Source organism: Nocardia sp. NPDC003482 (assembly GCF_053588115.1).
On the sequence record NZ_JBSFPI010000012.1, the window covers coordinates 1 to 57,671 of the forward strand.

At 68.5% G+C, this 57,671-nt stretch carries 49 protein-coding genes (1 of these 49 running past the window's edge); 24 read left to right on the top strand and 25 right to left on the bottom strand.

Annotated elements, in window-relative coordinates:
- Nucleotides 1–174: 174 nt before the first annotated feature.
- Both ACWDSJ_RS19855 and ACWDSJ_RS19860 read left to right on the top strand, forming a co-directional pair.
- Entirely contained in the window at nucleotides 175–2,220 is a 2,046-nt protein-coding gene (locus tag ACWDSJ_RS19855) for a thioredoxin domain-containing protein (RefSeq protein WP_450033511.1), read from the top strand.
- 113 nt (nucleotides 2,221–2,333) lie between these two features.
- Nucleotides 2,334–2,930 carry an LGFP repeat-containing protein gene (locus tag ACWDSJ_RS19860; RefSeq protein ID WP_387363318.1) on the top strand — a complete coding sequence of 199 codons (597 nt, stop codon included), beginning with the start codon at nucleotides 2,334–2,336 and terminating at the stop codon, nucleotides 2,928–2,930.
- On the opposite strand, the gene ACWDSJ_RS19865 is transcribed toward ACWDSJ_RS19860, so the two are convergent.
- On the bottom strand, nucleotides 2,914–4,455 hold the full coding sequence (locus tag ACWDSJ_RS19865) for an adenylate/guanylate cyclase domain-containing protein (protein WP_450033512.1): 1,542 nt from the start codon (nucleotides 4,453–4,455) through the stop codon (nucleotides 2,914–2,916). The two genes, ACWDSJ_RS19860 and ACWDSJ_RS19865, sit on opposite strands and share 17 nt — an antisense overlap.
- Nucleotides 4,456–4,486: 31 nt before the next feature.
- On the bottom strand, nucleotides 4,487–5,110 hold the full coding sequence (trhA, locus tag ACWDSJ_RS19870; RefSeq protein ID WP_450033667.1) for a PAQR family membrane homeostasis protein TrhA: 624 nt from the start codon (nucleotides 5,108–5,110) through the stop codon (nucleotides 4,487–4,489).
- Nucleotides 5,111–5,237: 127 nt separating this feature from the next.
- Here trhA and ACWDSJ_RS19875 point away from each other — a divergent pair, with 127 nt between their 5' ends.
- Together ACWDSJ_RS19875 and ACWDSJ_RS19880 are read left to right on the top strand one after the other, a co-directional pair.
- On the top strand, nucleotides 5,238–6,026 hold the full coding sequence (locus tag ACWDSJ_RS19875) for an isoprenyl transferase (protein WP_387363324.1): 789 nt from the start codon (nucleotides 5,238–5,240) through the stop codon (nucleotides 6,024–6,026).
- A gap of 30 nt (nucleotides 6,027–6,056) precedes the next feature.
- Complete coding sequence (locus tag ACWDSJ_RS19880) at nucleotides 6,057–6,641, top strand: hypothetical protein (protein WP_450033513.1); 585 nt, start codon at nucleotides 6,057–6,059, stop codon at nucleotides 6,639–6,641.
- Between the two features lie 10 nt (nucleotides 6,642–6,651).
- Here ACWDSJ_RS19880 and coaA read toward each other — a convergent pair whose 3' ends face one another.
- Nucleotides 6,652–7,584 (bottom strand): type I pantothenate kinase, encoded by a 933-nt coding sequence (gene coaA / locus ACWDSJ_RS19885; RefSeq protein ID WP_387364238.1) that lies wholly within the window; start codon nucleotides 7,582–7,584, stop codon nucleotides 6,652–6,654.
- A 177-nt stretch (nucleotides 7,585–7,761) separates the two neighbouring features.
- On the opposite strand from coaA, the gene ACWDSJ_RS19890 reads away from it, so the two are divergent.
- Both ACWDSJ_RS19890 and glyA read left to right on the top strand, forming a co-directional pair.
- The gene (locus ACWDSJ_RS19890; RefSeq protein WP_450033514.1) at nucleotides 7,762–9,009 is read left to right on the top strand and encodes a DUF885 domain-containing protein; all 1,248 of its coding nucleotides are present in this window, start codon (nucleotides 7,762–7,764) and stop codon (nucleotides 9,007–9,009) included.
- Nucleotides 9,010–9,061: 52 nt separating this feature from the next.
- On the top strand, nucleotides 9,062–10,360 hold the full coding sequence (gene glyA, locus ACWDSJ_RS19895; protein ID WP_387363333.1) for a serine hydroxymethyltransferase: 1,299 nt from the start codon (nucleotides 9,062–9,064) through the stop codon (nucleotides 10,358–10,360).
- Here the strand turns inward: glyA and ACWDSJ_RS19900 are convergent.
- Complete coding sequence (locus ACWDSJ_RS19900; protein ID WP_450033515.1) at nucleotides 10,357–11,313, bottom strand: LLM class F420-dependent oxidoreductase; 957 nt, start codon at nucleotides 11,311–11,313, stop codon at nucleotides 10,357–10,359. The genes glyA and ACWDSJ_RS19900 overlap by 4 nt on opposite strands.
- 80 nt (nucleotides 11,314–11,393) lie before the next feature.
- The gene (locus tag ACWDSJ_RS19905; RefSeq protein ID WP_387363339.1) at nucleotides 11,394–11,666 is read right to left on the bottom strand and encodes a hypothetical protein; all 273 of its coding nucleotides are present in this window, start codon (nucleotides 11,664–11,666) and stop codon (nucleotides 11,394–11,396) included.
- A gap of 453 nt (nucleotides 11,667–12,119) precedes the next feature.
- Between ACWDSJ_RS19905 and ACWDSJ_RS19910 the strand changes: the two genes are divergently transcribed.
- From ACWDSJ_RS19910 to ACWDSJ_RS19920, 3 genes are all read left to right on the top strand, one after another.
- Nucleotides 12,120–13,400, top strand: a complete 1,281-nt coding sequence (locus tag ACWDSJ_RS19910; RefSeq protein WP_387363342.1) for a PhoH family protein — start codon at nucleotides 12,120–12,122, stop codon at nucleotides 13,398–13,400.
- 221 nt (nucleotides 13,401–13,621) lie between these two features.
- Nucleotides 13,622–14,176: an LGFP repeat-containing protein gene (locus ACWDSJ_RS19915; RefSeq protein ID WP_450033516.1), complete on the top strand. Its 555-nt coding sequence runs from the start codon at nucleotides 13,622–13,624 to the stop codon at nucleotides 14,174–14,176.
- A gap of 123 nt (nucleotides 14,177–14,299) precedes the next feature.
- Complete coding sequence (locus ACWDSJ_RS19920) at nucleotides 14,300–15,145, top strand: acyl-ACP desaturase (protein WP_450033517.1); 846 nt, start codon at nucleotides 14,300–14,302, stop codon at nucleotides 15,143–15,145.
- 223 nt (nucleotides 15,146–15,368) lie between these two features.
- On the opposite strand, the gene ACWDSJ_RS19925 is transcribed toward ACWDSJ_RS19920, so the two are convergent.
- On the bottom strand, nucleotides 15,369–15,809 hold the full coding sequence (locus tag ACWDSJ_RS19925) for a limonene-1,2-epoxide hydrolase family protein (RefSeq protein WP_450033518.1): 441 nt from the start codon (nucleotides 15,807–15,809) through the stop codon (nucleotides 15,369–15,371).
- A 127-nt stretch (nucleotides 15,810–15,936) separates the two neighbouring features.
- Nucleotides 15,937–16,650 (bottom strand): TetR/AcrR family transcriptional regulator, encoded by a 714-nt coding sequence (locus tag ACWDSJ_RS19930; protein WP_450033519.1) that lies wholly within the window; start codon nucleotides 16,648–16,650, stop codon nucleotides 15,937–15,939.
- Nucleotides 16,651–16,746: 96 nt separating this feature from the next.
- On the opposite strand from ACWDSJ_RS19930, the gene ACWDSJ_RS19935 reads away from it, so the two are divergent.
- Entirely contained in the window at nucleotides 16,747–17,922 is a 1,176-nt protein-coding gene (locus ACWDSJ_RS19935) for an FAD-dependent monooxygenase (RefSeq protein ID WP_450033520.1), read from the top strand.
- A 194-nt stretch (nucleotides 17,923–18,116) separates the two neighbouring features.
- On the opposite strand, the gene ACWDSJ_RS19940 is transcribed toward ACWDSJ_RS19935, so the two are convergent.
- Both ACWDSJ_RS19940 and glpX read right to left on the bottom strand, forming a co-directional pair.
- The gene (locus ACWDSJ_RS19940) at nucleotides 18,117–19,520 is read right to left on the bottom strand and encodes a class II fumarate hydratase (RefSeq protein WP_387363360.1); all 1,404 of its coding nucleotides are present in this window, start codon (nucleotides 19,518–19,520) and stop codon (nucleotides 18,117–18,119) included.
- A gap of 95 nt (nucleotides 19,521–19,615) precedes the next feature.
- Complete coding sequence (gene glpX / locus ACWDSJ_RS19945; RefSeq protein WP_387363363.1) at nucleotides 19,616–20,659, bottom strand: class II fructose-bisphosphatase; 1,044 nt, start codon at nucleotides 20,657–20,659, stop codon at nucleotides 19,616–19,618.
- Nucleotides 20,660–20,794: 135 nt separating this feature from the next.
- Here glpX and ACWDSJ_RS19950 point away from each other — a divergent pair, with 135 nt between their 5' ends.
- The 3 genes from ACWDSJ_RS19950 (at nucleotide 20,795) to ACWDSJ_RS19960 (ending at nucleotide 23,043) form a co-directional block, all read left to right on the top strand.
- Nucleotides 20,795–21,361 carry a DUF4245 domain-containing protein gene (locus ACWDSJ_RS19950; RefSeq protein ID WP_450033521.1) on the top strand — a complete coding sequence of 189 codons (567 nt, stop codon included), beginning with the start codon at nucleotides 20,795–20,797 and terminating at the stop codon, nucleotides 21,359–21,361.
- A 90-nt stretch (nucleotides 21,362–21,451) separates the two neighbouring features.
- A complete protein-coding gene (locus ACWDSJ_RS19955; RefSeq protein WP_450033668.1) occupies nucleotides 21,452–22,009 on the top strand; it encodes a DinB family protein in 558 nt (185 codons plus the stop codon).
- 137 nt (nucleotides 22,010–22,146) lie between these two features.
- Nucleotides 22,147–23,043: a phosphotransferase family protein gene (locus ACWDSJ_RS19960; RefSeq protein WP_387363369.1), complete on the top strand. Its 897-nt coding sequence runs from the start codon at nucleotides 22,147–22,149 to the stop codon at nucleotides 23,041–23,043.
- An 84-nt stretch (nucleotides 23,044–23,127) separates the two neighbouring features.
- Here ACWDSJ_RS19960 and ACWDSJ_RS19965 read toward each other — a convergent pair whose 3' ends face one another.
- From ACWDSJ_RS19965 to ACWDSJ_RS19980, 4 genes are read right to left on the bottom strand one after another with little or no spacing between them, the layout of a single operon-like run.
- Complete coding sequence (locus ACWDSJ_RS19965) at nucleotides 23,128–23,454, bottom strand: VOC family protein (RefSeq protein ID WP_450033522.1); 327 nt, start codon at nucleotides 23,452–23,454, stop codon at nucleotides 23,128–23,130.
- A gap of 8 nt (nucleotides 23,455–23,462) precedes the next feature.
- Nucleotides 23,463–23,690: an exodeoxyribonuclease VII small subunit gene (locus ACWDSJ_RS19970; protein WP_387363375.1), complete on the bottom strand. Its 228-nt coding sequence runs from the start codon at nucleotides 23,688–23,690 to the stop codon at nucleotides 23,463–23,465.
- Nucleotides 23,677–24,948: an exodeoxyribonuclease VII large subunit gene (gene xseA / locus ACWDSJ_RS19975; RefSeq protein ID WP_450033523.1), complete on the bottom strand. Its 1,272-nt coding sequence runs from the start codon at nucleotides 24,946–24,948 to the stop codon at nucleotides 23,677–23,679. Before xseA ends, ACWDSJ_RS19970 begins: the two co-directional genes overlap by 14 nt.
- Nucleotides 24,945–25,643, bottom strand: a complete 699-nt coding sequence (locus tag ACWDSJ_RS19980; RefSeq protein ID WP_450033524.1) for a lipid droplet-associated protein — start codon at nucleotides 25,641–25,643, stop codon at nucleotides 24,945–24,947. The genes xseA and ACWDSJ_RS19980 overlap by 4 nt, the downstream gene beginning before the upstream one ends.
- 146 nt (nucleotides 25,644–25,789) lie before the next feature.
- Between ACWDSJ_RS19980 and ACWDSJ_RS19985 the strand changes: the two genes are divergently transcribed.
- Together ACWDSJ_RS19985 and ACWDSJ_RS19990 are read left to right on the top strand one after the other, a co-directional pair.
- On the top strand, nucleotides 25,790–26,794 hold the full coding sequence (locus tag ACWDSJ_RS19985; protein ID WP_450033525.1) for a 4-hydroxy-3-methylbut-2-enyl diphosphate reductase: 1,005 nt from the start codon (nucleotides 25,790–25,792) through the stop codon (nucleotides 26,792–26,794).
- A 186-nt stretch (nucleotides 26,795–26,980) separates the two neighbouring features.
- On the top strand, nucleotides 26,981–27,796 hold the full coding sequence (locus ACWDSJ_RS19990) for a hypothetical protein (RefSeq protein ID WP_450033526.1): 816 nt from the start codon (nucleotides 26,981–26,983) through the stop codon (nucleotides 27,794–27,796).
- Between the two features lie 134 nt (nucleotides 27,797–27,930).
- Here the strand turns inward: ACWDSJ_RS19990 and ACWDSJ_RS19995 are convergent, their stop codons facing one another.
- Together ACWDSJ_RS19995 and ACWDSJ_RS20000 are read right to left on the bottom strand one after the other, a co-directional pair.
- Nucleotides 27,931–28,683 (bottom strand): DUF6542 domain-containing protein, encoded by a 753-nt coding sequence (locus ACWDSJ_RS19995; RefSeq protein ID WP_450033527.1) that lies wholly within the window; start codon nucleotides 28,681–28,683, stop codon nucleotides 27,931–27,933.
- Between the two features lie 121 nt (nucleotides 28,684–28,804).
- Nucleotides 28,805–29,941: a DNA recombination protein RmuC gene (locus tag ACWDSJ_RS20000; RefSeq protein ID WP_450033528.1), complete on the bottom strand. Its 1,137-nt coding sequence runs from the start codon at nucleotides 29,939–29,941 to the stop codon at nucleotides 28,805–28,807.
- A gap of 102 nt (nucleotides 29,942–30,043) precedes the next feature.
- On the opposite strand from ACWDSJ_RS20000, the gene ACWDSJ_RS20005 reads away from it, so the two are divergent.
- A complete protein-coding gene (locus tag ACWDSJ_RS20005; RefSeq protein ID WP_450033529.1) occupies nucleotides 30,044–31,213 on the top strand; it encodes an exonuclease SbcCD subunit D in 1,170 nt (389 codons plus the stop codon).
- Between the two features lie 127 nt (nucleotides 31,214–31,340).
- Entirely contained in the window at nucleotides 31,341–34,982 is a 3,642-nt protein-coding gene (locus tag ACWDSJ_RS20010) for an AAA family ATPase (protein ID WP_450033530.1), read from the top strand.
- Between the two features lie 77 nt (nucleotides 34,983–35,059).
- Here the strand turns inward: ACWDSJ_RS20010 and ACWDSJ_RS20015 are convergent, their stop codons facing one another.
- The 4 genes from ACWDSJ_RS20015 to ACWDSJ_RS20030 form a co-directional block, all read right to left on the bottom strand.
- Entirely contained in the window at nucleotides 35,060–35,614 is a 555-nt protein-coding gene (locus tag ACWDSJ_RS20015) for a methylated-DNA--[protein]-cysteine S-methyltransferase (RefSeq protein ID WP_450033531.1), read from the bottom strand.
- Nucleotides 35,611–37,107 (bottom strand): AlkA N-terminal domain-containing protein, encoded by a 1,497-nt coding sequence (locus tag ACWDSJ_RS20020; RefSeq protein WP_450033532.1) that lies wholly within the window; start codon nucleotides 37,105–37,107, stop codon nucleotides 35,611–35,613. Before ACWDSJ_RS20020 ends, ACWDSJ_RS20015 begins: the two co-directional genes overlap by 4 nt.
- Before the next feature lie 138 nt (nucleotides 37,108–37,245).
- Nucleotides 37,246–37,437: a YbdD/YjiX family protein gene (locus ACWDSJ_RS20025; RefSeq protein WP_450033533.1), complete on the bottom strand. Its 192-nt coding sequence runs from the start codon at nucleotides 37,435–37,437 to the stop codon at nucleotides 37,246–37,248.
- Nucleotides 37,434–39,731: a carbon starvation CstA family protein gene (locus tag ACWDSJ_RS20030; RefSeq protein WP_450033534.1), complete on the bottom strand. Its 2,298-nt coding sequence runs from the start codon at nucleotides 39,729–39,731 to the stop codon at nucleotides 37,434–37,436. Before ACWDSJ_RS20030 ends, ACWDSJ_RS20025 begins: the two co-directional genes overlap by 4 nt.
- A gap of 235 nt (nucleotides 39,732–39,966) precedes the next feature.
- On the opposite strand from ACWDSJ_RS20030, the gene ACWDSJ_RS20035 reads away from it, so the two are divergent.
- The 3 genes from ACWDSJ_RS20035 to ACWDSJ_RS20045 all read left to right on the top strand — a co-directional run bounded on the left by ACWDSJ_RS20035 (nucleotide 39,967) and on the right by ACWDSJ_RS20045 (nucleotide 43,096).
- Entirely contained in the window at nucleotides 39,967–41,289 is a 1,323-nt protein-coding gene (locus tag ACWDSJ_RS20035; RefSeq protein WP_450033535.1) for an ABC transporter substrate-binding protein, read from the top strand.
- A 149-nt stretch (nucleotides 41,290–41,438) separates the two neighbouring features.
- On the top strand, nucleotides 41,439–42,266 hold the full coding sequence (locus ACWDSJ_RS20040; protein ID WP_450033669.1) for a carbohydrate ABC transporter permease: 828 nt from the start codon (nucleotides 41,439–41,441) through the stop codon (nucleotides 42,264–42,266).
- Entirely contained in the window at nucleotides 42,263–43,096 is an 834-nt protein-coding gene (locus ACWDSJ_RS20045) for a carbohydrate ABC transporter permease (protein WP_450033536.1), read from the top strand. The genes ACWDSJ_RS20040 and ACWDSJ_RS20045 overlap by 4 nt, the downstream gene beginning before the upstream one ends.
- Here ACWDSJ_RS20045 and ACWDSJ_RS20050 read toward each other — a convergent pair whose 3' ends face one another.
- Entirely contained in the window at nucleotides 43,097–44,479 is a 1,383-nt protein-coding gene (locus tag ACWDSJ_RS20050; protein WP_387363425.1) for a tetratricopeptide repeat protein, read from the bottom strand.
- 121 nt (nucleotides 44,480–44,600) lie between these two features.
- On the opposite strand from ACWDSJ_RS20050, the gene ACWDSJ_RS20055 reads away from it, so the two are divergent.
- From ACWDSJ_RS20055 to ACWDSJ_RS20070, 4 genes are all read left to right on the top strand, one after another.
- Nucleotides 44,601–45,221, top strand: a complete 621-nt coding sequence (locus ACWDSJ_RS20055) for a TIGR03086 family metal-binding protein (RefSeq protein WP_450033537.1) — start codon at nucleotides 44,601–44,603, stop codon at nucleotides 45,219–45,221.
- A gap of 26 nt (nucleotides 45,222–45,247) precedes the next feature.
- The gene (gene ychF, locus ACWDSJ_RS20060) at nucleotides 45,248–46,327 is read left to right on the top strand and encodes a redox-regulated ATPase YchF (protein WP_450033538.1); all 1,080 of its coding nucleotides are present in this window, start codon (nucleotides 45,248–45,250) and stop codon (nucleotides 46,325–46,327) included.
- Nucleotides 46,328–46,754: 427 nt separating this feature from the next.
- Complete coding sequence (locus tag ACWDSJ_RS20065; protein ID WP_450033539.1) at nucleotides 46,755–47,360, top strand: hypothetical protein; 606 nt, start codon at nucleotides 46,755–46,757, stop codon at nucleotides 47,358–47,360.
- A gap of 49 nt (nucleotides 47,361–47,409) precedes the next feature.
- Nucleotides 47,410–48,468: a DUF262 domain-containing protein gene (locus ACWDSJ_RS20070; RefSeq protein WP_450033540.1), complete on the top strand. Its 1,059-nt coding sequence runs from the start codon at nucleotides 47,410–47,412 to the stop codon at nucleotides 48,466–48,468.
- Between the two features lie 981 nt (nucleotides 48,469–49,449).
- On the opposite strand, the gene ACWDSJ_RS20075 is transcribed toward ACWDSJ_RS20070, so the two are convergent.
- The 5 genes in view from ACWDSJ_RS20075 to ACWDSJ_RS20095 are tightly spaced (at most 6 nt apart) and all read right to left on the bottom strand, a layout consistent with a single transcriptional unit that may run on beyond the window.
- On the bottom strand, nucleotides 49,450–50,286 hold the full coding sequence (locus tag ACWDSJ_RS20075; RefSeq protein ID WP_450033541.1) for an alpha/beta fold hydrolase: 837 nt from the start codon (nucleotides 50,284–50,286) through the stop codon (nucleotides 49,450–49,452).
- A complete protein-coding gene (locus ACWDSJ_RS20080; RefSeq protein WP_450033542.1) occupies nucleotides 50,286–51,440 on the bottom strand; it encodes an FAD-dependent monooxygenase in 1,155 nt (384 codons plus the stop codon). The genes ACWDSJ_RS20075 and ACWDSJ_RS20080 overlap by 1 nt, the downstream gene beginning before the upstream one ends.
- A complete protein-coding gene (locus ACWDSJ_RS20085) occupies nucleotides 51,440–52,300 on the bottom strand; it encodes an SDR family NAD(P)-dependent oxidoreductase (RefSeq protein ID WP_450033543.1) in 861 nt (286 codons plus the stop codon). Before ACWDSJ_RS20085 ends, ACWDSJ_RS20080 begins: the two co-directional genes overlap by 1 nt.
- 6 nt (nucleotides 52,301–52,306) lie before the next feature.
- A complete protein-coding gene (locus tag ACWDSJ_RS20090; RefSeq protein ID WP_450033544.1) occupies nucleotides 52,307–53,635 on the bottom strand; it encodes a phthiocerol/phthiodiolone dimycocerosyl transferase family protein in 1,329 nt (442 codons plus the stop codon).
- Nucleotides 53,635–57,671 carry the 3' portion of an amino acid adenylation domain-containing protein gene (locus ACWDSJ_RS20095; protein WP_450033545.1) on the bottom strand. 2,959 nt of this gene lie beyond the right edge of the window, so only the last 4,037 of its 6,996 coding nucleotides appear in the window; its start codon lies beyond the right edge, outside the window; the stop codon is at nucleotides 53,635–53,637. Before ACWDSJ_RS20095 ends, ACWDSJ_RS20090 begins: the two co-directional genes overlap by 1 nt.

A 57,671-nucleotide genomic window follows, 5' to 3' on the forward strand; every position in this document is an offset into this window, starting at 1 on the left:
CCACCGACCAGGAGGAAACCACCCCAGCACTGACCGCCTGACCGAACAGGATCACGCGGCAATCACCCCGTTACACCACCCGTTTGGACTTGACCATTCATGCTCGCTGAAGATCGACATGAAGAAGGCCCCGCAACCTGGCCCGCACCCCCCGTCTGTGACAGGCTGGGGCACATGAACCGGCTAGGTCGTGCCACGTCGCCGTACCTTCGTCAGCACGCGGACAACCCGGTGCACTGGCAGGAGTGGAGCCCCCAGGCCCTCGCCGAGGCCGCCGAGCGGGACGTCCCCATCCTCCTCTCCGTCGGCTACGCCTCCTGCCACTGGTGCCACGTCATGGCCCACGAATCCTTCGAGGATCAGGCCACCGCCGACCTGATGAACGAGCACTTCGTTTGCGTCAAGGTCGACCGGGAGGAACGTCCCGACCTCGACGCCATCTACATGTCCGCCACCGTCGCCATGACCGGCCAGGGTGGCTGGCCGATGACGTGTTTTCTCACACCCGCGGGCGAGCCGTTCTACTGCGGGACCTACTACCCGAAGGTGCCGCGTGGGGGGATGCCGTCGTTCGCGCAGGTGTTGACCGCGGTGTCCGAGACGTGGCGGACCAGGCGGGACGAGGTGGATCAGGCGGCGGGGCAGGTGGCCGAGGCGTTGCGGACGCAGGCGGGTGGGTTGCCGGAGTCCGAGCTCGAGGTGACGCCGGAGTTGTTGCGGCACAGCGTGACCGCGGTGTTGAAGGATGTGGACGCCGAACACGCGGGATTCGGTGGGGCGCCGAAGTTTCCGCCGTCGGCGTTGCTGGCCGCGCTGCTGCGGCACTACGAGCGCACCGGCGTGGAACAGGCGTTGCAGGTGGTCGTGCGGACCGCGGAGGCGATGGCGCGGGGCGGGATCTACGACCAGTTGCGCGGCGGGTTCGCGCGCTACTCCGTCGACGCCGCCTGGGTGGTGCCGCACTTCGAGAAGATGCTCTACGACAACGCGCTGCTGCTGCGGGCCTACGCGCATCTCGCCCGGCGGGTCGCCGACCCGTTCGCGCTGCGCGTCACCGAGGAGACCGCGCAGTTCCTGCTCGACGATCTCGCCACGCCCGAGGGCGGTTTCGCGTCCGCGCTCGACGCCGACACCCGCGTCGAACCGGACGGGCCCGGCGTCGAGGGCGCGACCTACGTGTGGACCCCGGCCGAACTGACCGGCGAACTCGGCCCGATCGACGGCGCGTGGGCGGCCGAGGTGTTCGGCGTCACGACCGCCGGAACCTTCGAACACGGCACCTCGGTGCTCACCCGCTACCACGATCCGGACGACGCCGCCCGCCTGGCGAAGGTGCGAAACACCTTGCGCGAGGCCCGTTCCCGCCGCCCCCAGCCCGAGCGCGACGACAAGGTCGTCACCGCCTGGAACGGCATGGCGGTGACCGCCCTGGCCGAGGCGGGCATCGGCCACGCCCGCCCGGACTGGATCGAGGCCGCCGCCCGCTGCGCGCGATACCTGTTGCGCGAGCACGTCTCCGGCGACCGCGTGGCGCGCGCCTCCCTCGGCGGATCGGTGGGCGCCGCGCCCGGCATCCTCGAGGACTACGCGTGGCTGGCCACCGGCCTGCTCGCGCTCTACCAGGCCACCGCCGACCCGGACTGGCTCGCCCACGCCGAACGCCTGATCGACAGCGCCGCAACCCATTTCGCCGATCCGGACAACCCGGGGGCGTGGTTCGACACCGCCGACGACGCGGAGACCCTGGTGGCCCGCCCCCGCGATCCGCTCGACGGCGCCACCCCCTGCGGCGCGTCCGCCTTCGCCGAGGCCCTGCTCACCGCCTCGGTGCTCAGCGCACCCGACCGGGCCACGCGCTACCGCGACCTGGCCGAGGCGACCCTCACCCGCGGCGCGCTCGTGCTGGCCCGCGCGCCCCGCTCGGGCGGCCACTGGCTGACCGTCGCTGAGGCGGCCGTGCGCGGTCCCATCCAGATCGCCATCGTGCTGCCCGGCGACGCGTCCGCGACCGAGGCGTCGGCCGAAATGCTCGGCGCCGCACGGTGGTTCGCGCCGGGTGGCGCGGTCGTCGTTGTCGGCGAACGGGATTCGGCCCCGCTGCTCGCCGACCGGCCCGCCGTGAACGGGCGGCCGTCGGCGTACCTGTGCCACGGATCGGTCTGCGATCTGCCCGTCACCAGCGTCGACGACCTGCGCTCGGGGCTCGTTGCGATTTCATAGCACTTGGGTATGAATACGTGAACCATGCGCCGGAGATGCTTGCCGCGACGTTTTCCGCACGGCAGGATTGCCTCGCCGAGACCGACTCCGATCGCATGAACAGGGGTGACCGCGTGAGCCAGCGCAGACGTGACAACCGCAGATCCGCGCCCGTCCGGCGGGCCGTCGTGACCGGCGTGGCCGCCGCGGCCGCGGTGGTATCGATCACGGCCGGTTCGGCCGCCGCCCGGCCCATCGGCCCGTTCGACGTGGGCGGCGCGATCGAGACCGAGTACGACCGCGCGGGCGGCTTCACCACCTTCGGCAATCCGGTGGGCCCCGAGACCGACGCGGCCCGGGGCGGCAAGTTCCAGGTCTTCGAGAAGAACAACTCGATCTACTGGTCCGTCGGCACCGACGCGCACTACGTCGGCGGCCTGATCCGGGACAAGTGGGCGGCGCTGGGCTGGGAGAACGGCGCGCTCGGCTTCCCGATCACCGACGAGCAGAAGGCGCGCAACGGCGACGGGCGCTACAACCTGTTCGACGGCGGTTCGATCTACTGGTCGCCGCGCACCGGCGCGCACGCGGTGTGGGGCGCGATCCGCGACATCTGGGTCAGCAATGTCGCCGAGGCGGGCCGCTACGGCTACCCCACCAGCGACGAATACGACTACCAGGGCGGTAAGGCGCAGGACTTCCAGGGCGGCCGGATCACCTGGCATCCGTAGGCGCGAGCGTGGCCGAATTCGCCTCGGCCCCATCGGTTTCCGGCACCGCGACGGGCACGTCGGTCCAGCACGAGGTGGCCGCGCGCCGCCCGCGCAGCTGAATCGTCTCGTAGTGCACCCATTTCGCGCGTTCGGGCGCGGCGGCGGCGTCGATCACGGCCCGGCTCACCAGGATTCGGCGCGGGACCGATTTCGCCTCGGTGGTCAACCGGGCCGCCTCGTTCACCGCGTCGCCGATCACGGTGTACTCCAGGCGGGAATCGGTGCCGACGTCCCCGGCGAACACCAGTCCGCGCGCCACCCCGATCCCGATGTCGAGTTCGCCCTGCGCGAGCACCTCGTCGCGGATGCGTCGCGCTGCCCGCAGCGCGGGAGTCGCGTTGTCGGCCAACGCGATCGGCGCGCCGAAGATGCACAGCGCCGCATCGCCCTCGAACTTGTTGACCAGCCCCTCGTTGTCCTCGGTCGCCGACACCACGGTCGCCAGCAGCCGGTTCAGTTTGGCCACGAACTCGCCCGGCGCGAGTTCGGTGGACAGCGCCACCGACCCCACCACATCGACGAACAGCGCCGTCACCACCCGCACGTCCCCGGTCAGGTCCAGCGAGCCGGACAGCGCGCGCTCGGCGACCTCGGCGCCCACGTGCCGCCCGAACACCTCCCGCATGCGTTCGCGCTCGGACAGATTGGCGGCGAGCTCGTTCACCGAATGCTCCAGGCGGCCGATCTCGCTCGCGCTGCCGACGGGCACCCGCACGTTCAGATCCCCGCGCGAGATCCGATCGAGGGCTTGGCGCAGCATGCGCAGCGGCGCGGCGACCGCGCGGGCGAGCGTCGCCATGGTCAGCGCGCCCACCGCGATCCCGACCACGGACATGTAGAGCGCGGTGCGAATCCGGTCCTCGGGCCGGGTCGTCGGATCGGCGAGCACCACGATCAGCATGAGCAGCGGCATCGCCCCGGCCACCGCCCACGACACGACGAGCCGGTTGAGCACCGTGGAACTCCAGTGCATGGTCCCGCCCAGCACCACCGCCACGATCGGGATCGCGGGCCGGATCAACCGGTCCACGACCAGCAGCGTGAACCCGGCCGATTCGAACGCGCCGAGGGTGAACATCGACCCGATCACGGCCGTGCCCTTGGGCGGCACCACGTGCGCGAACACGGCCGTCGCGATGACGACGCCGGGCAGCCAGATGGCCAGCGCCCGCGCGGTCACCGCGACCGGCACGTTCAGCAGCCGCCGCGCCTCCTCCTCGGTCGGTCGTCGCCCCTGATCGAGCCAGCCGAAGTAGCGGAACCGGTCCCGCACGGCCAGCACGATGCCGATCAGCGCGCCGAGCGCCGGATAGATCGCCGCCTGCCCGATGGCGGTGAGCCAGTCCGGCCCGAACCGGCCCAGGTACCCGCTGAGGAACAGTTCGGTGATGATGACCCCGAGCCCGCCCAGATTGCAGCAGAGCACCACCACCGACAGACCCCACGGCGCGCGCAGCAACCACAGAATCAGCCGCGCGATCATGGCGGTCAGCATAGAGCCCGCCCGTGACGGGTCACAGCAGAACGACCAGCCAGACCGCCACGTAGTGACACAGCGCCGCGACAACCGTTGCGGCATGGAAGAACTCGTGATGACCGAAGGTGTCCGGCCACGGATCGGGCCATTTCGCGGCGTAGAGGATTCCGCCCACGCTGTAGGCGATGCCGCCGACGAGCAGCAGCACCATCGGCGCGACGCCGACATTGTGGGTCATGGTCGCCGCGACCGGCACGATGGCCCACCCCAGCAGCAGGTACAGCGGCACCCCGACCCAGCGCGGCGCGGTCGGCCACAGCAGTTTCAACGCGACCCCGGCCAGCGCGCCCGCCCACACGACCGTCAGCAGCACGGTTCCGGTCCGGCCGGGCAGCCCGAGCAGCGCGAAGGGGGTGTAACTGCCCGCGATGAACAGGAAGATCATCGAATGGTCGGCCCGCTTCATCCGGATGCGGGTGCGGTCGGATTTCCAGGTGACCCGGTGATAGGTCGCGCTGACCCCGAAGACGCCGCACACGGTGAGCCCGTACACCAGCGTCGACCAGGCCGCGGTCGTCGAGACCGTCGCCGCGGCGCCCACCAGCGCGAACACCGCCAGCGCCGCGATGCCCACGGCATAGGTGTGGATCCAGCCCCGCATCCTCGGCTTCACCGGGATGCCCGCGATCGTCGATTCCGCCAACCCGCTTACCTCCTGAGTAACCTACGGTACCGTAGGTTAACGGTCTCGGCACTGAAACATCGGCACACCACCCGTAGGGCGTAGGGTGACCGCCGTGGAGATTGCTAGTCGGGTGCGTAGTCTGCCCTACCGCATCTACGAAACGCGGCTGTCGAAACAGCTGGCGGGCAAACAACATCCGCGGCACGTGGCGGTGGTCTGCGACGGCAACCGCCGCTGGGCTCGGGAGAACGGTTTCACCGACGTCACGCACGGGCATCGGGTCGGCGCGCTCAAGATCGCCGAACTGGTCGACTGGTGTCAGGCCGAGGGCATCGAGATGGTGACGGTCTATCTGCTGTCCACCGAGAACCTCAATCGCGCGCCCGACGAACTCGACACGCTGTTCGAGGTGATCACCGACGTGGTCGAGGAATTGTCGGCCCCGGAGAAGAACTGGAGCGTGCGCATCGTCGGCTCGCTCGACGGCCTGCCCGGCGAGGTCGCGCGGAGGTTGCAGAAGGCGGCCGACGAGACCCACGGCCGCAACGGCATTCACGTCAATGTCGCCATCGGCTACGGCGGGCGGCAGGAGATCGCCGACGCCGTGCGTTCGCTGGTCCGCCAGGAGATGGCCGCGGGGGAGACCGGCGAGGATCTCGTGCAGTCGATCACGGTCAACGCCATCGGCCAGCACCTCTACACCTCCGGCCAGCCCGATCCGGATCTGGTCATCCGCACCTCCGGCGAGCAGCGGCTGTCCGGCTTCCTGCTGTGGCAGAGCGCCTACTCCGAGATCTGGTTCACCGAGGCGTACTGGCCCGAGTTCCGCCGGGTCGACTTCCTGCGGGCGCTGCGCGATTACGCCGCGCGGCACCGCCGCTACGGCGTCTGACGACGCCGCTTCTTCGCGTACCGTCGGTATATGACCGACAGTCGTGCCGCAGCGCCGCGGCCGCCGTCCTACATCAGCTACGAGGACTTCGGTCGGCGCTTTCTGGAATACGCCGCCTCCGCGGAGCGGATCGCCGGCGCCTTCGGCGAATTGACCGGCGCCGCATTCGATTTCGGGCCGATCGGCGCCGGGCCGGGCAAACTCGCCAAGGTCACCGCGCGGGTGCGACTGGGGGAGCCGAGGCTGCGCCGGCGGCTCGGCCAGCACATCGAATTCGATCTGGCCATCCCGCTGAACGTGGACCTGACCCTCGATCTGGCCGTGGACCGGGAGCACTACGACGTCTCCGGGCACATCCGCCTCCACCTCACCGTGCGCACCGCCGAACCGCTGCGGGTGGTCATCGATATCGCCGAACCGCGGCCCGGCGACGTGCGCATCGACGTCGACACCGACACCCGCCGCGCGCAGATCGTGCGCATCATCGCCGGGGTGGACCACGAGATCCGCCGTTTCATCGCCCGCTACGTCGCGAACGAGATCCGCAAGCCGCACATCGCCGCCGCGCGCGATATCGATGTGGCGTCGCGGCTGGACGCGGCCTGGAAGCTCTGAGCAGCCGGATTCACAACTTGCGCAAGCGAATTCGATTGATGCTGTGATCGGAGTCCTTACGCAGCACCAGGGTCGCCCGGGGGCGGGTGGGCAGGATGTTCTCGACCAGATTGGGCCGGTTGGTGGAGTTCCAGATCTCCGCGGCCGCGATCGTGGCCTCTTTGTCGGTGAACTTCGAATAGTGGTGGAAGTGCGAGGCCGGATCCGCGAAGGCGGTCTGGCGCAGGGTGAGAAAGCGATCGATGTACCAGTGCTCGATGTCCTCGATGCGGGCGTCGACGTAGATGGAGAAATCGAACAGGTCCGAGACCATCAGCCGCGGGCCCGTCTGCAGCACGTTCAGGCCCTCCATGATGAGGATGTCGGGCTGGCGCACGCAATGCGTCTCGCCCGGCACGATGTCGTAGCGGATGTGCGAATACACCGGCGCGCACACCTCCGGCGCACCGGATTTCACCTCGGTGACGAAACGCAGCAGTTTGCGCCGGTCGTAACTCTCCGGAAAACCCTTGCGATGCATGATGCCGCGGCGCGTGAGTTCGGCTGTGGGATAAAGGAATCCGTCGGTGGTGACCAGATCCACCCGCGGATGATGCTCCCAGCGCGCCAGCAATGCCTGCAGCACGCGCGCGGTCGTGGATTTGCCGACCGCGACGCTGCCCGCGATGCCGATGACGAACGGCACCTGATGATCCGGATGGGTCTCCCCGAGAAATGTCGCCGTCGCCGCGAACAGCCGCTGCCGCGCCGCGACCTGCAGGTGGATCAGTCGTGCCAGCGGCAGATAGACCTCGGCGACCTCCTCGAGATCGATCTGCTCACCCAGGCCGCGCAGCCCGATCAGTTCTTCCTCGGTGAGCACCAGCGGAGTCGATTTCCGCAGCGTGCGCCACTGCTCCCGATCGAATTCCACATAGGGACTCGGTTCGCTCATCCGCCCCACGACGCACACCCCCGGTTCGATGAGCACGGTGCCCCGGCAGACGGTCCTCGCATAGCCGAATTCTCCTCACGCCCCTTTCCATGCTGTACGCCGGGTGTGACTACTCACGAGTAACAACGGGTGAGATAAATCTCCCCGAATACCTCTTGCCTCCGCCCTCCCCGCTATCGTCGATTCATGCAAGCGCATCCGCTCGTGAGCGAATATCTGCGCCTGGGGCTGGCTTTCGACCGGCTCGAGGAAGGCTTCGTGGACGCCTACACCGGCGATCCCGCGCTGCGCCGGTCGGTCGAGAACGCGCCCCGCCCCGAACCGCGCGAATTGGCAACGCGCGCAGTCGATCTGCGCGCGCAGCTGGCCGATGCGAGCCTGCCCGCGCAACGCACCGAATTCCTCGACGCGCACCTGCGCGCCCTGGAATGCTCGGCCCGCAAGTTCGCGGGCGAGGACATCGCGTTCGTCGACGAGGTGCGCGCCTACTTCGACGTCGATATCGCCCCCGGCGATCTCGACGACTACCGCGCGGCCCATCGGCGGATCGAGGAGGTCCTGCCCGGCGCGGGCCCGCTGCGCGACCGGGTCGTCGCCTATCGCAAGGCCGACGAGATCCCGCCCGAGCGCCTGCGCGAATGCGTCGCGGCGTTCTCGGGCGCGCTGCGCGAACTGGTCCGGGCGCGCTACCCGCTGCCCGAACACGAGCGGGTGGACTACGAGGTCGTCGGCGACAAGCCGTGGTCGGGCTTCAACTACTACCTGGGCAACTTCCGCTCCCGGGTGGCGATCAACTCCGACCTGAAACAGCACATGGCCCACCTGCCCGCCCTCATCGCCCACGAGGCGTATCCGGGCCACCACACCGAACACTGCCGCAAGGAGTCCGGACTCGTCGCCGCGGGCCAGGACGAGCAGACCCTCTTCGTGGTCAACACGCCCCAGTGCCTGATGGCCGAGGGCCTCGCCGACCTCGCGCTGAAGTCCATCGTCGGCCCCGACTGGGGACTGTGGGCCCAGGAGATCTACGCCGATCTCGGCCTGCGCTTCGACGGCGAACGCGCCCAACGCTTTTCGAGCGCCTCGGCCGACCTCCTGACCGTCCGCCAGGACGCCGCCCTGCTCCTGCACGACCGGGGTCGCGACGCCGACGAGGTGGCCGAGTTCCTGCAACGCTGGGGCCTCAACACCGAGGAACGCGCCCGCCAATCCCTGCGCTTCCTCTCCTCCCCGCTGTGGCGCGCCTACATCAGCACCTACGTCGAGGGCTACCGCCTGCTCGGCTCCTGGCTCGACGCGGCCCCCGACCCCGACGACCGAGCCGACCGCTTCCGCCGCCTCCTCGACGAGCCCCTCACCCCGGGAGCCGTCCGCCGCGAACTCGCCGGGCACGAGTCCCACACCACGGGAGCCCTCCGCGGCGAGCACAACTGAGGCTCGGGGTCCCGACCCCGACGACGTGCGCGGCGGCAACTAAACTGTGCGGGTGACCCAGACGACCGCCGCCTCTGTCAACTCCCAGTCGCTCGCCGAACTCGATCCCGAGCTGGCCACCGCGATGGCCGGGGAACTCGCCCGCGAACGCGACACCCTCGAGATGATCGCCTCGGAGAACTTCGTGCCGCGCGCGGTGTTGCAGGCGCAGGGCAGCGTGCTGACCAACAAGTACGCCGAGGGCTATCCGGGTCGCCGCTACTACGGCGGCTGCGAGCACGTCGACGTGGTGGAGAACCTGGCGCGCGAGCGGGTCAAGGAGCTGTTCGGGGCCGAATTCGCCAATGTGCAGCCGCATTCGGGCGCGCAGGCCAACGCCGCGGTGCTCATGGCCCTGATGAATCCGGGCGAGAAGCTGCTGGGTCTGGACCTCGCGCACGGCGGCCACCTCACCCACGGCATGCGGCTCAACTTCTCCGGCAAGCTCTACGAGGTGCACGCCTACGGGGTGAGCAAGGAGGACCACCGCGTCGACATGGAGGAGGTCCGCAAGCAGGCCCGCGCCGTGCGGCCCAAGGTCATCGTCGCCGGGTGGTCGGCCTATCCCCGGCACCTGGACTTCGCGGCCTTCCGCGAGATCGCCGACGAGGTCGGCGCCTACCTGTGGGTCGACATGGCGCACTTCGCCGGTCTGGTCGCCGCCGGGCTGCACCCCTCGCCGGTGCCGCACGCCGATGTGGTGTCCTCCACCGTGCACAAGACCCTCGGCGGTCCGCGCTCGGGCGTGATCCTGGCCAAGCAGGAGTTCGCCAAGAAGCTCAACAGCGCGGTGTTCCCCGGCCAGCAGGGCGGCCCGCTCATGCACGCGATCGCGGCCAAGGCCGTGGCGTTCAAGATCGCCGGGACCGACGAGTTCAAGCAGCGTCAGGAGCGCACCCTCGCGGGCGCGAAGATCCTCGCCGAGCGGCTCACCGCGGACGACGTGCGCAACTCCGGCGTCAGCGTCCTCACCGGCGGCACCGACGTGCACCTGGTCCTCGTGGATCTGCGCAACTCCAAGCTCGACGGCCAGCAGGGCGAGGATCTGCTGCACGAGATCGGAATCACGGTGAACCGCAACGCCGTTCCGTTCGATCCCCGCCCGCCGATGGTCACCTCCGGCCTGCGCATCGGCACCGCCGCCCTGGCCACCCGCGGCTTCGGCGACCCGGAGTGGACCGAGGTCTCCGACATCATCGCCACCGCGCTCGCGGGCGGCGCCGACTTGGCCGCCCTGCGGGCCCGAGTCGCCAAGCTGGCCAACGACTTTCCGCTCTACCAGGGCCTGGAGGACTGGCGGCTGCTCGGCTAGGCGCTGCCGGCGACCAACGGCCGCAGCGTGTTTCCGGCGAGTTCCAGGATGCCGGGCTCGTGGCCGTTGGCGACCATATTGATGATCACGCCGTCGATGCCGTGGTCGAGCACGCGCCGCTGGATCTGCTCGGCCACCTCGGCGGGCCCGCCGACGAAGTGCCGGTCGGCTTGGGCGCGCTGGGCGTCGGACACATTGGCCTCGTACAGCTTTCGCGCCCGGTCGTTGTCGGTGTCGAGATAGACGAACGCGAGGAAGCTGGTCTCCAGCGTCGCCGGATCGCGATCGACCTCCGCGCAGCGCGCGTGCAGCGCCTCGACCTTGCGCGGCAACTCCGAGGCATCGCAGATGATGTTCAGGTGGTCGGCGAACCGGGCCGCCAGCCCGAACGTCTTCTTCTCCCCGCCACCGCCCAGCATGATCGGCAGATCGTCGCGAATGCGCGGTTCGTTCAACGCCTCCCGGGTGCGGTACCACTTGCCGTCGGCGCTGGGATGCTCCCCGTGCAGCATCGGCCGGATGATCTCCAGCGCCTCGGTCAGCCGCTCGAAACGCTCGGTGAACGTGCCGAATTCGAAGCCGTACCCCTCGTGCTCGAGCTCGAACCAGCCCGCGCCGATGCCGAGCACCGCGCGGCCGCCGCTGACCACGTCCAGCGTGGTGACGGTCTTGGCGAGCAGGGCCGGATTGCGATAGGTGTTGCCGGTCACCAAGGTGGACAACTGGATTCGCTCGGTGGCCGTGGCCAGCGCGCCCAGCGTGGTGTACGCCTCCAGCATCGGCTCGGTCGGCGCGCCCAGCCCCGGCAGCTGATAGAAGTGGTCCATCACGAACGCGGCGTCGAAGCCCGCCGCCTCCGCCGCGCGTGCCTGCTCGATCACCGACGGGAACAGCTCCCGCGGCGATCGGGCGTGACTGAAACTCGGCATCTGATAGCCCAGGCGAATGGTCATGCCACGAACGTACTTCAGCCCCGGCGGGACCCGACAGGGAAGGATCGGCCCTGGCAGAATCCGCGCGGGGGGTGTATGGGCTAGGTGTGCTCGGCCAGGTACCCGATGTACAGCGGCCGCAGCGCCTCGCCCACCTCGCCCTCGCCCGCGTGCACGTAGTCGTCCAGCAGCGGCAGCACGTACTTGATGTCCGCCTCGCTCTCGCCGACCTGTCCGGCGGCGGCCTCGGCGGCCGGGATCTGTTTCAGCAGTTGCCACAGGAACTTCACGTCGCCGTGCTTGACGGCGTGCTCGACCGCGCGGTCGTGCAGTTCCTTCGACGAGAGCTGTTCGAGCTGATCCACATCGGCCATGGCACGACTCTAGCGGTTTTCAGCAAACCGCAAGCGCGCGCGGGCATCCGGTTTTTCGCGTCCGAACAGGGCGTTAACGGGATCTTCACCGACACGCCCGCTGTCTCGGAGGCCGAGAACGCGAAATCGCAGTAACGTCGTTTGTGCGAGCCGCATAGGTGTGGCTCGTACGGGAGGTCCTGATCGTGACTGAGCAACTCAGTACGAGGGGGCCGGCACCCGGCCTCTGGGTCGTTTGACCCCAGGGCGGACCGGCCCAGCGAGAACGTTCGTGCAGGTGTAGCACGGACACAAAAGGAGCCCACCGTGACTGATGCACGCTCCGTCATCGCTCCCTCGAAAGCCCGCTCTTCCCAGAGCGGAGGCTCCGGAAAGGGAGCCCGCGCCTCGCAGACTGGATCTGCCTCTTCCTCGGATTCTCCGAATACTCCCGATTCCGGCTCGAAGACCTTCGTGATCGACACCTCCGTCCTGCTGTCGGACCCCTGGGCCGTCACGCGCTTCGGGGAACATCATGTGGTGCTGCCGCTCGTGGTGATCAGCGAACTCGAAGCCAAACGTCATCACCACGAACTCGGCTGGTTCGCGCGGGAGGCCCTGCGCATGCTGGACGATCTGCGCATCGCGCACGGCCGCCTGGATCAGCGGGTGCCGATCGGCACGGTCGGCGGCACCTTACAGGTGGAGCTCAACCACACCGATCCGAGTGTGCTCCCGGTCGGATTCCGCACCGACACCAACGATTCCCGCATTCTGGCCTGTGCGCTCAATCTCGCGGCCGAGGGCAATACGGTGGTGTTGGTGTCCAAGGACATTCCGCTGCGGGTCAAGGCCGGTGCGGTGGGTCTGCACGCCGACGAGTACCACGCGCAGGACGTGATCATCTCCGGCTGGTCCGGCATGGCCGAACTCGAGGTGAGCGCCGAGACCGTCGACAAGCTCTACTCGGAGTCGATCATCGATCTCGACGAGGCCCGGGATCTGCCCTGCCACACCGGAATTCGGCTGCTGGGCTCGGGCGCCAGCGCGCTGGCGAGGATCACCCCGGACAAGCGCGTGCAGTTGGTGCGCGGGGATCGGGAGGCGTTCGGCCTGCACGGGCGTTCGGCCGAACAGCGGATCGCACTGGATCTGCTGCTCGACGAGAGCGTGGGCATCGTCTCGCTCGGCGGTAAGGCGGGCACGGGCAAATCGGCGCTGGCGCTGATGGCGGGTCTGGAAGCCGTGCTGGAGCGGCGATCGCACCGCAAGGTCGTGGTGTTCCGTCCGCTGTACGCGGTCGGCGGGCAGGAGCTGGGGTATCTGCCGGGCACCGAGGCGGAGAAGATGGGGCCATGGGCGCAGGCCGTCTTCGACACCCTCGAAGGGCTGGCCAGCACCGAGGTGCTCGAGGAGGTGCTCTCGCGCGGGATGCTGGAGGTGTTGCCGCTCACGCACATTCGCGGTCGCTCGCTGCACGACTCGTTCGTGATCGTCGACGAGGCGCAGTCGCTGGAGCGCAATGTGCTGCTCACGGTGCTGAGCCGGCTGGGCAGCGGATCGCGGGTGGTGCTCACCCACGACGTCGCCCAGCGCGACAATCTGCGGGTGGGCCGGCACGACGGCGTGGCCGCGGTGGTCGAGAAGCTCAAGGGGCACCCGTTGTTCGCGCACATCACGCTGACGCGGAGCGAGCGTTCGCCGATCGCCGCTCTGGTCACCGAGATGCTCGAGGAGTACGGGCCGAATTCCTGAGGCTGGCAAATGCCAGGCGTGTGTTTCTCCTCACAGATCGAGGGTATATTGCGCCGTGTTAGGTGTTCGGCGGGGTTTCTGACGAAGTGCTCTGATTCGCCGGACCTTAGCCGGACAACGGCCTGAGTGGCCGGTGGCGTCGCCCGTGCGGCGCCACCGGCTTCGTCTCCCTCGAGAGGATGGACATGCACCACTTCGCTCGACGTTCGGCTGTTCTCACCATGACCCTCGCCGCCGGCACACTGCTGTTCACCGCGTGCAGCAACGACGACGACAACAACTCCAATTCCAAGGCCTCCGACGCGCTTTCGAGCGCCTCGGCCGCGATGACCAGCGCGGGTTCGGCCATGACGAGCGCCGGTTCGGCGATGAGCAGCGCGGGCTCGGCCATGAGCAGCGCGTCGGCCGACGCCTCGGAGACCAAGATCTCGACCCAGAACGGCGACATCACGGTCTCCGGCAAAATTCTGGCCAAGTACACCGAGATGGGCGGCACCGACGGCCCGCTCAGCCAGCCCACCGGATCCTCGATCAGCGGTCCCGACGGCGGTTCGTGCCAGGAGTTCGTCGGCGGCGCGATCTGCTACAGCGACAACACCGGTCCGCACGTGGTGTGGGGCGAGATCCGCAAGGCGTGGGAGGGCGACGGTGGGGTGAACGGCAAACTCGGCTACCCGACGAGCGACGAGAAGGACATCGCGGGCGGCAAGCAGAGCGACTTCACCGGCGGCACGATCACCTGGGTGAACAACGAGACTCAGGTGACCGAGAAGTAGCCCGGCGCGTCGCGGCCCGGAAACCAGGCGTTTCCGGGCCGCTGCCGTGAAGTTTCAGCGTACTTACGGGTGGCTGCCACATTTTTCCCCGGCGGTCGGTACGTTGTCGGGGTGCAAAGTGTCTTGACCGACCGTGAGCTGCTGGAGAAGCTGGCAGACGAGGTGGAAGTGAATCTGCGCCGGCACGTCGAGGAGGCCGCCGGTTGGCAGCCGCACGACTACGTGCCCTGGGCGGACGGCCGCAACTTCGCCTTCCTCGGCGGAACCGATTGGGAGCCCGACCAATCCGAGCTCGGGGACGTCGCCAGGGTCGCGCTCATCGTGAGCGTCCTCATCGCCGACAACCTCCCCTCCTACCACCGTGAACTCGGCAAGTATCTGCGCACGGGCCACTGGTGGCGCTGGGTGGGCCGCTGGACGGCCGAGGAGAATCGCCACGAGATCCTCATCCGCAACTACCTCATGGTCAGCCGCGCCGTCGACCCCGTCGAACTCGAGCGCCTCCGCATGGCCCACATGACCACCGGCTTCCGCCGCCCCGCCCTCCACCTGCTCGACGTCCTGGCCCTGTGCGCCTTCGAGGAATCCGCCGCCGCCGTCCGCCACCGCAACACCGCGGCCCTCAACGAAAACCCTTTGGTCACAGCCATTTCCGAACGCCTCGCCGCCGACGACGAACTCCAGTCCGTCTTCTTCGCCAACCTGGTCTCCGCCGCCCTCGACCTGGCCCCCGACCAAACCGCCCGAGCCATCGCCGACCGCATAACCGACTTCCACGTCCCCGAGGTAACCCTCGCCGACGGCCGCAACAGCACCGAGGTCCTGTCCGAAGCAGGCATCTACGACCCCACCCGCGAACCCGACCTGGTCTTCACCCCCTTGCTCGACCGCTGGAACTTCTTCACCCGCACCGATTTCGGCGAATCCGGCGAAACCGCCCGCACGGAACTCGCCCACCTGAAGCACTGACCCGCCGCCCGGTGCGGGATGCCGCACCGGGCCGTTCCCCGTTGCGGGCGCACCCACCGCACCCTCCCGTGCGGCAGGGACCCCCCGCGCACTCCCTCCGTGGTTGAGGCAACCCAGCCGCACCCTTTATTCGAATCCGCACCCCCTACAAGGCATTACAAGGGGTGCGGATCCCAACAAAGTGTGCGGCTGGGTTGCCTTGGCTTTCGGGAGGGCGGGGAGGTCAGCGGCGGATGGATTTCCACAGGCCCGTGAAGGTGCCGCGGAGGAAGTTCTCCCAGCTGAAGTGGTCGTGCCACAGGGTGATTCGGCCGTCTACGAGTTCGAAGGTGCCGCAGACCCAGAAGCCGACTTCTACCGGGCCGACGCGGAGGTAGTCGGTGCGTTCGGTCAGGACGGTCTGTCCCTCGGCGGTGGGATGTCCCTCGGACTCCACGGCGATGTGGTGCATGTCCACTCGGAACCCGAACGCCTTGCGGGTCAGCCCGCGCAGGATCGACCCCACCCGCCGCGCCCCCCGAACATCCGGCAACGAGGTGTTCTTCCACACCACATCCGGATCCAGCAGCTCCACCGCCTCGCTCACAGCCCCCATCTCCAGCGCGACGAAGAACTCCCGAACCGTCGTAACCGCCCCCTGCTGCAACCCCGGAGTCTCGGACATACCCTCGACTGTAATTCGGCCCCAACCCCACCCGCACCCCTTATCCGAATCCGCACCCCTTCCAGCCCCCTGGAAGGGGTGCGGATCCGAATAAAGGGTGCGGCTGGGCTGGCGAACCTGGGGGACCTCAGGGCGAGGGGAGGGCGGCGAGGCCGTCGAGGATTCGGTCTATGCCGAAGGCCAGAGCCTTGTCGCGGGACGACGGGTCGGTGGACTCGGCGAAGGCCGTGAGGGTGTGGGGGTATCGGTCCGCGTGGGTGGCGAGGGTTTCGGCCAGGGCCGTGGCGAGGCCGGATTCGACGTCGGTGGTGGGTGTGGCGATGGCCTGCTGGGCGAGGTTGCGCGCGTGGCCGACCAGCAGGACCACGGCGTCGAGCCGCTGGGGACCGGTGAGGGGCGTATCGGCGAGGGCCGCCAGGGCGGCCTCGGTCCAGTCCATCTCGTTCGGACCGAAGGGACGAGCGCCGAGGCTCACCTCCAGGCTCCAGGGATGACGGGACATCCGTTCGAAGACCGTGATCGTCCACAGCCGGAGCCGGGCCCGCCAGCGCTCCTCGCCCGAATCCGCCTGGGACGCAAGTAGTTCCGGCGGCGGCCCCATGGCCGCGTCGAGCATCAACGCCGTCAGCTCCGACTTCCCCGGCACATACCGATACAACGCCATCTTCGCGCACCCCAACTTCTCGGCCAAGCGCTGCATCGACAGGTTCGCCAAACCCTCCGCGTCGGCGAGTTCGATGGCCGCGGCCACGATCCGATCCAACGACAGCGACGGTTTCGGGCCGCGCCGGGGGCGCTGCTGATTGCCCCACAGCAGTTCGAGGGTGGTTGGTGCCGACATGGTTTCCATCCTGACGAAGAAGGGCTTGACATACAAACTGCGTCCAGCATACGCTAAAAAGCGTCCAGCAGACGCAGTTAACTCTCGGAGCCCACCATGCGTAACCAGACCGTCCTCATCTCCGGCGCGAGCATCGCCGGTCCCGCCCTCGCCTACTGGCTGAACCGCTACGGCTACACCGTCACCGTCGTCGAGAAGGCGCCCGCGCTGCGCCCCGGCGGCCAGGCCGTCGACTTCAAGGGCAAGACCCATCTCACGGTGCTCGAACGCATGGGCGTCCTCGACGAGATCCACCGCCACCAGACCGGCCGGACCGACATGATCTACGTCGACGACCAGGGCCGCGAGCGCGCCCGGCTGTCCGGCGAATTCCTCGGCGGCGATGTCGAGATCCTGCGCGGCGACCTCGCCCGCATCCTCTACGAGCGCACCGCCGACGCCTGCGAATACGTCTTCGGCGACGCCGTCACCGCGCTCACCGACACCGACTCCGGCGTCCACGTGGAGTTCCAGCACGCCCCCGCGCGCACCTTCGATCTCGTCATCGGCTGCGACGGCATCCACTCCGGCGTCCGCCGCCTGGCCTTCGGCCCCGAAGCCGACTACGTCCGGCACCTCGGCTACTACTACTGCGTCGCGGGCGCGCCGGGCTGGGGCGCGGATCCCGCTCGGCGGCAACGCAATTCGGCCCACGCCTGGCACGCCCCGGGCCGGATGGCCGTCGAGGGCGGGGCGAAGGCCGCGCAGATGTATCTGTTCGCCTCGCCCGAACTGGACTACGACCGCCGCGACACCGCCGGACAGCGTCGCCTGGTGACCGAACGTTTCGAGGCGATGGGCGGCGGCGTGCCGGACATGCTCGCCGAACTGGACACCCTCGACGACTTCTACCTCGACTCGATCAGCCAGGTCCGCCTCGACGGCCACTACACCCGGGGCCGCGTCGCGCTGGTCGGCGATTCGGCCTACGGCAACACCCTCGGCGGATTCGGCACCGGCCTCGCCGTCGTCGGCGCCTATGTGCTCGCGGGCGAACTGGCGGCCGCCGACGGCGATCACACCGTCGCCTACGCCCGCTACGACGAGATCATGCGCCGCTACGCCAAGATCGCGGGCAACGCCAACGCCGGACGCTTCATGGCCCCGAAGACCGCCTTGGGCATCCGGATGCGCAACTGGTTCGTCGGTTCCCGGGCGTTCAATCTCATGCTGAAGTTCAGCGACGACGCCGCCAACGACATCGAATTGCGCGACTACCCCGCGCTGGTGTGAAACGGGTCACCGATTGCTGCCGATTAACAAGTGTCCGGTAGCAGGAAGGAGGGCCCCATGCTCATGGACGACTTGAGCACGATGCTCACCATTGCCATGAAATGGTTCAACATACTGGTCGACGAGGGCCGGAACATTCTCGGCATGTGACGACCGCGATGCGCGGGTAGGGGATTCCCTACCCGCGCAGTCGGCTATTTCCGCTCGTCCACCTTCGCCATCGACAGCACGTCCAGCCGCCGATCCAGCTCCTCCTCCGACAGCTTGTCCCCGATCAGCCCGCGATCGATGACCGTCTGCCGAATGGTCTTACGCTCCTTCAACGCCTCCTTGGCCACCGCCGCCGCCTCCTCGTAACCGATCGCGGAATTCAGCGGGGTCACGATCGAGGGGGAGGATTCGGCCAGGCGGCGCAGGCGCTCCACATCGGCCGTCAATCCCTCGACGCACCGGTCGGCGAACAGCCGGGAGACATTGGCCAGCAAGCGAATCGACTCCAGCACATTGCGCGCCATCATCGGAATGTAGACGTTCAGTTCGAACGCCCCGTTGCCGCCGCCCCATGCGATAGCCGCATCGTTGCCGATAACCTGAGCGGCCACCTGCGTAACCGCCTCGGGCAGAACCGGATTCACCTTGCCGGGCATGATCGACGACCCCGGCTGCAAATCCGGCAGCTGAATCTCCGCGAGCCCGGTCAGCGGCCCGGAACCCATCCATCGAATGTCGTTGGCGATCTTGGTCAGCGAGATCGCGACCGTGCGCAACGCGCCGGACACCTCGACCAGCCCGTCCCGGGCGGCCTGCGCCTCGAAATGGTCACGCGCCTCGACCAATTCGTCCAAGCCGGTCGACTTGCGCAGTTCGGCAACGACTTTGGCACCGAACCCGTCGGGCGCGTTGAGCCCGGTGCCGACCGCGGTCCCGCCGATGGGCAGCTCGCCGAGCCGCGGCAACGTGGCGAGCAGCCGCTCGATACCCGAACTCACCTGCCGCGTATAGCCGCCGAACTCCTGACCCAGCGTGACCGGCACGGCGTCCATGAGATGCGTGCGACCGGACTTCACCACCTCGCGCCATTCGATCGACTTGTCCAGCAAGCGAAGTCGCAGATGCTCGAGCGCCGGGACCAGGTCCTTGACGACGGCCTCGGTGGCGGCCAGATGGGTGGCGGTGGGGAAGGTGTCGTTGGACGACTGCGACATGTTCACGTCGTCGTTGGGGTGCACGGTCACGCCGTTCGCGGCGGCCAGGCTCGCGATCACCTCGTTGGCGTTCATGTTCGAGCTGGTGCCGGAGCCGGTCTGGAAGACGTCGATGGGGAACTGGTCGTCGTGACGGCCGTCGGCGATCTCGGTCGCGGCGGCGATGATCGCGTCGGCCTTGCCGCCGTCGAGCAGCCCGAGGTCCCGGTTCACCGTGGCACAGGCCGCCTTGAGCAGGCCCAATGCCCGGATCTGGGCGCGCTCCAAGCCGCGGCCGCTGATCGGGAAGTTCTCCACGGCCCGCTGCGTCTGGGCGCGCCACAGCGCGGCTGCCGGAACGCGGACCTCGCCCATCGTGTCGTGTTCGATGCGGTACTGCTGCTCCTCGGTCATGTTTTCGACCCTAAGCCCGCGTGCGCCCGAATTGGTCGCTACACCCTGAGGGCTTTCGCACACGCGGGACGGGAACACGCGGACCGCGCATCGGATCAGGGCAGCGGCGGCACCGCGTGCTCGTCGCCGACGAAATCGACCGAGGAGTACTCGCGCAGCTTGGTCAGGCGATGGTAGGCGTCGATCATGCGGACCGTGCCCGACTTCGAGCGCATGACGATCGACTGCGTGTACGCGCCGCCGCCGTAATAGCGCACGCCCTTGAGCAATTCGCCGTCGGTGACGCCGGTGGCGCTGAAGAAGACGTTCTCGCCGGAGACCAGATCCTCGGTCGAGAGGATGCGGTCCAGATCGTGGCCCGCGTCGATGGCCTTCTGCCGTTCGGCCTCGTCCTTGGGGGCGAGCTTGCCCTGCAACGAACCGCCCAGGCAGCGCATGGCCGCGGCGGCGATGATGCCCTCGGGTGTGCCGCCGATGCCGATCAGCACGTCGGTGCCGGAGTCGGGGCGCGCGCAGGCGATCGCGCCCGCGACGTCGCCGTCGGAGATCAGGCGGATGCGGGCGCCCGCGTCGCGGACCTCCTGGATGTGGCGCGCGTGCCGCGGCCGGTCCAGGATGCACACGGTCAGATCGGAGACCGACGAGTTCTTGGCCTTGGCGACGCGGCGCAGGTTCTCCGCGATGGGCGCGGACAGGTCGATGACGTCGGCCGCCTCCGGGCCGACGGCGATCTTCTCCATATAGAACACCGCGGACGGATCGAACATCGCGCCGCGCTCGGCCACCGCGAGCACCGAGATCGCGCCCGGCGAACCCTTCGACATGAGGGTGGTGCCGTCGATCGGATCGACGGCGAAGTCGACCTCCGGACCGGTGCCGTCGCCGACGAGTTCGCCGTTGTAGAGCATCGGCGCCTCGTCCTTCTCACCCTCGCCGATCACCACGACACCGCGCATCGACACCGACGCCACGAGCTGGCGCATGGCGTCCACCGCCGCGCCGTCGCCGCCCTCCTTGTCGCCCCGGCCGACCCAGCGACCCGCGGCCATCGCTCCGGCCTCGGTCACCCGGACCAGTTCCATCGCGAGGTTGCGGTCGGGGGCCTCGCGGCGGCTGGTCGCGGGCGTGGGTGCCGTCATTACGGTGCCTCCTCAGTTGTGTCCTGCTGGCTGAATTGTCGCAGAACGGTTCCGGCCCCCAATCAGGTACCGCCGTTCCATTTCCGTATGGAGGGGGTGCGCCTGGTCACAGCGCGACGCGTGGATACTGGGAGCGTGTCGTCTCCCAAGCCGCGAATCCTGCACGACTACCGGGATTTGTTCTGGTCGCTGATTCCGCTCGTGCTGATCTGCGTGGTGCTGGCGGGAGTGGCCAGTCAGTGCAGTTTCACCACGCACGGGCCGACGCAGGGGCGGATCCCGGAGTTCGATCTGCGGTCGGCCCTGCGCGACGACGCTCGCACGCTGCCGTTCCCGATTCGTCAGCCGAGTCTGCCCGACACCTGGAAGCCCAATTCGGGCACGCGCGACACGGTCACCGGGACGGGCGGGGGAGCGGTCAGCACGGTCGGATTCATCACGCCGCAGGGCAGCTACATGCAGCTCACGCAGTCGAACGCGAGCGTGGACGCGCTGGCGAACCACATCGAGAGCACGCGCACCCCCAGCGGCACCCAGCGGATCGACGACCACGTCTGGACGGTCTTCCACGTCCAGGGCAGCGAACCGGCCTGGATCACCGACCTCGGTCCGGTGCGGCTGCTCGTCAAGGGCGCGGGCGACCAGTCCGCCTACACGACCCTCGCCACCGCGGCCGCGGCCGCACCACCCGTCCAGCCCTGACGCCGGTTCTGACGCCAACCCCCCGAACTTGTCGGTGGTCGTCCCTATGCTGGCGGCGACATCCGAATCCATGAAGGGGGTCCCATGGAGATCGACTGGGCCACGCAGCTTTCCGACCAGCTGGACTACCACTGGCACAGCCAGTTACGCCCGCGGCTGGACGGCCTGACCGACGACGAATACCTCTGGGAGCCGGTCCCCGACAGCTGGACCGTCCGCCCGCGCACCACCGACGATCAACCCGGCACGGGCCCGTTCACGGTCGACTTCACCTATCCGCCACCGGATCCCGAGCCCGTCACCACCATCGCCTGGCGCCTCGCCCACATCGTCGTCGGCGTCTTCGGCATGCGTGCCGCCAGCCACTTCGGCGGCCCACCCGTCTCCTACGAATCCTTCCCCTACGCGGGCACCGCCACCGCCGCCCTCGACCAACTCGACCAGTCCTACAAACTCTGGTCCACCGCCGTCCGAGCCCTCACCCCCGAGGCCCTCGCCGCCCCCTGCGGCCCCGCCGAGGGCCGCCTCGCCGACTACCCCCTCGCCGCCCTCATCCTCCACATCAACCGCGAGGCCATCCACCACGGCGCCGAAATAGCCCTCCTCCGCGACCTCTACCTCCGCCACAGACCCAACCCGCCCAAATAAGACCAAATAGTCTGTCCGTAAACGTCATTGGATGACTCGCGCCCCGCCGCGCCCTGCCTCGTGTTCCGCCGCGCCCCACCCTTTGTTCCGCCGCGCTTTTCGGCGGATCCCTCTCCGAGTTCGGCTAGGGTGGGCAGGTGGATCGTGCGGACTTCGGTTGGCTCCAGGAGGCATTGGGGCAGCCGATCGGGGACGCCACGGCCGCCGATCGGGTGCTGCCGAACGGTGCGGAGACGGTGGCGCTCGCGGACGGCACGCGGGTGATGGCGCAGCGGTGCCGCAAGCGCGGCGAGGTCGAGCGGCAGGTGCGGGTGCTGGGTGCGCTGCGAGAATCGGCCGCCGCCAAGGCGATTCCGCTTCCGTCCGTCCGAAAGGCGGACGCGGACGCCGAGCCGCCGTGGATCGTATTCGACGAACTACCCGGCGAGCCCGCGGCCGCGCACATCGAACCCTCCGGCCCGCATCTCCAGGCGCTGGCCTTCGATATGGGCGAACTGCTGACCGATTTCGCCGAATTGCCCTGTCCCGACCTGGAACTCGACGATTCGTGGGCGCGCCCGCACTACCTGGCCGCCCGCGCCGACGCCTGGGCCGAATGCCTCGCCCCGGTCCTCACGCCGAAGCAGACCGCCACCATCGAGGACGTCCTGGCGGATCTGCCCGACCTGTTCGAGGGCCGTCCGGCGGTGCTCGCGCACGGCGACTACACCCCCGCCAACGTCCTCGTCGAGGGCACCAAGATCACCGGACTGCTCGAATTCGGCTCGGTCCGCCTGGCCGACCCCCTCTTCGACGTGGCCTGGTGGATTTGGACGGTCGGCCTCGGCGGCTCCGACCTGATCGACCAGACCTGGCCCGCCTTCCTGCACGGCGCGGGCATGGACCCCCTCGACCCCCTCCTCATCGAACGCGTCCGCTATCTCCAACTCGTCCGCATGCTGGAGATGCTCGCCGACGACGACCTACCCCCGAACCCCTGGCGCATCACCCACGAGCGCCTGGCCCGCACCCTGGCCGCCATCGCCGACGGCTGACCGGAAAGGCAACCGCCGCTTGCCGATCGGACGCACCCCGCTCTCGCCGAGGCCCGACCGCCCACGGCAGACCAACTCCCGCCCCTACTCCCGATGGCTGAGCACGTTCACCACGGTCCCGTCCGGATCCCGCACGAAGAACCGCCGCACCCCCCACGGCTCGTCGCGCAGTTCGTACACGATGTCGCCCCCGGCCATGGCCGCGTACACCGCGTCCACATCCGCGACCTCCACGCTGATATCCGGTTGCGGCGCCTCGGTTTCCGCGCTCACCAACATCACCTGCGCGGTCGGCTGCTCCGGCGACGCGAGCGTGACCGCCCACCCCAGATCCATGACCTCGTGAAAACCCAAGCGCCGGTAGAACTCCTGACTCGCCGCGAGATCCGCGACCCGCAGATCGGGCACCACCCGCCGGATCAGGACGCACCGTCCGAACGTCGCGACAGGGCGTCCTCGACGCGCTTGCGGGCGCCCGCGAGATGTTCCTCGCAGCGGTTGGCCAGCGCCTCGCCCCGCTCCCACAGCGCCAGCGAGTCGTCGAGATCCATCCCGCCCTGTTCCAGCATCTTCACGACATTGACCAGCTCGTCGCGGGCGCGTTCGTACCCGAAGGTCGCGATCTCGGCGAGATCATCGGCGCTCATCGGGTGACTCCTTCCGGTCGGTGGTCAGGATCTGGCTGCCGAGCGCGGCCGCGGTGACCGCGCCGTCGGTGACGCGGATCCGCAGCTGAGTGCCGGGCGGCGAATCGGCCACCGCGCGGATCACGTGCCGTTCGTTCCCCGAAACCCGTTGCACCACAGCGTATCCCCGCGCCAGCGTGGCGGCCGGACCCACCGCGGTGAGTTTCTCGCGCAGATGCCGGGTGGCGGTCGCCTGCGTGGTGATGACATGGTCGACGGCCCGCCGCGCCGCCGTCCGCAGCCGCTCGGCCTCGTCGTAGCGCTGATCGAGCAGCCGCAGCGGTTCGGCCAGTACGGGCCGCGACCGCAGCTGGGCGAGCGCGCGCCCCTCCCGATCCACCCACCCCCGCAACGCCGCCGCCGACCGTTCCCGCAACTCCGTGACCAGCGCCAACTCCGCCGCCGCGTCGGGCACGATCCGCTTCGCCGCGTCGGTCGGCGTGGCCGCGCGCAGATCGGCCACGTAGTCGGAGATCGGATTGTCCGGCTCGTGCCCGATCGCGCTGACGATCGGCGTCGTCGCCGCCACGATGGCCCGGCACAGCGTCTCGTCGGAGAACGGCAGCAGATCCTCCACGCTGCCGCCGCCGCGCGCGAGCACGATCACCTCGACCGCCGGATCACGATCCAGCTCGGCCAGCGCCTCCAGAATCTGCGGCACCGCCGTCGGTCCCTGCACCGCGGTGTTGCGGACCTCGAACCGCACCGCGGGCCAGCGTCCCCGCGCGACGGTCAGCACATCGTGTTCGGCGGCGCTCGCCCGCCCGGTGATCAACCCGATCGTCCTGGGCAGGAACGGAATCGGCCGCTTCAACCGCTGATCGAACAGCCCCTCCGCCGCCAGCAACGCCTTCAACCGCTCGATGCGCGCCAGCAGCTCCCCGATGCCGACGGGCCGAATCTCGGTGACGCGCAACGAGATCGTGCCGCGCCCGGTGAAATAGGACAGTTTGCCGTACACGACGACGCGGCTGCCCTCCTGCAACGGCACGGCCGCCGCGCGCAACAGCTCCGACTCGCACGTCATCGACAGCGACATGTCCGCCGCGGGATCGCGCAGCACGAGGAACGCCGTGCGCGCCCCCGGCCGCAGATTGATCTGGGTGATCTGCCCCTCGACCCAGACACTGCCGAGCCGATCGATCCACTGCGCGACCTTGACGGCGATGCTGCGGACCGGCCAGGGATTCTGCGGCGAATTCCCGCGGGGATCGCTCACTTGGCCTGCACTGTGGCGATCCGATTCGTCAGCATGGTCACGAACGGGGCCCGGTCGCGGGTCTTCAGCTCGTATTCGAGCAGGGTGGCGAGGTCGTCGAGGGTGAGCACGCGCAGCCGGGCGCGCAGCTGCGCCAGGGTCATGTTCTCGTAGTCGAAGCGGACCGCGACCTCGGGAGTGTCGATGGTCTCCGGCTTGCCATTGCTGGAAGCCGTTGCGGCGGAAGCGCTTTCGGTCTCCGGCTCGGAGTCGTCCGGCGCTGTCGTCGGCTGCGGCGCGGTGAAATCGCTCTCCGGCGCGAGCGGACGCGGCACGACGGCGTCGGTCTCCGCGGGCGGCTGCGGGGCGTTGAAATTGCTCTGCGCCGAGGTCGGCTCGGGCTCGTCGTACAGATCGAAACGGCTCTTGCGGCTCGTGTCCGCGGCGAAACCGGGGGTTTGTTCGTCGATCTCGTCCTCGTCGAAGGTCGCCCATTCGGGCTGTTCCACGGGACGGTTGGCGAGGCGGTCGAAAACGAGGTCGCCCTTGAGCGCCAGGCTGGTCACGAACTGCTGCGTGTGCATGGTCGTCTGCAGCAGGCGACTGATGGCGGTGATCGGGAAATTCATTGCCACCGTGGGTAGCCGACGAGTTTCCTCGATCGCGTAAACGGCGGCACCGGCGGCGACGCGGGCGATGAACGGCGGTCGGAACATAGTCCTAGCCTGCCCGAAATGCCGTGTGATGCAAAGCGGCCCCCAGGGATCGGTGGTGCGGTGTCCGTCGAGGATATCGGTCGGCGGTCTCCGTGAGGTCAGCGGCTCGCGGTGGCCGCGCACGGTGAGCCACGTAAGCTGGGGGCATGTCGTCGGCAATCCCCTTGAACGTCGGAATCGCGCGGTCGGCCGGGTCCGCTGTGACCGGTGCCACGAAGCGGGTGCTGCTCGCCGAGCCGCGGGGGTACTGCGCCGGGGTGGACCGGGCGGTGGAGACCGTGGAGCGCACGCTCGACAAGCACGGCGCGCCGATCTACGTCCGCAAGGAGATCGTGCACAACCGGCACGTCGTGGAGACGCTGCGCGAGCGCGGTGTCGTCTTCGTCGACGACACCGACGAGGTGCCCGAGGGCGCGGTCGTGGTGTTCTCCGCGCACGGCGTCTCGCCCGCGGTGCACGAGGCCGCCGCCGCGCGCAACCTGCACACCATCGACGCCACCTGCCCGCTGGTCACCAAGGTGCATCAGGAGGCCAAGCGCTTCGCCCGCGACGACTTCGACATCCTGCTCATCGGCCACGAGGGCCACGAGGAGGTCGAGGGCACCGCCGGTGAGGCGCCCGACCACGTGCAGCTGGTCGACGGCCCCGACTCGGTCGCGAATGTGACCGTCCGCGACGAGAACAAGGTGATCTGGCTCTCCCAGACCACTCTCTCGGTCGACGAGACCATGGAGACCGTGCAGCGCCTGCGCGAGCGCTTCCCCAAGTTGCAGGACCCGCCGAGCGACGACATCTGCTACGCCACGTCCAACCGTCAGACCGCGGTCAAGGCCATGGCCCCCGAATGCGATCTGGTCATCGTGGTCGGCTCGCGCAACTCCTCCAACTCCAAGCGTCTGGTCGAGGTCGCCCTCAACGCGGGCGCCCGCGCCGCCCACCTCGTCGACTTCGCCCGCGAGGTCGACCCGTCCTGGCTCGAGAACATCCACACCGTCGGCGTAACCTCCGGCGCCTCGGTCCCCGAAATCCTCGTCCGCGGCGTCCTGGACCTCCTCGCCGACCACGGCTTCGCCGACGTCCACCCGGTAACCACCGCCAACGAAACCCTCGTCTTCGCCCTCCCCCGCGAACTCCGCCCCACCCGCCGCTGACCAATCCCACACAGGGACGGTCCCCCATACAGCAACCCAAGGGCCAACCACCCCAGGTACGGCAACCCAGCCGCACCCTTTATTCGAATCCGCACCCCTTTCAGGGCCCTGCAACGAGTGCGGATCCAAATAAAGGGTGCGGCTGGAGTTGCCGAACCTGGGAAGGCCGGGCATGAGGTGAACGGGTTGAGGGGTGAGCCGGTCGAGGGGCTGGACGCCGAGGGATTCATTGCCCGGGAGGGTTCGCTCGAACGGGTCCAGCCGCGATTCGAACCCATCGTCGCGCACGCTCGCGCCGCGATCGCGCGGACCTTCGGACCGGAGCGCCTGCACAGCGCCTACCTGTACGGCAGCGTCCCGCGTGGAACAGCGGTCGAGGGGCTGTCCGATCTCGACCTACTGCTCGCGATGCACGCCGAACCCACCGACACCGACCGCGCCGACGCCACCGCGATCTCCACCGAACTGGACGCCGCGCACCCCGAAATCAACGGCGCCGCAATACTTTTCGCCACCACGACCACCCTGCTCAGCGACCTCGAACGCCACGACCTCGGCTGGTTCGTCGCCTGCCTGTGCACCCCACTCCTCGGCGACGACCTCGCCACCCACCTGCCGCGCTACCGCCCGACCACCCTGCTGGCCCGCGAGACCAACGGCGACCTCCATCTCCTCCTCCCCACCTGGGCCGAACGCCGGGCCGCATGCCGCACCGACGCCGAACGAACCCGCCTGACCAGGCAGATCTCCCGCCGCACGGTCCGCACCGGGCTGACTCTCGTCATGCCCCGCTGGGGCGGCTGGACCAGCGACCTCGCCCGCTCCGCCGACGTCTTCGCCCACTACTACCCGCACCGAGCCGACCAGATGCGCCGCGCCGCCACCGCCGCCCGCGCCCCGCACGCCGATCCGCCCGTCCTCGACCTCGTCATCGACGATCTAGCTCCCTGGCTCGCCGCCGAATACGCCGCCACCATCGGAATCAAAACGCCCCGAATGTGATTCGCGCCACCCGCGAATCGCCCTGGGCCGTAACGACATCGCCGCCCCACCGATATGCCACACGTGGGGCCGGTGCCGGAGGGACGAACGGGCACCGCGACGTGCCGCCCGGCGGGCAGTGCCGGTGCGGCACGTCAGTGTTCGATGCGGCCCGAATCCCGTTCGCGGTAGCGGACATTGGGCCGCGGATGCGGGGGAACCTCACCGCTGCGCTGCGGTCGACCGCGGCGCGGCTGCTCGGCCCCGGCCGTCCGTTCGGAACCACGCGAATAGCCCGAACCGGGCGGCACTCTCGACGAGCGTTCCCCGGTTTTCGCGGCCGGACGCTCGGCGGTCTTCGCACCGGGACGGCGGCCCGTGCGGGACGTCCCCTCGGGATCGCCCTTCTCCGGACGGCCCCGCCGCGCCTTCTCCCCGGCCGAGGACCGCCCCCGCCGCGCGCGCTCGGCCGACGGCCGCGGCCCCCACGAATCGCCCTTGCGGACGCGATCCCCGCTCCGGCCCGGCCCGGCCTCCTGGCGGTGCAGATACATCCGCACGGCCCCGACGGCCAGCACCAGCAACGTCGCGATGGCCATCACCGGGAACCGATTCACCAGGGGGATGGCCAGATTCAGCAGGATGTCCTTGAGCGAGGTCGAGCTGTGGCCGATCAGTTGCTGATACGCCAGCGGCACCGCCACGAACAGCAGCAGCGGCGGGGTCACCATGGTGGTGAACAGGCCGCGATAGCGCACTACCAGCGCCGCCAGCACACATCCGATGATGTAGGCCGCCGCGAACACGTGCGTCAGATCCTTGCCGCTGCCCCCGGAATCAATGAAGAATCCGATGAACGTGCACGCCACCGCGATCAAGACCGCCGCCCCGGCCGGGACGCCGGGCACCGACGGAATGATCGATCGGTGCGATGCCGGCACCTCGGATCGGTCGCGTTGGGTAGCTGCCACGTAAAGCACACTATCGGTAGCGACCGAAACGTGTGTCGAGGCCGGGCGGAAGGGCTGGTCAATCGCTGGTGTCGACGCATTCCACGGCCCGCGGCCACGCGTCGACACGCCGGATGTCGGGCACGTCCCGATCGCCGATCTCGAGTTCGTGCAGCCGCCGCGCGGTCACCATGACCCGCGATTCGACCGTCGCCACCGTCTGATTGAACGCCTCGACCGATTTGCCCAATTGCGCGCCGAGCCGATCCAGATGCGTACCGGTCGTGCTCAGCCTCGTGTACAGCTCGCGACCCAGTTGCTGAATGGTCGCCACATCGCGGGACAGCGCCTCCTGCCGCCAGCCGTAGGCGACCGTGCGCAGCAAGGCGATCAGCGTGGTCGGGGTGGCCAGGATCACGTTCCGCCCGAAGGCGTACTCCAGCAGACCCGCGTCGGTGGTGAGCGCGGCGTCCAGGAACGGATCGCCCGGGACGAACAGCACCACGAATTCCGGGGACGGGTCGAACGCCGCCCAATACGCCTTGTCCGACAGCTGATCGATATGGGCGCGCAGATGTTTGGCGTGCCGGGTGAGATGCTCGCCGCGCAGCCGGAAGTCCTCCTCGGCGGTCGCGTCCAGATACGCGGTGAGCGGCACCTTGGCGTCCACGACGATCTGCCGCCCGCCCGCGAGTCGCACCACCAGATCGGGGCGCACGCCGCCGTCGCGTCCGGTGCCGGTGACCTGGGTGTCGAAATCGCAGTGCCGCGACATGCCCGCCAGTTCCACGACCCGCTCCAACTGGATCTCGCCCCAGCGTCCCCGCACCTGCGGCGCGCGCAGCGCCGACACCAGTTGACCGGTCTGCGTGGACAGCTGATGCGAGAGCCGTTGCATGCCCGCGACCTGTTCGCGCAGACCGGAATACGCGTTGATGCGACTGTGCTCGACCTGACGAATGTGCTGTTCGAGCGCGTTCACCGCCTCCCGCAGCGGCTCCACCAGCGCGCCGACGGCGTGCGAATTGCGCCGTGCCGCATCCTCGCTCGCCGCGCTCAGGGACTGGCGGAGCAGTCGCTCGTTGTCGCGCAACGCCGCCAGGCTCGCCTCGGCGCGGGCCGCGCGCTGTCCCGCCCGCGCGACACAACCCAGCCAGCCCAGCCCGACTCCGGCACAGAACACCAACAGCAGCGCGAACAGCATCGGTGCGGTCATGCAGCCGATAGTGCCGTATGCCACCGACAAAGTGGCGTTTTCGCGCCACGACCGGCCCGGCGGTTTCGACTCTGTCGGTGTCATGCCCTACGGTTTCGCGGCATGCGGATGCTGCACACCTCGGACTGGCATGTGGGGCGCACCTTCCACGGCGTCGATCTGCTTGCCGACCAGGAACGTTCGCTGGCGGCCATCGCCGAGATCGTGGCCGCCGAGGGCGTCGAGGTGGTGCTGCTACCGGGCGACGTCTACGATCGGTCGATCCCGAGCGCTGACGCGATCGCGGTGTGCAACAAGGGTTTCGAGGCCATTCGCGCCGCCGGGGCGGTCATCGTCGCCACCTCCGGCAACCACGACTCGCCGACGCGGCTCGGCGCGCTCGGGAGTTTCGCGGCGGCGGGCGGACTGCATCTGCGCACCACCGTCGCCGACGTGGACCGCCCGATCGCGCTTTCGGACGAATACGGCGAAATCGCCTGTTACGGCATTCCGTACCTGGAGCCCGAGATCACCCGCGTCGAACTCGGTGTGCCGCAGGCCCGCTCGCACGCCGAGATCCTCGAGGCCGCCATGGCCCGGATCCGCGCCGATCTGGCCCGGCGCGGCGACCCGCGCTCGATCGTGCTGGCCCACGCGTTCGTCGTCGGCGGCGAGGCGACCGGTTCGGAACGATCGATCTCCGTCGGCGGCGTCGAGACGGTCCCCGCGAGCGCGTTCGACGGCATCGACTACGTGGCCCTCGGGCACCTGCACTCGCCACAGACCCTCACCGAGTCCGTCCGCTACTCCGGTTCCCCGCTGCCGTACTCGTTCGCCGAGCGGTCCCATCGAAAAGCGGTGTGGCTGCTCGATTTCGACGCCGACGGCCTGGCCGAGGTGCGCCGCCGCGAGCTGCCCCAGGTCCGCGGGCTGACCCAGCTGACCGGCACCCTGGACGACCTGCTCGCCGATCCCGCCCACGCCGACTGCGAGACCCACTACATCTCGGCCACGCTGACCGACCACGCCCGCCCGATCGACGCCCTGCGCCGCCTCCGCGACCGCTTCCCGCACGCCGTGCACGTCGAATGGTCCCGCCCCGAGGGCAATCCGGAGCTGCGGTACCGCGAACGCGTGCACGGTCGCCGGGACACCGAGATCGCCCACACCTTCCTCGCCGACGTCCGAGGCGACCCGACGCCCACCGAACTGCACTGGCTGGAGCGCGCACTGGCCGCCGCGACGGCCGAAACCGAGGTGGTCCGCGAGGTTTCGGAGGAACTGTCGGCATGACGGACTCCTCGCACGCCGACGATGACGGGCAGGCCTATCCGCCACGCCGCCCGGCCCGCGCTCGTGGCCTCCGGCTGCTCGGCGAATTCTGTGTCCACCAGCCCGTATCGGCGACAGGAGGCCGGGCGTGAGGCTGCACCGGCTGGAGGTCACCGCGTTCGGTCCCTTCGCCGAGACCGCGACGGTCGACTTCGACGAACTCGGCGCGGACGGGCTGTTCCTGCTACACGGGCAGACCGGTGCGGGGAAGACCACCGTGCTGGACGCGATCGCCTTCGCGCTGTTCGGCCGGGTGCCGGGCGCGCGCGGGGAGAGCAAGCGGCTGCATTCCGATCACGCCGACCCCCAGACCCCGCCGCGGGTGCTGTTGGAGGCGACGTTGGGCGGTCGGCGGCTGCGGCTCATCCGCACACCGGAGTTCCAGCGACCCAAGAAGCGCGGCACGGGATTTCGCACCGAGAATGCGGCGGCCACACTCGAATGGCTGGACGGGCACGGCCAAAACCTCTCGCGCATACCGGATATCGGCGATGAGGTGAACCGGCTGCTCGGGATGAGCGCCGACCAGTTCTTCCAGGTGGTGTTGCTGCCGCAGGGCGATTTCGCGCGATTCCTGCGGGCGGACAACGAGGATCGCGAGAAGCTGCTCGAAAAGCTCTTCGACACAGAGCGTTTCGGGACGGCCGAACAGTGGCTGGCCCAGCGGCGACGCGACGGTCAGGCCGAGCTGGAGACGCGGCGGCAGCACATCGATCGGCTCACCGCCCGGATCGGCGGCGTGGCGGGTCTCGGCCCGACGGAGGCCATCGGACCCTTGGAGGCCGTGGAGTGGTCGCAACGCCTGCTGGCCACCGCCCGCACCCGCGCCACCGAAGCGGCCGCCGAACTCGCACGCTGCCAACAGGATTCGACACAGGCCCAGGCGGCGGCGGATCAACAGCGCCGCCTGCACGACCTGCATAGGCGGCTGACCACCGCCCGCGCCCAGCTCGCCGAGTACCACGCCGCGGCCGACCTGCGTAGCCAGCGGCGCGACGAACTCGACCGCTCCCGCCGCGCCGAACCGGTGGCCGCCGGGCTGGCGGAGGCGCGGGCCGCGGCGGTGACGGTCCGCCGTCGGGCCGATGAGTCGCGTTCGCTGGCGGAGCGTCTCGCCGGGCGGCTGCTCGAACCCGCCAGTCTCGAGATCAGTGGGACGTATTGGGCGGCAAGGGATCTCGCCGAGGGGGAATTGGCGGGTACCGAATGGGGCGAGGATCTGCGGGCCGTCGAACCGTTGGCGGGGGATGTGGAGGCGGGGGGTGGTGCTGGTTCGGGTACGGGTGGGAGCGACTCTGAGGCTGCGGGTGGGACGTTCGGCTCGAATGTCGATGGCGAGCAGGCGAATTCGGACGACACGGAAACGGGAGCGGGAGGGTCGTCAGGCGGTCGGGCAAATGACACGGAAACGGAAGCGGGAGGATTGTCAGGCGGTCGGGCAAGGAGCACGGTAACGGGAGGGGGAGGCTTCTCGGACGGTCGGGCAAGGGGCACGGAAACGGGAGCGGCAGGGCCGTCGGACGGTGCGGCAGGTGACGCGGACGCCGCTGGAGCGCGGCGGACGCCGACGGGCGACGAACTCGGCCTCTTCCCCGCCCCGAACTCGGACGAACCGAGCCTGTTCGACGACGAACCGGGCCTCTTCGACATCGTCACGAAGGAGCCTTCGAGGCCCACACGCCGGACCGGGCCGCTGCGAACGGTGGCCGATCGAGCAGTAGCGCTGGAGCCCGAAGACGCTGAGCCGCAACCGAACTCACCCCAACCCTCCGGCATCGAGCAAGCCGTCCAACGCTGGACCACGCAAATCGGCGCCCTGGACGAGGTCCGCAGTGACGCCGATTCGGCCCGCCGCCTCCGCACCGACCTCGCCGCCCTCCGCGAGGAGCACGCCCGGCTCACCGCTCGACTGAAGACGCTCTCCGCCAGGCGCGCTCAACTCCCCGAGGCCATTCGCGCCGCCGAAGTCCGCCTGCGCGAGGCCGCCGACGCCGTCGCCGAACTCCCCGGCCTCGCCGCCGACTGTGAGCGCCTGCGGGCCGCCGCGACCGCCGCCGTCGAACTGATCCGGGTGCGCGCGGATCTCGCCCGCGCCGAGGCCGAGCACGACTCGGCGCGCGCCGCCCACAACGACGCCCGCGAGCACACCCTCGACGTCCGCGAACGCCGATTGGCCGGAATGGCGGCCGAATTGGCGGGCGCTCTGAACGCGGGCGATCCGTGCAGCGTGTGCGGTTCGACCGAGCACCCCGCCCCCGCGCGACCCGTCGCGGCCGCCGCCTCCAAGGCGGACGAGGAGAAGGCCGTCGCCGCCGAACGCGCCGCCGAGACCGCCCGCGAACGCGCCCTGGCGCGCGTCACCGAACTGCAACGCCGTCGCGAGATCCTCACCGAACGCGGCGGCGACGGCGATACCGCGGAGCTGACCGCGTCCCTCGACGCCGCGACCACCCGCTACCAGGCGGCCAACACCATCGCCGCCCGCCACGACGACCTCACCGTCGAACTCGCCCGCCTGCGCACCGAGGACACGAACCTTCAGGAGGAACTCCGCGACGCCGAGGGCCGTACCGGCGCGGTGGCCGAACGCATCTCCGCCGCGGACCGCCGCCTCGCCGAGGTCACCGAACGGCTGCGTCTCGCCGCCGGAGCCGACGGCACGGTGGAACGCCGTCGCGCCCGCCTCGAGGCGCTGATCGCCGACGCCACCGCCCTGCGCTCCTCCCGCACCGAAACCGCCTCGGCGCGAGACCATCTCACCGCCGCCGCCCGCCGCGTCGAACTGACCGCGCGCTCCGCCGGTCTGATCAGCGAGGGCGAGCCGGTCGTCACCGACGGCGCGGCCGAACCGGACTACGCGGTGCTGGCGGCATACGCCAAGATCGTCGACGCGGCCGCCCGGACCGCGCGGCAGCAGGCCGATATCGAGGCCGAACTCACGGCCGCCGGGGAGGTCCGAGCCCACGCCGAGAAGGTTCTGGCCGAGCCGGACATCCAGGCCGCCGCGACCACCGAACCCGGCGATCTCGCCGCCGTGGAAGCGGCTGTCGCACAGGCGCGTTCATGTCACGAGGCCGCGATCGCGGCCCACGCCGAGGCGACGCGTCGCGTCTCGGATCTGGAGGATCTCAGCGGACAACTGTGGGCGGCGGTCGACCACATCACGCCCATGCAGACCGCGCACGACGAACTGGCCGAACTCGCCGACGTCGTCGCGGGCCGTGGCGCCAACAACCGCAAGATGTCCCTGCGCTCCTACGTTCTGGCCGCCCGGCTGGAGGAGGTCGCCCTGGCCGGTTCGGTCCGCCTGCGCCGAATGTCCGGCGGCCGTTACGAATTCGTCCACTCCGACGCCGCCGGTCCGCGCGGCCGCCGCGGTGGTCTGGGCCTCGACATCCGCGACGACTACACCGGCGCCATCCGCCCCGCCAAAACCCTCTCCGGCGGCGAAACCTTCATGGCCTCACTGTCTTTGGCCCTCGGCCTCGCCGACGTCGTCTCCGCCGAATCCGGCGGCCTCGTCCTCGACACCCTCTTCATCGACGAGGGCTTCGGCAGCCTCGACGCCGACACCCTCGACGCCGTCATGTCCGTCCTCGACGAACTCCGCTCCGGCGGCCGAGTCGTAGGCGTCGTCTCCCACGTAGACGAAATGCGCCAACGAATCCCCAGCCGCCTCCACGTAATCCGCAACCCCACCGGCTCCCACCTCCAAACCATCGTCGCCTGACACCCCCACCCGATAGCCCCAAATAAGCCCCACCCCCACCCGCACCCCTTATTCAAATCCGCACCCCCTACATCCCCTTACAACGAGTGCGGATCCAAATAAAGAGTGCGGCTGTACTGCCGAACCTTGGTCGCGGTGGCTTCGTGGTCGAGCAGCCAGCGTTTGATCGGGAGCCCCCAGCGGAATCCGCCCAGGCTGCCGTCTGTTCGGAGGACTCGGTGGCAGGGGACGAAGAGGGCGGCGGCGTTGCGGGCGCAGGCGTTGGCGGCGGCGCGGATGGCTTCGGGGCGGCCGGAGCGTTCGGCGTAGGTGGTGTAGGTGATGGGGGAGCCGGCGGGGATCTTGCGGAGGACTTCCCAGGCGTGGACGAGGAATGGGCCGGAGAGTTGGCGGACGGTGATGGCGTCGATCGCGAGGATGTCGCCCTCGTGGTATCGGAGGACGGCGTCGGTGACCGGGCCCAGTGAATCTCGTTGGCGCAGTTGGGTGGGGCGCAGGGTGGGGTGGATGACGGGACGCAGGTCCTCGGGGTCGGCCGTCCAGCCCGACGCCAATACCGCACCGTCCGAATCGACGATCGCCGTGAACGGTCCCGCCGCGGTATCCACCGTCGCGACATCCGCGAAAATCATTGCTGCGCTCCCACTTTCACGACGGACCGGGCCGCCACCCCATTGGCCGCGCCGCTGGTCCGCTCGGCCAGCGCGCGCTTCCACAGATGCATCGAGAGATACGATCGCCACGGCGCCCACCGCGCGGTCTCCGTCAGATCGATCCCGAGCAGCGTCGCCCCCCGCCGCACGACCAGATCCGTATGCAACAGGATGTCCGGATCCGCCAGCAGCCGCATGGTCACGTAATCGGCCGTCCACGGCCCGACCCCGTCCAGCGCCAGCAGATCCCGCCGCACGTCCGCTGCCGTCCGGCCCGCGTGCAACGCCAGCTCGCCCGACGCCAGAGCGCGCGCCGCCGACAGGATGGAGGTGGTCCGCCGCGTCGGCCCGGTCAGCACCTCCGCCCCTCGGTCGGCGATCGCCTCGGCCGACGGGAACAGCCGCGGCACCGGCCCGCTCACCGTCTCGCCCAGCGCCTCCACCAATCGCGCCGTATGCGTGGCCGCCGCCGAGACCGAGATCTGCTGCCCGATCATCGTGCGCAGCAACAACTCCTCGGCGTCCAGACAGCCGGGCACCCGGATGCCGGGGCTCACCGGCATCCCGTGGAAGCCGTTCGCCAGCCCCTCGTCGATGCCGATGGGATCGGCGTCCAGGTCCAGCAGATGTCGCAGGCGTGCCACCGTCGGCGCGAGGTCCCGCATGTCGTGCAGCGCGAGCGCCGCCCGGACGTGCCCGGTCTGAATGCTCAGCCGAGCCGTAGCGTGCCCGTGCGGCGTCCGTAGGCTGCGGGTGTAGGTGCCGTCCTCCCACTGCTCGATGCCGGGCACCGCGTGCGAGGACAGGAACCACTCCAGCCACGGCTTGTCCAGCGGCTCGCGATAAGGCAAACGGAGAGTGAGCATGCCGTTGGTGGCGGGCAGGGTGTCACCGCGCGAGCGCCGGGACTCCTCCCGCAACACCGTCGGGCTCACCGCGAACACCTCGCGCACGGTGTCGTTGAACTGCCGGATGCTGGCGAAACCGGCCGCGAAGGCGATGTCCGACATGGACATTCGCGTCGTCTGGATCAGCAGCCGCGCGGTGTGCGCGCGATGCGCCCGCGCCAGGGCCAGCGGTCCCGCGCCGAGCTCGGAGGTCAGCACCCGGGTCAGCTGACGTTGCGAGTACCCCAGCGCCCCTGCCAGCGCGGGCACGCCACCGCGCTCGATCACACCGTCGGCGATCAGGCGCATGGCCCGCGCCGCCAGGTCCGCGCGGGTGTTCCACAGCGGGGATCCGGGGGTCGCGTCGGGCAGGCAGCGGCGGCAGGCGCGGAAGCCGCCCTGTTGGGCGGCCGCCGCGGTGGGCAGGAACGTGACATTGGAGCGCTTCGGGGTGATAGCCGGACACGATGGGCGGCAATAGATTCCGGTGGTGCGCACCGCGGTCACGAAATGCCCGTCGAAACGGGCGTCGCGGGTCGCCACGGCACGGTAACAACGCTCGAAGTCCAGACCGTTCGCACTCACGGGTTCCACCATGTCAGCCCGAGCGGATCCGCGCTAGCGGAAAACAGACAGCTACCCCCGCGATACAACGTTTCATGGTCATTCGGTCTGGCTATGAAACGATTGCTCGTTATGTGCTGGGGCGCCCGCGAATTCCGCTCAACAGCACCGGGTGGTCGGGTTGCGGTCCGCCGCGGCGTACCGCTCCCGCCAGTACTCTCGTTCCGTCGGCACGGCCCGGTCGGGGTGATTTCGCCGCAGATGCTCCACGTAGCGGGCGTAGTCCTCCCCGCCGATGACGGCGTTCACGTACCGGATCAGTGCCCGGCCCGTACCCAGGACGGCGCTCACTCCCGCGCCGAGGCGTGTGCCGCCCCCGGAATCCGGACCTTGCCCGCCTTCGCCAGCTCGTCCCATTCCCGCTGCACCTCCTTCTCGGCCGTGCTGGTGAGAAAACCGCTGGGGCCGAAGATCTTCGACGGCACCTCGGGCGTCTCCGCGGTCGGCCCGCCGCCCTTGCGCAGCGCCCGGACGCACACCAGCAGGCCGGTGATCGCCACGATCAACACCAGCACCGCGAACACGATGGACAAGGTGCCCTGAATCGCGGTGTTGCGCACCACCTTGTCCATATCGGCCATGGTCTTGGCGGGCGCGAGCACCTTCCCGGCCGCCCGCGCGTCGGAGTAGATACTGTGCTGCTTCCAGTAGCCGAGGTTCTTGTCCGCGGAGAAGATCTTCTGCCACGACGCCGTCATGGTGACGATCAGATCCCAGATCAGCGGCAGCGCCGGAATCCACGCCCACTTCAGCAGGCCCTTCTTCACCACGATCACCAGCACGACGGTCAGCGCGACCGCGGCCAGCAGCTGATTGGCGATGCCGAACAGCGGATACAGCGTGTAGATGCCGCCCAGCGGATCGGTCACGCCCATCAGCAGCACCGAACCCCAGCCCGCCACGACCAGCAGCGAGCACAGCCACGCGCCCGGCAGCCACGACGGATCCTTGAACCGCCGCGCCGGCCCGCCCAGGTTGCCGAGGGTGTCGGAGAGCATGAAGCGCGCCACGCGTGTGCCCGCGTCGATCGTGGTGAGGATGAACAGCGCCTCGAACATGATCGCGAAGTGGTACCAGAACGACTTGAGTCCCGTACCGCCGATGAACTTGTGCATCACCTCGGCCATGCCGACCGCCAATGTGGGCGCGCCGCCGGTGCGCGAGACGATCGTCGACTCGCCCACATTGGCCGCCGTCTGGTTCAACTCGGCCGCGGTGATCGGCGTGCCGCCCAGCCCGAGGCCGTTGGTGTAGGCCGCGGCCTTGTCGGCGGTGCCGCCGGTGAGTCCCGCGCCCGCGTTCATGGCGAAGTACAGGTGCTGGTCGAGGATGCTCGCCGCGATGATCGCCATGACCGCCACGAACGACTCCATCAGCATGCCGCCGTAGCCGATCATGCGGGCCTGGGACTGCTTCTGCAGCAGTTTGGGTGTGGTGCCGGAGGAGACCAGCGAGTGGAATCCGGACAGCGCCCCGCACGCGATCGTGATGAACAGGAACGGGAACAGGCTGCCCGCGAACGAAGGACCGCTGCTGTTGCCCGCGAACTGGGATACCGCGGGCGCCTTCAGCACCGGCATGGTGAAGACCACGCCGAGCGCCAGCAGCACGATGAATCCGATCTTCATGAACGTCGACAGGTAGTCGCGCGGCGCGAGCAGCAACCACACCGGCAGCACCGACGCGACGAACCCGTAGATGATCAGCATCCAGGCAATGGTCGTCCCGGACAGCGTGAAAAGGTCACGCCCCCAACCGGATTCGGACACCCACCGACCGGAGATGATGACCAGCAGCAACAGCGCGAAGCCGGCCAGCGACACCTCGCCGACCTTGCCCGGCCGCACATACCGCAGGTACAACCCCATGAGCACGGCGATCGGAATGGTCATCGAGATCGAGAACACGCCCCACGGACTGCCGCCGTGCAGCTGCCCGTCGGCGCCCTTCGTGGCGGCCAGCGCGTTGACCACGACGATGCCCAGCACCGCCAGCAGGATCACCATGATCGCCAGCACGGCGAGCAGCGCGGCGACGCCGCCGAACAGGCCGAGTTCCTCGCGGGCCATCTGCCCGAGGCTGCGCCCGCGCCGCTTGACCGAGATCCACAGCACCAGATAGTCCTGCACCGCGCCGGCCAGCACGACGCCGACGACGATCCAGATCGTGCCGGGCAGATAGCCCATCTGCGCCGCGAGTACGGGACCGACGAGCGGCCCGGCGCCCGCGATGGCGGCGAAGTGATGGCCGAACAGGACCCGCCGGTCCATCGGCATGTAGTCCTTGCCGTTCTCGAGTTCCTCGGCGGGCGTGGCGACATCGTCGCGCGGCTTGGTGATCCGGTACTCGATGAGCCGGGCGTAGAACTGGTAGGCGATGACGTAGGTGCACACCGCGGCGACCACGATCCACACCGCGTTGACGCTCTCGCCGCGCGCGATGGCCAGGACGGCCCAGGCGACCGCGCCGAGGACGGCGACGACGAGGAAGACGCCCTTCTTCACCGGGGACAGGGAAGCGCGATCGACCACGCCGACGGGAGGTAGATCGGGGTCCGTTCGGAGGTATTCGGTGGTCGTCGCCATGCCAGCTACTCTCCCGTACTTCTCACTCGGGTCTTGTGGAAACGGACACAACGTAGCCGAACCGACGCACCCGCGGGCCGACTTCACCAAGTCCGAACATTCGGGACGAATGGTCGCATACCGCGCCGACATCCCGCAGCCGGGATTCCCGGATGCTCGCGTGTTGCCATGTCCCGCAGCGTGGTACTGCGTAAGCTGCCGTGCTGGTCCGCGGCGGCGTCGCCGCGTCCGTCGAATGCCACTGTCCTGGTCGCCGTCGCGGAGGGAGGTCGTCGTGCGTCGCCGGACCGTGCTCGGATCGATGATCGCCGCACCATTGCTGGCCTCCGGCTGCGGGGGCGCCGATGACGACGCGCTGACCTTCTTCTTCCAGGCGCGCCCCGAGGAGGCGCGGGCGCGAACGCGGATCATCGACGCCTTCCGGCGGCATCGCCCCGACATCGAGGTCCGGACCATCCTGTCGGGCCCGGATCCGTTGCAGCAGATGCTGACCTACTGCGCCGGGGGCAGATGCCCCGACGTGCTGATGGCCTGGGAGCTGCTGTACGCGGGCCTGGCCGAACGGGGTGTGCTGCTGGATCTGCGGGAACTCCTGGCTCGCGATCCGGTCGGGGCGTCATTGCGGGAGGACGGGTACCCCGAGCTCTACGACGTGTTCGGTTACGGCGGTGGGCAATTCGCCCTGCCCGAGCAGTGGTCCGGGGTGTTCCTGTACTACAACCGTGAGCTGTTCGCGCGGGCGGGTGTGGTCGCGCCGTCGAGTTGGGACGCGGCGTGGAGCTTCGACGAATTCCTGTCGACCGCAAAGGCTCTGACGCGGGGTACCGGCCGGGACCGGCAGTGGGGTTTCGTCGACGGGTGGGTGCCCGCCTATTCGGCCGCCTGCTTCGGGATGAACAACGGCGTCGAGTGGTTCACCCCGCCGGTCGCGCCGGTTCGCGCGAATGTCGGCGATCCTCGATTCGCGGCCGGGGTGCAGTTCTACGCCGACCTGGCGTTACGGCACGGCGTCGCGCCGAAAGTCGCGGATCGCCAATCGGTTTCGGCCTACGACCTGTTCGCCAGCGGCCGGGCCGCCATGCTGCTCGGCGGTCACTGGCTGTATTCGGAGTTCGCCGAGCGCGCCGATCTGGACTTCGATGTGACCGTGCTGCCGGTGGGACCGCACGGCGGCCCGTCCGCGATCACCGATGTGGGCTGCACCGGGCTGGCCATCGCCGCGGCCAGTCCACGGCGCGAACAGGCTTGGGAATTCGTGAAATTCGCGTCCGGGCCGGTCGGGCAGGCGGTCATCGCGGAGTCCGGTTTGTTCGTTCCGGTGCTGCGTTCGGCCATGCGCTCGCCGGGTTTCCTTGCGGCGCATCGGCGTATCCGCAATCTCGCGGTGTTCACCGAAGGTCCGGAGCATTCCCGTCCGCTCGCGGTCACGCCCACGTGGGGCAAGGTGGAGGCGGTGTTGTCGCGGCAGTTCAGTCGGGTGTTGCGCGGCGCGGCTTCCGCGGAGTCGTTGGGGGACAGCGCTTCCGACGTAGACGCGTTGTTGCGGGAGCGGATATGACACCTCGTTCATCGCTGACGGCCTTCCCCTCGGTGCGTGCGCCGGAAGATCGTCCCCGCGCAACGGCGGATGGACCGAGGGTGTCGGGGCGGCGGTCCGGCTTGGCGCGGCGGCGTGCCCGGGCCGGGGCGCTTTTCGTGCTGCCCAATATGACGGCGGTCGCGGTGTTCCTGCTGTTCCCGCTCGGCTTCTCGCTGTATCTCAGCTTCCAGCACTGGGATCTGTTCCGGCCCATGCATTTCGTCGGACTGGGAAACTATCGGGAGCTGCTCGGCGACCCGCTGTTCGTCATCGCCCTGCGCAATACCGCGGTCTTCACCGCGCTGACCCTGGTGCCCACGGTCGCCGTCAGCCTCGCCGTGGCGGCGGCGCTGAATCGAAAACTGCTGGGAATCGGGCTGTTTCGCACGCTCGCCTTCCTGCCGCTGGTCGCCTCCACTGTGGCCATGGCGGTGGTGTGGCGGTTCCTGCTCGCCACCGACGAGGGGCCGGTGAACACGATGTTGGGCTGGGTCGGCGTGAAACCCGTTCCGTGGCTGAGCGATCCGGCCTGGGCGTTGATCTCGCTGAGCCTGGTCACGGTGTGGAAGAGCGTGCCGTTCGCGACGGTGGTGCTGCTCGCCGCCATGCAGGGCATCCCCGAAACACTCTACGAGGCGGCGCGTCTCGACGGCGCGGGCGCGTGGTGCCGGTTCCGATCGATCACGGTGCCGCTGGTGCGCGGGGCGCTGTCGTTCGTCTTCGTCATCACGATCATCAATACCGTGCAGGCGTTCGACCAGGCGTACGCGCTGACCGACGGGAACGGCGGACCCGAGACGGGCACCTATGTCCTGGGAATCATGCTGTTCCAGAACGCCTTTCGCTTCTACGAGGTGGGTTACGCGGCCGCGCTGGCATGGGTGATCTTCGCGCTGCTGCTGGTCGCGACGCTGGTGCAGCTGTGGTTGTCGCGGCGGGAGGCCGAGCAGTGGTGACCGACCGCGCGATCCTGCGCCGCACCCTGCGCGGGCTGCTCGCCTACGCCGTCCTGGTGCTGATCGCGTGGTGCGCGATCGGGCCGATCCTGTGGGCGCTGTCGACCTCGCTGAAAGACGGTGGGCTGCTGAGTGATTCGAGCCCGATCCCGCCGCACTGGTCCAACTACGGCCGCGTCTTCGAGCTGCTTCCGCTCGGCCGCATGCTGCTCAATACCGCGGGCTACGCCGCGTGCGTCACCGCGGGCCAGGTACTGTTCTGCTCCCTGGCCGGGTACGCCTTCGCGCGCCTGCGCTTTCCGGGCCGTGACCTGCTGTTCCTCGCCTATCTGACCACGCTGATGGTCCCGCTTACGGTCACCGTCCTGCCGCAGTTCCTGCTCATGCGCGCCCTCGGCTGGGTCGACACCCCCTGGTCGATGATCGTGCCCGGCCTGTTCGGCTCCGCCTTCGGCACCTACCTCATGCGCCAGTTCTTCCGCACACTCCCCACCGAATTGGAGGAGGCCGCCATCCTCGACGGCTGCACCCCGTGGCAGACCTACTGGCGCGTCCTGCTGCCGCACGCCCGCCCCGCCGTCATGGTCCTCGCCGTCCTCACCTGGATCACCGTCTGGAACGACTTCCTCTGGCCCCTGGTCATGATCCAGCGCAACGACATCGCCACCGTCACCCTCGGCCTGGTCCGCCTCCAAGGCCAGTACCACACTCAATGGCCCCTCCTGATGGCCGCCGCCCTGCTCGTGCTGACCCCGCTACTGATCGTGTACGGATTCGCGCAGAAGGCGTTCGTGCGGGGGATGGCGCAGTCGGGGTTGGGGGGTCGGTGATCAACGGCTCTGGGAGCCGGGCAGATCCGGTAGGTCGGTCGGGTTGGTGCGCAAGGCCGCCTCGTAGCTGAACGCCAGCAGTTCGCGGGCGCGCAGGGTGTCGGGGTGGTCGGGGCCCAGCAGGCGTTCGCGATCGGCGGCGGTGCGGGCGTACGCCTCCACGGCCTCGCGGTAGCGGCCGGTCTCCTGGTAGACGTAGGCGAGGTTGTTGCGGGTGAGCATGGTACTGGGATGGTCCGGGCCGAGGGTGCGTTCGCGGTCGGCGAGGACGCGCTCGTACAGGTCGACGGCCTCGGCGGCGCGGCCGAGGCGCTGATAGGCGTAGGCGAGGTTGTCGCGGGCCTGCACGGTCACCGAATGATCCGCGCCCAGAACGCGTTCGCTGATGTTCAGCGCGCGCTGGTACAACTCCACCGCCTCGGTCATGCGGCCCGCGGCGGCGTGGTCGTCGGCGAGGTTGCCGAGGGCCTCGAGATAGTCGGGATGTTCGGTGCCCAGGGCGCGTTCGCGGGCGGCGAGCACCCGCTCGTCGAGTTCGGTGGCCTCGGGAATGCGGTCGGCCGAACGCAGTGCGGCGGCGAGACATTCGCAGGTGACCAGCGTGTTCGGATGCTCGATGCCGAGCACCCGCTCGCTGTCGAGCATGGTGCGCTGATACAGGTCGATGGCCTCGGACACCCGACCGGCGTCGCGGTAGGCCATGGCGAGATTGTGCCGGGCGGTCAGGGTGTCCTTGTGATCGGAGCCCAGCGCCTGGTCGGTGTCGGTGGCGGTCCGCTCGTAGAGATCGATCGCCTCCTCGATGCGGCCCGCGTGCCGGTAGGTGCGGGCCAGGCTGCCACGGAACGACAGCGTGTCGGCGTCGTGCGGACCGAAGGTGTTCTCGCTGTCGGTGAGGACGCGCTCGTACAGGTCGATCGCCTCGGCGAGCCGACCGGAATCCCGGTACGCGCGAGCGAGATTCCCGGCGGAGACGAGCGTATCGCGATGCAGCGGGCCGAGGACGCGCTCGCGATCGGCGAGCAGCCGTTCGTAGAGGGCGATGACCTCGCCCTGCCGGTCGGTCGGCTGCGGCGGTTTCTCCTGTTTGGCAACGGGTTTCGTCTCCGCGACCGACGGGGGCGGGAGCTGGCCCGTCGGGCCGAGCGTGAGTTTCAGTGTGTGCGTGGCGCTTTCGGGCGACTCGGGACTGCCCGATCCGGCGACCCACAGCCGGGTCTCGCCCTGCTCGGAGCCGATCACCAGGTGGACGGTCAGTTCGATCGCCTGGGCGTCGAACTGGCGAGACCGGTCGGATTGGATGGGCAGCACATCCAGCTGCCGCGCCAACGCTGTCAGGGCCCGTGCCAGCGGAACGGGTCGCCGATCCTCCACCGCGACCATCCCCTCTCCGGCGGCCGTCTCGGGCGGGCCGCCCCACCGATCCTAAAGCTCGTTGCGGGAAGTTGTCGGTGTGCCCGCATAAGCTGTGCAGGATATCGAAACACGTTGAAAGGCAACACCCATGAGCAACCCCCGGACTGTCGCCGACCCGGCCGCCGCCCTGGCCCCGGTCTGGCGGGAGGTTCTCATCGGCTCGCACCGCGCGCTCGTCGATGTGGTCTCCGGGATCGGGGGTGACCAGTGGCAACTGCCGACCCCGTGCGCCGACTGGACGGTCACCCAGGTGATTCAGCACGCGGCGGGCGACCAGCGCGCCTACGCCACCGCGCTGGGTGTCGGCGCCGGGCCCGACTACGACCCCTTCGCCCCCTCCGGCAGTATCGATGGCCAGCCCGCCACCCTGGTAGCCACCGCCGTCGACGAGGCCGCCGCGGCCTGGGAGCGGGTCACCGACGACACCGCCGCCGTGCCCACCCCGCTCCCGCACGGAGAGCTCCCCGCTCCCGTAGCGGCGGTCATGTGCGGGTTGGATGCGGCCGTCCACGCGTGGGACGTCGCGGTCGCCACCGGGCAGCGTTCCCCGCTCACCGAGGAGCTGGCCGAGGCGTTCCTGATCGCCGCGACCGGCCTGGTCGAACCGCTGCGTCAGTGGGGCGCCTACGCCGCCGTCGTGGCGGGCGAGGACACCGACACCGCGGTCCGCCGCCTGCTGCGCTACCTGGGTCGCGATCCTCGCCAGTGACCCCACCCGCGTAGACTCTTGCTCTCGTGAGTCTCACCCTCGGAATCGTCGGCCTCCCCAACGTCGGAAAGTCGACGCTGTTCAACGCGCTGACCAAGAACGACGTGCTGGCCGCGAACTACCCGTTCGCGACCATCGAGCCGAACGTCGGTGTGGTTCCCCTGCCCGACCCGCGCCTCGACAAGCTCGCCGAGATCTTCCACTCCGAGCGCATCGTCCCCGCCACCGTCTCGTTCGTCGACATCGCGGGCATCGTGAAGGGCGCCTCCGAGGGCGCGGGCCTCGGCAACAAGTTCCTCGCCAACATCCGCGAGGCCGACGCCATCTGCCAGGTCGTCCGCGTCTTCGCCGACGACGACGTCGTCCATGTGGACGGCCGGGTGGACCCCGCCGCCGACATCGAGGTCATCGAGACCGAACTGATCCTCGCCGACCTCCAGACCCTGGAGAAGGCCGTGCCCCGGCTGGAGAAGGAAGCCAAGGTCAAGAAGGAGCGCAAGCCCGTCTTCGAGGCCGCCAAGGCCGCGCAGGACGTGCTGAACCAGGGCACAACCCTGTTCGCCGCGGGCTCGAAGGTGGACAGCGAACTGCTGAAAGAACTTTCGCTGCTGACGACGAAGCCGTTCCTGTACGTCTTCAACGCAGACGAGTCCGTCCTCTCCGACGACTCGAAGATCGCCGAACTGAAGGCGTCCGTCGCCCCCGCCGACGCCGTCTTCCTCGACGCCAAGGTCGAGGCCGAACTCCTCGAACTAGACGACGAATCCGCCCTGGAACTCCTCGAATCCATCGGCCAAACCGAACCGGGCCTACACGCCCTGGCCCGCGCGGGCTTCCACACCCTCGGCCTCCAGACCTACCTCACCGCAGGCCCCAAGGAAGCCCGAGCCTGGACCATCCACCAAGGCGACACGGCCCCCAAGGCAGCGGGCGTCATCCACACCGACTTCGAGCGCGGGTTCATCAAGGCGGAGATCGTGGCGTATGACGATCTGATCGAGGCGGGGTCGATGGCGGCGGCGAAGGCGGCGGGGAAGGTGCGGATGGAGGGGAAGGATTATGTGATGGCTGATGGGGATGTGGTGGAGTTTCGGTTCAACGTGTAGCGAGCGCCAGGCACGGGCTGTTCAGGCAGGAGTGGACGTTGGCACTTGCACTGACCGCTGGTGCCCTCAGTCCTGTTTGAGAGGTGGACTTACCTCGCCATTCTGAGAGGCGCGGTGACACCCGCATTCTCGGCATCGCCCGGCGTCGCCATAAGCCGTGGTTGTGTTCCTGAGTGGTCTGCTTCGAAATTTCGGAACCAATGTCCCGTCAGATGGGAAGGCGACCGAACGGTTGCAGAGATGCTCGCCTGTACCGAATCCAGACAGGAGCAGTGCCTGAGCACGTTCAGTACGGGTCCAGCGGCGCAAAAATATTAGAAATCTATCCAAAGAGATCGCACTGGTTGGTTGTACGGGTAGTATGCGGCAGTGTGGGGATTCGGGCCTTACGGGCCGTTCTGGATTGCACGTGCGATGAGAGGGCCAAGTGTCAAGCAATGAGGGGTTGGCAAGATTCTGGAACGACTTTCGCGCGATGGACAAGAATGTTAGCTATTTTGTTACCGCGCGCATATTCGAGGGCACTCCTGCTATTTGGCCCGAAGAAGTAGAGTATGTTCGTTGGCGTCATCTGGTCGCGGACCGGCTCGATGTAGACCCAGTAGGGGTTCAACTAGTCGGTAGTGCTCGGTTGGGTTACTCTCTGAATCCGAATAAGCAGTTCAAATTGTTTGATGAACGATCCGACTTAGATATTGCTGTCGTGTCATCTGAAATCTTCGAGTCCACCTGGATTGAGCTGAAGACACTTCTTGAGATGGAAGAGTTTCGAACCCAAAAGGGCAACCTGAGAAAGTTGGTCTTTGAAGAGTGTATCGGTACCGACATAGTTCTACCTCGACTCTCCTCAATCGGGGAGAAATGGTCGAAGGCTCGGGATATGATAACGGAACTTCTCGGTCGTGATTTCCGTGGCCGTGACGTGAACTATCGGATCTATCGAAATCACCGAGCGCTGCGCGACTACCATATGACATCTGTTGGAAGAGCGCGGGATCGCGCAATCGAAGATGGGATTGCTCATGGCGAATGATTCGCTCAAGTTCGAAATAGAATCGAAGGTCGTTGCAGACTTTCGGAAAATGAGCGATTCCAAGGAACTCATACTTCAGCCGGAGTATCAGCGGAAGGCTGTTTGGCCGAATCGGGCAAAAGTTTCCTTGATGGAAACCATCTTGTTGGGCTATCCTATTCCGGAGATCTATCTGGCTTATGAAACCAGCCCGGATGGTGAGCAGACGGTATCAGTAGTCGATGGGCAACAAAGACTTACCGCACTGCTCGAATTCCTGGACAACAAGTATCCGCTCGACGGCCTTGAGGATGAGGCGTTGCGAGGGAAGTTCGAAGGCTACTACTTTCGCGATCTGCCGCCCAATGTGCGGCAAAAGTTCTTCCAATATCGTTTTCCCATTCGTCGTCTTTCGGATTTGGGAGACGATTTTGTTCGTGCTGTTTTTGCGAGAGTCAACCGAGTAAACATGGTCCTGACGGACCAGGAGCTTCGCAACGCCCTACTGCCCGGGGAGTTTTATGAGTTCCTAAAGGACTGTGCTTCCCATGAGATTAACGATGTTTCCGGAGTTTTCAGCGGCGAAAGGAGAAAGCGCGGTGGTGACCTTGAATTCTATGCAGAGATCTTCGGTACATGTATATTCGGAGTCTCCAATAAAAAGGCAGAGCTTGACGAGCGTTATAATGTCTTCGCAAGTGACTTCGCCACATATGAAGAGCAGGCGAGAAAATTTTTGGAGCTGCTTACTCTTTTGAAGATAGTCATCAAGTGGGAGGGGAGGACCAGATGGTCGAACATCGTAGATCTTTATACGCTCATTCATGCTGGATGGAACTCTTTTGAAGATATCAAATCTGCTTCAGTGGTGAAGCAGCGATCCTATCGAGAAATTTTCGATCTTTTTCAGCGGGCAGTCTCTTCGTTCAGAAGAGACCTTTCTCAAAATGAAATTTCCGATGAGTCGGCGAATCTGATCGAGGGTATATCGGCGCGTATTCAGCTTCCGCAGGAAGAGGTCTCGGCGATAATCAATGAGTATCTGTCTGGGATTCGTAACTCTTCCGATCTTGGGTCGCGCAGAGCGCGACTGCAATCCTTGACGAAAGTCATCACTCGTGTCTCCTGAATACTGGCGATAGGGGGAGGTGAATATAAATTATTCTCGTCTATTAATAATATACTTCAGCGATGCTCAAGTTCCGCTCGAGAGCGGCTGTAGTAGAGGCTGACGGTCAGAGAATGCTTTCGATGTCCGAAATCCGTCCGCAGCTGACGGATGAATCGGTTATTATTGCAACGTTGAGACAGTTGGGGCGTATCGGCGTTGATCGGTTCATTCGTTATTCAGCTGCTCGGCTAGATCAACGTAAATAACTCAAGAGTTCCGAATAGCAGGTGTGCAGGTCGGCCCATGTGATGGCATGCGACCGGTGGCCTAGGTGGCAAGGCAGTGTGCGGGTCGATTGCCGCGGTCGAGTCGGGAAAGTGTGGAAGAAGGGGAAGTATTACGTGATTGCCGATGAGGATGTGGTTGTGTTCAGGTTCAACGTGTAGCGATTCCGCGCTCAGCTCGCGCGGCCGAACTGCCGCGCGCGGGGTTCGCAACAGACCTGGTCGGCGCGGATACTTTCCGGGCTCGAGGCGCGGCGGGTCCAGTCGATTGCTCGAGGGGGGTAGGGCATTGACAGGTGATCCGAAGTGTCGGCCGGGCAGCCGTTCCGAAGGGTGATGTTGTCTATTGTGGCGTCGGGGCCGCCATGAGGAAGGTTCGAGTCGTAGCGGTGGTGATTTCGTCGTATCGGGTTGCGATGACGGTGTAGTTGATGCCGCGGGTTGTGTCGCCATCGGCGTTGAGGGTCTGGAGGAAGGGGGAGCCGTAGACCTGTTGGATGCCGGAGATGCCGACGATGTAGTTCAGTAGGGGTCGATGTCAATTAGGCGGATCACGAGGCCGTCCTGGGAGTGGCCGACGAGGTCGACCTGACTTGCGTCGGTGTGCGCGGACCTGGTCGACGAAGGGCGTGAGTTCCGGGGCTGAATCTTCGATCGGGACGATGCTGTGGACGCCGGGGACCAGAGTGGTTAGCCCACCTGGGGAGTGTTTCGTTCAGTTGGCCGCCAGGAACTTTCGGATCGCCGCCGTCAACGCGGCCGGCTGATCGAGCGGGACGCATGTCCCGCTGTCCTCGATCCGCACCAGTTCAGCCGCGAGGAAGCTGTCCGCCAGTCGCGGGCCGTGGTCGGCGGGCATGAGCGCGTCGCGACCCGCCCACACCACCAGGACGGGTTTGCTGAAGGTTTCGCAGGCGGCCGCCCAGCAAGCCTTGTCCGCGGTCGAATAGGTGTCGCGCAGGACGGTGGTGAGATCCCGTCGTACGGCAGGATCGGTGAAACGGACCTGCCATTCGTCGCTCAGGTCGGCGGGCAGAGGATGGACGACCGTCACATCCGAGGCCGCAGCACGGCGGCGAATCACCCTGCTGCGCAGGCCGATTCCCATCGCAGTCAGGGCGAAAGGGATGTGGGACAGCCGGGCGAAGAGACGGCCGGGCGCACCCGGAGGATAATTGTCGAACGCCTCGCACGCCGTCAGGACCAAGCGGTCGATGCGGTCCGCGCACCCCTCGGCAAGCATCACTTGGGCTGCGCCCCAATGGTTTTGGACCAAGGTCACCTGGCGCAAATCGAGGGCTTCGAGGAATTCGGCTACCAGGTGGGCCAGGCCCGCGACGGAGAGGTCCGCGTCGGGGTGCATCGGGAGTCGGTGCGCGCCCAAGGGCATGGTCGGTCGTATGCAGCGATACTCCGACTCCAGTCCGGAAACCACCTCGCGCCAGACCCGGGCGTCCTTCATCGCCCCGTGCAGGAAGACCAGCACAGGCCCCTCGCCGGAGTCGAGGTATTCGATGGGGCCTGCGGACAGCTCGACGATCGATGACGTCATCACACCTCCACTGGAGTGGTCGGTAGGTCGAAGCGCATGGGTTCGATGTTGCGGGAGCGGAGGATTTGCATGGGGGTGTAGCGGAGGATGGCGGTTCGGGTGGCGGCTGCTAGGGGGTTGTGGATTTGTTCGATGCGGCTTAGTTGGCGGGAGGCGGTGACCAGGAGGCGGGCTCGGGGGCGGCGGGTGTTCTCGTAGGTGCGGAGGGCGGTGGTGGGGTCCGGGGTGGTGGCGAGGTGGTGGGCCAGGACGTAGCCGTCCTCGATAGAGGATCCGGCGCCTTGGCTGAGGCTGGTCAGCATGGCGTGGGCGGCGTCGCCGACCAGGGTGACGCGGCCGGTGCCCCACTGGTCCAGGAAGTTTCGGTCCTGGGCGGGGACGCTGACTATCGCGTCGGGAGGGGTTTCGGCGATCACGGCGACGACCTCGTCCGCCCAGCCGTCGAAGGCGGTGACGATGCCCTCCTTGCCGCCGGTGTAGTCGCGAGCGATGTCCGGCGGGACGTTCTTGGTGCCCCACCAGTAGGCGCGGCCGCCGCCGATGTCCATCAGGCCGAAGCGCTGGCCGCGGCCCCAATAGTGCCGTGCCGCACCGGCTTCCACGTTCGGATGCGTGAACGGGACCACCGCCAGCCAGCAGACGTACCCGTACTCCCGGACGGGTTCGGGGCCGGTCTGCTGGGCGCGGACGACCGAGCGGATACCGTCCGCGCCGATGAGCACATCGCCGCGGGCGGTGCGGCCGTCGGCGAACTCCGCGGTGACTCCGTCGTCCTGGCGGTAGGAGATCAGCCGGGACCCGAGGTGCAGGGGAGTGTCGCCGATCGCCGCGCGAAGGGCCGTCATGACGTCGTTGCGGGCGAGAGTGACCGCGGGACTGCCCAATTCGCGCGACATGTCCTCGAACGGCAGGGCGCGCAGCTGTTTGCCGTCGGAGCGGTGGATGGTGAACTTCCGGGTCACCCGGCCGGTGGTCGTGAGGTCGATGTCGAGGGCGCGCAGCACCTTGGTGGCGTTCGACAGGATGCCCAGGCCCGTTCCGGTGTCGCGGAATTCCGGTGCGGCCTCGTGGATCTCGGCGTCGATGCCGTGCCGGCGCAGGGCGGCCGCGGTGGTGAGGCCGCCGATTCCGGCCCCGATGATCAGTACGCGCATCAGACGCTCCTCGACAGGATGAGATCGAGCAGGCGGTCCGGCAGCAACCGGGCCGCCAGCGCGCCGACCGAGACATCGCGGCCGACGCGGTAGCGGATGCGTGGGCGGCGGGCGGTGAGGGCGTGCTCGATGGCGCGGGCGACGTCGTCGGGAACGGTTCCGCTGGTCGTCGCGGTGGCGGTGTTGGCTTCGGCGAAGGCGGTGAAACGCTTCCGGTACAGGGCGGCGACCGGTTCGGGGGCCTGGTCGAGGAGGCGGGCGGCCGTGGCGGCCTGCTTGTCCCAGATCGGCGTGGCGATCGCTCCCGGTTCGACAACCGAGACGCTGATCCCGAGCGGCGCCAGCTCCCGGCGCAGCGCGTCCGACAGACCCTCCTTGCCGAATTGGCTTGCGGCATAGGCGCTCAGGTACGGCAGCGCGACGCGCCCGACGCCGGAGGTGACATTGACGATCCGGCCGCCGGTCGCCGCCGCGCGCAACAGCGGCAGGAACTGCCGGATCATGGCGGCCGGGCCGATCAGATTGACCTCCAGCTGCTGCCGCAGCTCGTCGACCGGTACGCATTCCAGCGGCGCGGACACGCTGATCCCGGCGTTGTTCACCAACCCGTGCAGTCCGGCCGCGCCGATCTCCTCGCGAATCCGCTTGTAGGCGTGGATGATCGACTCCTCGTCGGTGACGTCGATCAGCGCCGGTCGCAGCCGATCCTCCGGCGCCTCGGACCGTAATCGTTCGGCGGCCCGCTCATCGCGTACGCCCGCGAAGACGGTGAACCCCCGCCGTGCCAGATACAGCGCGCTCGCCCGGCCGAGACCGGTGGAACATCCGGTGATCACGACCGCTTTCCCGTTGTCGGCCACGGCTTCTCACTTTCCGCCCGGAACGGGCACGGCGTCGAGTTCGGCGGTCAGCACCCGCAGCGATTCGTCGGCCAGCTCCCGCGCCCGCTCCGGGCCGACCGCATCCTCGATATAGGTGAAATTCCAGTGCAGCGCACCGTGACCGGTATTGACGGTGGCGACGAAGTAGCCGCTGACCGAGATGCCCGCGATGAACTGCGCGCCGGACAGCTCGTAGTCGCCGACGCGGTCGGGGAAGTCGTATCGGCCGATATTGGACAGGCAGATATTGCCGGGGCCGCGGCTGTCCAGCAGGTCGACCGTGCGTGCGCTCGTCGCGACCGATTCGGGGCACAGCACCGGCAGCATGGCGATCTGAGCGAGATGCTGTCGCAGCCGCTTTCGCCGGGACAGACCGCGGTTGAGTCGCCGGGCGACCTCCCAGAAATCCGTACCCGGCCCGTAGCGCGGATACGACGGGACGGTGGCGACGTACGCGCCGACATCGTCCGGGCCGACCGACAATTCGCTACGGAAGTCGATGGGGGAGCCGATCCCGATGCGGCCGGACCGGCCGGGCGCGACGACGGTCCCGTAGGCGTGGGCCATCGTCGCGACCAGCGCGCCGTGGACGGTGACGCCCTCGGCGCGGCACCGGGCGGTGAGCGCGGCGAGCAGGTCGGCGTCGAGTTCCCGATGCAGCAGGCGCGACCGTCGCGCGGTGGCCTCGACCGGTCGCTGCGGTGTCAGCCGGTCGGGGCGGGCCGCCAGCGCGACCGTCTGATCGATCAGACCGTTGCCGAGGGCGGCGGCGAGTCCCCACGGGGCACGAAAACCCTTGGGCAGCAGCGCGTCCGGCGCGGGTAGGGCGGGACGAACCCGTGGGGAATCGCCCGCCGCGAGTTCCACCAGCCGTCGCAGGAGGCTCAGCGCCGTCGTCCCGTCGGCGATCACGTGCGAGATCGTCAGGATGAGATCGTGTGTCTCGGTGGCGGTCCCGACCGCGCTCCGGACATCGGTGAGGCGAGCCAGCGCCCGCTCCGTCGACGCGAGCGGCGTCGCAAGTTCGACCTCGTCCACCTCGCGTTCCCAGGTGGTCTCGGCCCCATCCGCGAGGCGCAGCGGTAGGCCGGGCAGCGGCGGCGCGACGAATTCCGGCCCGGCCGGCCGATCCGCGATCGCGACCCGCAGCAGCGGATGCTCGCCGACCAGCGCGTCGGCCGCGGCCCGCAGCACGGCCTCGGGCAGCGGACCCCGCAGCCGGACCCGGGCGACCACGTTCAGTGTCGAGAGCTGGTCGCAGATCCGATACCAGCGTTCGCTCGCGCCGAGGGGACGGCGAATCTCGGTGACCATCACGACTCCCTACCGGGGGAACCGTCGACCGGGGCGGGTTCGAGCAGTTCGCTCAGCACCTCCGCCACGGCGGCGATGTGCGGTTCGGTCATCATCGACAGATGGTCGCCGGGGATCTCGCGGATGTCGAGGCCGCGCGGGGCCCAGCGATCCCAGCCGTTGCTCGCGCTGCCGAACATGGTGCCCGCCAACCGATGTGCGTGCTCGAGACCGCTGGGCAGCCCGTCCCGCGCCCGCAGCAGCGTGATGTCGCGGTCCAGCGGCGACATCCGATAGCCCAGTGTCGCTTCGAAATTGGCGTGGAACACCGCGTAGAGCCGCCGGACCAGGTGCGGGGAGCTGTCCTTGGGCAGGATGCCGTGGTCGACGGCTTGGTGCAGCACCGATTCGAACAGGTGCTCCCGGTCGGTCGCCGAGGTGTCGAAGTCGGTATCGAGCGCGAGGTCGCCGCGGGCGTAGAAGACGAGTTCGCCGAAGAACCACAGAATGAGATCGCGTTCGGAGATCCGGCCCGGCGGGGTGTCGCCGAGGGCCATGGTGTCCAGCAGGATCAAGCGATCGACCTCGTCCTCCGGCAGCTGCCGGGCCATCTCCAGGGCGACGTAGCCGCCGAAGGACCAGCCCGCGATGTGGTACGGGCCGTGCGGCCGGACGCGACGGATCGCCTCGAGGTAGGCGGCGGCCAGATCCGGCACCGAGGTCAGCGGCGTCGTGCCCGGTTCGGCCCCGGCGGCTTGCAGCCCGTACACCGCGCGCGTCCCGCCCAGCCGCCGGGCCAGCGGCACATAGCAGATGACATTGCCGCCGATCGGATGGATCAGGAACAGCGGGACGTCGTCGTCGGCGCCGCCGCGCAACGGCACCAGCGGGTCGAAGCCTCGGCGCGCGCCGCTGGTCCGCACGATGTGGGCCAGGCCCGCGGCGGTCGGGGCGGCGACGAACGATTCGAGCGGGATCTCGGTGTCGAACCGTTTGGCCAGCGTCATGGCCACCCGCATCGCGCCGATCGAGGTGCCGCCCGCCGCGAAGAAGTCGGTGTCGGCGCCGAACGCCTCGACGCCGACGAATTCGGCCAGCAGCGCGGCGATTTCGCGGACGAGGTCGTCGGCGGGCGGGGTGACGTCCGTCGGTGCGGCGGTGGTGTCGGCGAGCCGCAGCAACGCGGCGTCGTCGCGTTTGCCGCTGGGCGTCAGCGGAAGCGCGTCCACCCGGTGCACCCGGGCGGGGATCATGTGCGGGGGCAGGGTGCGGCGGAGGGCGCTACGGATCTGCTCCGGTTCCGGTGCGGCCGAGGCGGCCACGACGAATGCCTCCAGCACCGCGTCGATGCCGTCGAGCCGCCGCGCGAGCACCGCCGCCGCGACCACCCCGTCGATCCGGGCGAGCGCCAGTTCCACCTCGGCACATTCGACCCGGTACCCGCGCACCTTCACCTGGGTGTCGGTGCGCCCGAGACAGACGATCGCGCCGTCGGGCATTCTCAGACCGAGATCTCCTGTGCGGTAACGGATTCGGCCTCCGGGCGCGGCGACGAAGCGCTGGGCGGTCAGGTCCGGGCGGTGCTCGTAGCCCTGGGCGAGCCCACTGCCGCCGAGGTAGATCTCGCCGGGCACGCCGGACGCGACCGGGCGCAGGCGATCGTCGAGCAGTTCGATCGTGGCCCCGCCGACCGGACGGCCGATGGGCGGCAGATTCGGGAAGCGCTCCGGGTCGGACATCGAAAACGCCGCCGCCACATGGCTTTCCGTCGGGCCGTACTGGTTCTCGACCACGACGCCCGGATTCGCGGCGGCGAGCGCCCGGATCTCGGGTGTGATCCGCAGCTGCTCACCGGACGACGCGAGCGCGGTCAGGCCGGTGGGGTAGCGGCCGGTCGCCCGTGCGGCTTCGGCGAAGGCTTGCAGGGCCACATACGGCAGATACAGTCGCGCGATGTCGTTCTCGGCCACCATCCGGACCAGTGCGACGGGGTCGCGGCGCTGCTCCTCGGTGATCAACCGCATCGTGCCACCGCCCGCCAGCGTGCTGAAGATCTCCTGGAACGAGACGTCGAACGAGAGCGGAGCGAATTGCAGCGTCGTCGCGCCGCGGGCCGAGGTGTCCGAATCATTTTGCCAGTCAACCAGATTCGCCAAACCGCGATGTGGCATCGCGACGCCCTTGGGCTCACCGGTGGAACCCGAGGTGAACAGCACGTACGCGACGGACTCCGGATGCGGTGCGGGGAGAACGGCATCGGCGGCGTCCGCGGCGAGCAGTTCGGCCGCGTCGGTCACGATCCGCACCGGTCGCGAGCGCGCGATCATCGCCTCGCGCCGCGCTTGTGGATAACTCGGATCCAGCGGCACCACGGCGGCCCCCGCCCGCAGCACGCCGAGTACGACGGCGAGCGATTCCACCGCCCGCGGCAGTTGCACGGCCACGCGTGCTCCGGTGGTGACGCCGTCGGCGCGCAACCGCAGCGCCACCCGCTCGGCGGCGCGGTCGAGCGTGCGGTAGTCCCAGCTGGTCGAATCATCCACCACCGCGACCTTGTCCGGATGCAGCGCCGCGGCCGCCTCCACGAGATGCACCGCGTCCCGGACCCGGGCCGCCTCCACATCGATGGGCCGGTCCGGCCCCCGGACCATGGCCTCGAGCGTGCCGATGAACAGCCGCGCGTACTGCTCGCACTGGGTGCGGCCGAGTGCGTCCCGCCCGGCGCAGATCCGCACCAGGATGTCGTCGGTGCGCGGATCCGTGGCGGCGGTGACCAGCAGCGCGAAGTTGGTCTCCTCGTGGATCCGGAAGTCGGTCAGCGCGAGGTCGCCGCCCTCCCGTGACCCCGAGAACACGTGGTAGTTCACGTAATTGAACGCCGTCTCGAACGGCACCCGGCCCAGATCGGCGATGATGGCGCGCAGCGGATACCGCCGATGCGCGTGACCGTCGCGCTCCTGCCGCGCGATCCGCCGGATGGCGGCGAGCCAGGTTCGGGCGGTGGGATCCAGGCGGGTGGGCAGGGTGTTGAGGAACAGTCCGGCCACCGATTCGCCGCCGGTCCGGGCCGGGCGGGCGTGTGAGACCACGCCGGTGGTGATGTCGTCGGACCCGGACAGGGCCCGTAGCGTCAGGCAATGTGCCGTCAGCAGCACCGATTTCACCGGGACGCGGTGCCGCGCGGCGAAATCGGGCAGCGTCCGGCGCAGCCAGCCGGGCAGCACGGCCGTCACCTCGACCGGTCCGGCCGGGGCGGGCGGTTCGTGGGCGCGGGTGCTGGCGAGCGTCGTCGCGGTCGACCCGTCCAGCAGCTCCGACCAGTACCGCCGCGATCGCGCGTCGGCTTCGGCGGCCTGTTCGGCGCGCGCGTACTCGGCCAGCAGCGTCGGCGAATACGGGGTGTCGGCCACGGGTTCGACGTCGTAGCCGAGCCGGAACAGGTAGTCCTGCAACAGTTCTCGCACCAGATTCGCGACACTCCAGCCGTCCAGTACGGCGTGATGGAAGCGCAGGACCAGTTCGAAGCCGTCGTCGCCGGGCACGACCTGCATCCGGAACAGCGGTGCCGCGTCGAGCACGTAGTCGTCGAAGTCGAGTTCGTCCTCCGGACCCACCCACAGCGTGTCGGGCACGTCGTGGTGGACGATCTGGATGGGAATCGAACGACCGGTGAGGTCGAAATCGGAGCGCAGCGCGGGCTGACGGCGGACCAGCTGGCGGTAGGCGTCGCGAAACGCGTTCTCCCGCCACGGCATTCGCAGTCGGTAGCGGAAAACGTCCTTGTACAGGGTGGATTCCGCGCGTTCCACGCTGTGGTACAGCATGCCCAGCTGGAGGGCCGTCGCGGGGAACGCGTCCTCCACACCGGTGAGCGTGGCCCGATCGATGAGCGGAATCAGCTCCAGCGCGGTCGAGACGCCCGTGTCCGGGGCCGGACCGTCGGCCGCCACGGCCGCGGCCAGATCGGCGATGGTCGGGCGGGTGAAGAACCGATCGATGTCGACGCGCAGCCCGCGCTGTTCCGCGGCGCTCCGAAGCCGTAGCGCCAGAATGGAAT

Excerpts from the sequence above, each read along its gene's own strand:
- ACWDSJ_RS19930 (WP_450033519.1), bottom strand. The coding sequence starts at position 16,650 with ATGTCGGCACCAACCACCCTCGAACTGCTGTGGGGCAATCAGCAGCGC.
- ACWDSJ_RS20070 (WP_450033540.1), top strand. The coding sequence starts at position 47,410 with ATGAGCGATTCCAAGGAACTCATACTTCAGCCGGAGTATCAGCGGAAG.
- ACWDSJ_RS20030 (WP_450033534.1), bottom strand. The coding sequence starts at position 39,731 with ATGGCGACGACCACCGAATACCTCCGAACGGACCCCGATCTACCTCCC.
- ACWDSJ_RS19890 (WP_450033514.1), top strand. The coding sequence starts at position 7,762 with ATGCAAGCGCATCCGCTCGTGAGCGAATATCTGCGCCTGGGGCTGGCT.
- ACWDSJ_RS19905 (WP_387363339.1), bottom strand. The coding sequence starts at position 11,666 with ATGGCCGATGTGGATCAGCTCGAACAGCTCTCGTCGAAGGAACTGCAC.
- ACWDSJ_RS19970 (WP_387363375.1), bottom strand. The coding sequence starts at position 23,690 with ATGAGCGCCGATGATCTCGCCGAGATCGCGACCTTCGGGTACGAACGC.
- ACWDSJ_RS20050 (WP_387363425.1), bottom strand. The coding sequence starts at position 44,479 with ATGGTCGCGGTGGAGGATCGGCGACCCGTTCCGCTGGCACGGGCCCTG.
- ACWDSJ_RS19880 (WP_450033513.1), top strand. The coding sequence starts at position 6,057 with ATGACCGACAGTCGTGCCGCAGCGCCGCGGCCGCCGTCCTACATCAGC.
- ACWDSJ_RS19915 (WP_450033516.1), top strand. The coding sequence starts at position 13,622 with ATGACCCTCGCCGCCGGCACACTGCTGTTCACCGCGTGCAGCAACGAC.
- ACWDSJ_RS20035 (WP_450033535.1), top strand. The coding sequence starts at position 39,967 with ATGCCACTGTCCTGGTCGCCGTCGCGGAGGGAGGTCGTCGTGCGTCGC.
- ACWDSJ_RS20090 (WP_450033544.1), bottom strand. The coding sequence starts at position 53,635 with ATGGTCACCGAGATTCGCCGTCCCCTCGGCGCGAGCGAACGCTGGTAT.
- ACWDSJ_RS20075 (WP_450033541.1), bottom strand. The coding sequence starts at position 50,286 with ATGACGTCATCGATCGTCGAGCTGTCCGCAGGCCCCATCGAATACCTC.
- ACWDSJ_RS20040 (WP_450033669.1), top strand. The coding sequence starts at position 41,439 with ATGACGGCGGTCGCGGTGTTCCTGCTGTTCCCGCTCGGCTTCTCGCTG.
- ACWDSJ_RS19925 (WP_450033518.1), bottom strand. The coding sequence starts at position 15,809 with ATGTCCGAGACTCCGGGGTTGCAGCAGGGGGCGGTTACGACGGTTCGG.
- ACWDSJ_RS20080 (WP_450033542.1), bottom strand. The coding sequence starts at position 51,440 with ATGCGCGTACTGATCATCGGGGCCGGAATCGGCGGCCTCACCACCGCG.
- ACWDSJ_RS19900 (WP_450033515.1), bottom strand. The coding sequence starts at position 11,313 with ATGACCATTCGCCTGGGCTATCAGATGCCGAGTTTCAGTCACGCCCGA.
- ACWDSJ_RS19865 (WP_450033512.1), bottom strand. The coding sequence starts at position 4,455 with ATGATCGCGCGGCTGATTCTGTGGTTGCTGCGCGCGCCGTGGGGTCTG.
- ACWDSJ_RS20005 (WP_450033529.1), top strand. The coding sequence starts at position 30,044 with ATGCGGATGCTGCACACCTCGGACTGGCATGTGGGGCGCACCTTCCAC.
- ACWDSJ_RS20000 (WP_450033528.1), bottom strand. The coding sequence starts at position 29,941 with ATGACCGCACCGATGCTGTTCGCGCTGCTGTTGGTGTTCTGTGCCGGA.
- glpX (WP_387363363.1), bottom strand. The coding sequence starts at position 20,659 with ATGACGGCACCCACGCCCGCGACCAGCCGCCGCGAGGCCCCCGACCGC.
- ACWDSJ_RS19985 (WP_450033525.1), top strand. The coding sequence starts at position 25,790 with ATGTCGTCGGCAATCCCCTTGAACGTCGGAATCGCGCGGTCGGCCGGG.
- ACWDSJ_RS19940 (WP_387363360.1), bottom strand. The coding sequence starts at position 19,520 with ATGACCGAGGAGCAGCAGTACCGCATCGAACACGACACGATGGGCGAG.
- trhA (WP_450033667.1), bottom strand. The coding sequence starts at position 5,110 with ATGCGGGGCTGGATCCACACCTATGCCGTGGGCATCGCGGCGCTGGCG.
- ACWDSJ_RS19935 (WP_450033520.1), top strand. The coding sequence starts at position 16,747 with ATGCGTAACCAGACCGTCCTCATCTCCGGCGCGAGCATCGCCGGTCCC.
- ACWDSJ_RS20055 (WP_450033537.1), top strand. The coding sequence starts at position 44,601 with ATGAGCAACCCCCGGACTGTCGCCGACCCGGCCGCCGCCCTGGCCCCG.
- ACWDSJ_RS19980 (WP_450033524.1), bottom strand. The coding sequence starts at position 25,643 with ATGTTCCGACCGCCGTTCATCGCCCGCGTCGCCGCCGGTGCCGCCGTT.
- ACWDSJ_RS20015 (WP_450033531.1), bottom strand. The coding sequence starts at position 35,614 with ATGATTTTCGCGGATGTCGCGACGGTGGATACCGCGGCGGGACCGTTC.
- ACWDSJ_RS19855 (WP_450033511.1), top strand. The coding sequence starts at position 175 with ATGAACCGGCTAGGTCGTGCCACGTCGCCGTACCTTCGTCAGCACGCG.